At 62.5% G+C, this 56,711-nt stretch carries 50 protein-coding genes, 3 pseudogenes and 1 other annotated feature; of the genes and pseudogenes, 26 read left to right on the top strand and 27 right to left on the bottom strand.

The window, feature by feature from the left end:
* Positions 1-507 precede the first annotated feature (507 nt).
* From FQU74_RS01060 to FQU74_RS19770, 3 genes are all read left to right on the top strand, one after another.
* Entirely contained in the window at positions 508-1,500 is a 993-nt protein-coding gene (locus tag FQU74_RS01060; RefSeq protein WP_146284526.1) for a zinc-binding alcohol dehydrogenase family protein, read from the top strand.
* The gene (locus FQU74_RS01055) at positions 1,493-2,593 is read left to right on the top strand and encodes a mannitol dehydrogenase family protein (RefSeq protein WP_146284524.1); all 1,101 of its coding nucleotides are present in this window, start codon (positions 1,493-1,495) and stop codon (positions 2,591-2,593) included. Before FQU74_RS01060 ends, FQU74_RS01055 begins: the two co-directional genes overlap by 8 nt.
* Before the next feature lie 188 nt (positions 2,594-2,781).
* Entirely contained in the window at positions 2,782-3,669 is an 888-nt protein-coding gene (locus FQU74_RS19770; protein WP_229704471.1) for a UxaA family hydrolase, read from the top strand.
* Here FQU74_RS19770 and FQU74_RS01040 read toward each other — a convergent pair.
* The 5 genes from FQU74_RS01040 to FQU74_RS01020 all read right to left on the bottom strand — a co-directional run bounded on the left by FQU74_RS01040 (position 3,643) and on the right by FQU74_RS01020 (position 9,457).
* Positions 3,643-4,053 carry a hypothetical protein gene (locus FQU74_RS01040; RefSeq protein ID WP_146284522.1) on the bottom strand — a complete coding sequence of 137 codons (411 nt, stop codon included), beginning with the start codon at positions 4,051-4,053 and terminating at the stop codon, positions 3,643-3,645. The genes FQU74_RS19770 and FQU74_RS01040 overlap by 27 nt on opposite strands.
* Before the next feature lie 91 nt (positions 4,054-4,144).
* On the bottom strand, positions 4,145-6,184 hold the full coding sequence (locus FQU74_RS01035) for an amidohydrolase (RefSeq protein WP_146284536.1): 2,040 nt from the start codon (positions 6,182-6,184) through the stop codon (positions 4,145-4,147).
* A 146-nt stretch (positions 6,185-6,330) separates the two neighbouring features.
* Positions 6,331-7,518 carry an MFS transporter gene (locus tag FQU74_RS01030; RefSeq protein ID WP_268236797.1) on the bottom strand — a complete coding sequence of 396 codons (1,188 nt, stop codon included), beginning with the start codon at positions 7,516-7,518 and terminating at the stop codon, positions 6,331-6,333.
* A gap of 103 nt (positions 7,519-7,621) precedes the next feature.
* The gene (locus FQU74_RS01025) at positions 7,622-8,392 is read right to left on the bottom strand and encodes a Crp/Fnr family transcriptional regulator (protein ID WP_146284518.1); all 771 of its coding nucleotides are present in this window, start codon (positions 8,390-8,392) and stop codon (positions 7,622-7,624) included.
* Between the two features lie 6 nt (positions 8,393-8,398).
* Positions 8,399-9,457 (bottom strand): autotransporter outer membrane beta-barrel domain-containing protein, encoded by a 1,059-nt coding sequence (locus FQU74_RS01020; protein ID WP_188781614.1) that lies wholly within the window; start codon positions 9,455-9,457, stop codon positions 8,399-8,401.
* 799 nt (positions 9,458-10,256) lie between these two features.
* On the opposite strand from FQU74_RS01020, the gene FQU74_RS01015 reads away from it, so the two are divergent.
* Positions 10,257-12,185, top strand: coding sequence for an amidohydrolase (locus tag FQU74_RS01015; RefSeq protein WP_308423088.1), 1,929 nt, complete (start codon positions 10,257-10,259; stop codon positions 12,183-12,185).
* On the opposite strand, the gene FQU74_RS19525 is transcribed toward FQU74_RS01015, so the two are convergent.
* Positions 12,182-12,391, bottom strand: a complete 210-nt coding sequence (locus tag FQU74_RS19525; RefSeq protein WP_229704473.1) for a hypothetical protein — start codon at positions 12,389-12,391, stop codon at positions 12,182-12,184. The two genes, FQU74_RS01015 and FQU74_RS19525, sit on opposite strands and share 4 nt — an antisense overlap.
* On the opposite strand from FQU74_RS19525, the pseudogene FQU74_RS01010 reads away from it, so the two are divergent.
* The 8 genes and pseudogenes from FQU74_RS01010 to FQU74_RS19520 form a co-directional block, all read left to right on the top strand.
* Positions 12,338-13,252 (top strand): annotated as a pseudogene (locus FQU74_RS01010) (transposase family protein). The gene FQU74_RS19525 and the pseudogene FQU74_RS01010 overlap by 54 nt on opposite strands.
* A gap of 330 nt (positions 13,253-13,582) precedes the next feature.
* The gene (locus FQU74_RS01005; protein ID WP_146284514.1) at positions 13,583-14,578 is read left to right on the top strand and encodes a sugar phosphate isomerase/epimerase family protein; all 996 of its coding nucleotides are present in this window, start codon (positions 13,583-13,585) and stop codon (positions 14,576-14,578) included.
* Between the two features lie 40 nt (positions 14,579-14,618).
* Complete coding sequence (locus tag FQU74_RS01000; RefSeq protein ID WP_146284512.1) at positions 14,619-15,668, top strand: sugar ABC transporter substrate-binding protein; 1,050 nt, start codon at positions 14,619-14,621, stop codon at positions 15,666-15,668.
* A gap of 65 nt (positions 15,669-15,733) precedes the next feature.
* Positions 15,734-17,221 carry a sugar ABC transporter ATP-binding protein gene (locus tag FQU74_RS00995; RefSeq protein WP_146284510.1) on the top strand — a complete coding sequence of 496 codons (1,488 nt, stop codon included), beginning with the start codon at positions 15,734-15,736 and terminating at the stop codon, positions 17,219-17,221.
* An 18-nt stretch (positions 17,222-17,239) separates the two neighbouring features.
* A complete protein-coding gene (locus FQU74_RS00990) occupies positions 17,240-18,208 on the top strand; it encodes an ABC transporter permease (protein WP_146284508.1) in 969 nt (322 codons plus the stop codon).
* 4 nt (positions 18,209-18,212) lie between these two features.
* Positions 18,213-19,067, top strand: coding sequence for a MurR/RpiR family transcriptional regulator (locus FQU74_RS00985; protein WP_146284506.1), 855 nt, complete (start codon positions 18,213-18,215; stop codon positions 19,065-19,067).
* 6 nt (positions 19,068-19,073) lie between these two features.
* A complete protein-coding gene (locus FQU74_RS00980) occupies positions 19,074-19,931 on the top strand; it encodes a PfkB family carbohydrate kinase (protein ID WP_146284504.1) in 858 nt (285 codons plus the stop codon).
* Between the two features lie 51 nt (positions 19,932-19,982).
* Positions 19,983-20,341 (top strand): annotated as a pseudogene (locus tag FQU74_RS19520) (IS5/IS1182 family transposase); the annotation flags it as partial.
* Between the two features lie 154 nt (positions 20,342-20,495).
* Here the strand turns inward: FQU74_RS19520 and FQU74_RS00975 are convergent.
* The 5 genes from FQU74_RS00975 to FQU74_RS00955 form a co-directional block, all read right to left on the bottom strand.
* A complete protein-coding gene (locus FQU74_RS00975) occupies positions 20,496-21,554 on the bottom strand; it encodes a 4-oxalomesaconate tautomerase (protein WP_146284502.1) in 1,059 nt (352 codons plus the stop codon).
* A gap of 5 nt (positions 21,555-21,559) precedes the next feature.
* The gene (locus FQU74_RS00970; RefSeq protein WP_146284500.1) at positions 21,560-23,245 is read right to left on the bottom strand and encodes a tannase/feruloyl esterase family alpha/beta hydrolase; all 1,686 of its coding nucleotides are present in this window, start codon (positions 23,243-23,245) and stop codon (positions 21,560-21,562) included.
* 9 nt (positions 23,246-23,254) lie between these two features.
* Positions 23,255-23,926 carry a 4-carboxy-4-hydroxy-2-oxoadipate aldolase/oxaloacetate decarboxylase gene (locus FQU74_RS00965; protein WP_146284498.1) on the bottom strand — a complete coding sequence of 224 codons (672 nt, stop codon included), beginning with the start codon at positions 23,924-23,926 and terminating at the stop codon, positions 23,255-23,257.
* A 52-nt stretch (positions 23,927-23,978) separates the two neighbouring features.
* Entirely contained in the window at positions 23,979-24,941 is a 963-nt protein-coding gene (locus tag FQU74_RS00960; protein WP_146284496.1) for a VOC family protein, read from the bottom strand.
* Positions 24,942-25,061: 120 nt separating this feature from the next.
* Positions 25,062-25,799, bottom strand: coding sequence for a PIG-L deacetylase family protein (locus tag FQU74_RS00955; RefSeq protein ID WP_146284494.1), 738 nt, complete (start codon positions 25,797-25,799; stop codon positions 25,062-25,064).
* A gap of 148 nt (positions 25,800-25,947) precedes the next feature.
* On the opposite strand from FQU74_RS00955, the gene FQU74_RS00950 reads away from it, so the two are divergent.
* The 5 genes from FQU74_RS00950 to FQU74_RS00930 all read left to right on the top strand — a co-directional run bounded on the left by FQU74_RS00950 (position 25,948) and on the right by FQU74_RS00930 (position 30,938).
* Positions 25,948-26,832: a DUF1932 domain-containing protein gene (locus FQU74_RS00950; protein ID WP_146284492.1), complete on the top strand. Its 885-nt coding sequence runs from the start codon at positions 25,948-25,950 to the stop codon at positions 26,830-26,832.
* Entirely contained in the window at positions 26,829-28,010 is a 1,182-nt protein-coding gene (locus tag FQU74_RS00945) for a LysR family transcriptional regulator (RefSeq protein WP_146284490.1), read from the top strand. Before FQU74_RS00950 ends, FQU74_RS00945 begins: the two co-directional genes overlap by 4 nt.
* A gap of 143 nt (positions 28,011-28,153) precedes the next feature.
* Positions 28,154-29,134: a TRAP transporter substrate-binding protein gene (locus FQU74_RS00940; RefSeq protein ID WP_146284488.1), complete on the top strand. Its 981-nt coding sequence runs from the start codon at positions 28,154-28,156 to the stop codon at positions 29,132-29,134.
* Positions 29,135-29,641, top strand: a complete 507-nt coding sequence (locus tag FQU74_RS00935) for a TRAP transporter small permease (RefSeq protein ID WP_229704474.1) — start codon at positions 29,135-29,137, stop codon at positions 29,639-29,641.
* Entirely contained in the window at positions 29,634-30,938 is a 1,305-nt protein-coding gene (locus FQU74_RS00930; protein ID WP_146284486.1) for a TRAP transporter large permease, read from the top strand. Before FQU74_RS00935 ends, FQU74_RS00930 begins: the two co-directional genes overlap by 8 nt.
* A gap of 90 nt (positions 30,939-31,028) precedes the next feature.
* On the opposite strand, the gene FQU74_RS00925 is transcribed toward FQU74_RS00930, so the two are convergent.
* From FQU74_RS00925 to FQU74_RS00905, 5 genes are all read right to left on the bottom strand, one after another.
* Positions 31,029-32,123 (bottom strand): autotransporter outer membrane beta-barrel domain-containing protein, encoded by a 1,095-nt coding sequence (locus tag FQU74_RS00925; protein ID WP_146284484.1) that lies wholly within the window; start codon positions 32,121-32,123, stop codon positions 31,029-31,031.
* Positions 32,124-32,342: 219 nt separating this feature from the next.
* The gene (locus tag FQU74_RS00920; protein WP_146284482.1) at positions 32,343-33,194 is read right to left on the bottom strand and encodes a fumarylacetoacetate hydrolase family protein; all 852 of its coding nucleotides are present in this window, start codon (positions 33,192-33,194) and stop codon (positions 32,343-32,345) included.
* A gap of 19 nt (positions 33,195-33,213) precedes the next feature.
* Positions 33,214-33,624 (bottom strand): nuclear transport factor 2 family protein, encoded by a 411-nt coding sequence (locus FQU74_RS00915; RefSeq protein ID WP_206664978.1) that lies wholly within the window; start codon positions 33,622-33,624, stop codon positions 33,214-33,216.
* Positions 33,621-34,403, bottom strand: a complete 783-nt coding sequence (locus FQU74_RS00910; RefSeq protein WP_146284480.1) for an SDR family oxidoreductase — start codon at positions 34,401-34,403, stop codon at positions 33,621-33,623. Before FQU74_RS00910 ends, FQU74_RS00915 begins: the two co-directional genes overlap by 4 nt.
* 16 nt (positions 34,404-34,419) lie before the next feature.
* A complete protein-coding gene (locus FQU74_RS00905; RefSeq protein ID WP_146284478.1) occupies positions 34,420-35,151 on the bottom strand; it encodes a dienelactone hydrolase family protein in 732 nt (243 codons plus the stop codon).
* A 231-nt stretch (positions 35,152-35,382) separates the two neighbouring features.
* Here FQU74_RS00905 and FQU74_RS00900 point away from each other — a divergent pair, with 231 nt between their 5' ends.
* Entirely contained in the window at positions 35,383-35,772 is a 390-nt protein-coding gene (locus FQU74_RS00900) for a 5-carboxymethyl-2-hydroxymuconate isomerase (RefSeq protein WP_158635496.1), read from the top strand.
* A 92-nt stretch (positions 35,773-35,864) separates the two neighbouring features.
* Here FQU74_RS00900 and hpaD read toward each other — a convergent pair whose 3' ends face one another.
* From hpaD to FQU74_RS00885, 3 genes are all read right to left on the bottom strand, one after another.
* Positions 35,865-36,866, bottom strand: a complete 1,002-nt coding sequence (gene hpaD / locus FQU74_RS00895) for a 3,4-dihydroxyphenylacetate 2,3-dioxygenase (protein ID WP_146284474.1) — start codon at positions 36,864-36,866, stop codon at positions 35,865-35,867.
* 153 nt (positions 36,867-37,019) lie between these two features.
* A complete protein-coding gene (locus FQU74_RS00890) occupies positions 37,020-37,826 on the bottom strand; it encodes an IclR family transcriptional regulator (RefSeq protein ID WP_158635495.1) in 807 nt (268 codons plus the stop codon).
* Positions 37,810-38,520: a GntR family transcriptional regulator gene (locus FQU74_RS00885; protein WP_146284471.1), complete on the bottom strand. Its 711-nt coding sequence runs from the start codon at positions 38,518-38,520 to the stop codon at positions 37,810-37,812. Before FQU74_RS00885 ends, FQU74_RS00890 begins: the two co-directional genes overlap by 17 nt.
* A 204-nt stretch (positions 38,521-38,724) precedes the next feature.
* Here FQU74_RS00885 and FQU74_RS00880 point away from each other — a divergent pair, with 204 nt between their 5' ends.
* From FQU74_RS00880 to FQU74_RS00860, 5 genes are read left to right on the top strand one after another with little or no spacing between them, the layout of a single operon-like run.
* Entirely contained in the window at positions 38,725-39,963 is a 1,239-nt protein-coding gene (locus FQU74_RS00880; protein ID WP_206664977.1) for a DUF3500 domain-containing protein, read from the top strand.
* 53 nt (positions 39,964-40,016) lie between these two features.
* The gene (locus tag FQU74_RS00875) at positions 40,017-41,492 is read left to right on the top strand and encodes an NAD-dependent succinate-semialdehyde dehydrogenase (RefSeq protein ID WP_146284469.1); all 1,476 of its coding nucleotides are present in this window, start codon (positions 40,017-40,019) and stop codon (positions 41,490-41,492) included.
* On the top strand, positions 41,489-42,343 hold the full coding sequence (locus tag FQU74_RS00870; RefSeq protein ID WP_146284467.1) for a fumarylacetoacetate hydrolase family protein: 855 nt from the start codon (positions 41,489-41,491) through the stop codon (positions 42,341-42,343). The genes FQU74_RS00875 and FQU74_RS00870 overlap by 4 nt, the downstream gene beginning before the upstream one ends.
* A complete protein-coding gene (hpaH, locus tag FQU74_RS00865; protein WP_146284465.1) occupies positions 42,340-43,140 on the top strand; it encodes a 2-oxo-hept-4-ene-1,7-dioate hydratase in 801 nt (266 codons plus the stop codon). Before FQU74_RS00870 ends, hpaH begins: the two co-directional genes overlap by 4 nt.
* A 7-nt stretch (positions 43,141-43,147) precedes the next feature.
* Positions 43,148-43,930 carry an HpcH/HpaI aldolase family protein gene (locus FQU74_RS00860; protein WP_146284463.1) on the top strand — a complete coding sequence of 261 codons (783 nt, stop codon included), beginning with the start codon at positions 43,148-43,150 and terminating at the stop codon, positions 43,928-43,930.
* A gap of 158 nt (positions 43,931-44,088) precedes the next feature.
* Here FQU74_RS00860 and FQU74_RS00855 read toward each other — a convergent pair whose 3' ends face one another.
* The 6 genes from FQU74_RS00855 to FQU74_RS00830 form a co-directional block, all read right to left on the bottom strand.
* Positions 44,089-45,390 carry a TRAP transporter large permease gene (locus FQU74_RS00855; RefSeq protein ID WP_146284461.1) on the bottom strand — a complete coding sequence of 434 codons (1,302 nt, stop codon included), beginning with the start codon at positions 45,388-45,390 and terminating at the stop codon, positions 44,089-44,091.
* On the bottom strand, positions 45,387-45,902 hold the full coding sequence (locus tag FQU74_RS00850) for a TRAP transporter small permease (RefSeq protein WP_146284459.1): 516 nt from the start codon (positions 45,900-45,902) through the stop codon (positions 45,387-45,389). Before FQU74_RS00850 ends, FQU74_RS00855 begins: the two co-directional genes overlap by 4 nt.
* A 60-nt stretch (positions 45,903-45,962) precedes the next feature.
* Positions 45,963-46,991: a TRAP transporter substrate-binding protein DctP gene (dctP, locus tag FQU74_RS00845; RefSeq protein WP_146284458.1), complete on the bottom strand. Its 1,029-nt coding sequence runs from the start codon at positions 46,989-46,991 to the stop codon at positions 45,963-45,965.
* A 197-nt stretch (positions 46,992-47,188) separates the two neighbouring features.
* On the bottom strand, positions 47,189-48,250 hold the full coding sequence (locus FQU74_RS00840) for an amidohydrolase family protein (protein WP_146284456.1): 1,062 nt from the start codon (positions 48,248-48,250) through the stop codon (positions 47,189-47,191).
* 27 nt (positions 48,251-48,277) lie between these two features.
* Complete coding sequence (locus tag FQU74_RS00835; protein ID WP_146284454.1) at positions 48,278-49,585, bottom strand: FAD-dependent monooxygenase; 1,308 nt, start codon at positions 49,583-49,585, stop codon at positions 48,278-48,280.
* A 504-nt stretch (positions 49,586-50,089) separates the two neighbouring features.
* A complete protein-coding gene (locus tag FQU74_RS00830) occupies positions 50,090-51,280 on the bottom strand; it encodes a prolyl oligopeptidase family serine peptidase (protein ID WP_158635494.1) in 1,191 nt (396 codons plus the stop codon).
* Between the two features lie 287 nt (positions 51,281-51,567).
* Here FQU74_RS00830 and FQU74_RS00825 point away from each other — a divergent pair.
* Positions 51,568-52,397 (top strand): annotated as a pseudogene (locus FQU74_RS00825) (IS3 family transposase); the annotation flags it as partial.
* Positions 51,849-52,001 (top strand) — a sequence feature (AL1L pseudoknot). Its footprint overlaps the pseudogene before it by 153 nt.
* Before the next feature lie 22 nt (positions 52,398-52,419).
* Positions 52,420-52,998, top strand: a complete 579-nt coding sequence (locus tag FQU74_RS00820) for a hypothetical protein (RefSeq protein ID WP_146284450.1) — start codon at positions 52,420-52,422, stop codon at positions 52,996-52,998.
* Positions 52,999-53,132: 134 nt separating this feature from the next.
* Here the strand turns inward: FQU74_RS00820 and FQU74_RS00815 are convergent, their stop codons facing one another.
* Positions 53,133-53,765, bottom strand: a complete 633-nt coding sequence (locus FQU74_RS00815) for a tyrosine-type recombinase/integrase (RefSeq protein WP_146284448.1) — start codon at positions 53,763-53,765, stop codon at positions 53,133-53,135.
* Between the two features lie 145 nt (positions 53,766-53,910).
* Positions 53,911-54,936, bottom strand: a complete 1,026-nt coding sequence (locus FQU74_RS00810) for an AraC family transcriptional regulator (RefSeq protein ID WP_146284446.1) — start codon at positions 54,934-54,936, stop codon at positions 53,911-53,913.
* 82 nt (positions 54,937-55,018) lie between these two features.
* On the opposite strand from FQU74_RS00810, the gene FQU74_RS00805 reads away from it, so the two are divergent.
* A complete protein-coding gene (locus FQU74_RS00805) occupies positions 55,019-56,539 on the top strand; it encodes a DUF1254 domain-containing protein (protein ID WP_146284444.1) in 1,521 nt (506 codons plus the stop codon).
* Positions 56,540-56,711: the final 172 nt, after the last annotated feature.

Here is a 56,711-nt window from a genome sequence, read left to right as displayed (position 1 = left end):
CGAATGGCTGTGGACCTACAACAACGAACGCCCCAACATGGGCATCGGCGGCGTTACACCCGCCATGAAACTGAAAATGGCCGCGTGAGTTCTACGGTCGTGCCCCGCTAAAATGGGGAGGATTACCCGGGCTCGGCATCAGGCCCCTGCTTCAGCGCCAAGTGTTCGTCGCGCAGTGCAGGCACCGCGGGGCGAAGTTCGCGCGCAGTTAGGCCAGTGCCCGGCCAGTCGAGGAACGGGCCGTCCACGTGCTCCTGCCGCGGCCGGGATCCTTCGGCATCGAAGCGTTGCCTCGGGGCGCGTGGTGCGCAGCAACAGCTTCTGCTGCCTGTCCCAAGACAGAATGCCCGCCTCTATCAGATTCGCCAGCACCGCACGGGCCGTGGTGCGGTTGGTCTCCAGTTCTGGCGACACGCAGGAATTCATTTGACGACGACGGTACTTATTAAATAAAAAACAACACTAGCGGGCATTCCGCAACGACAGATGCCAAGCGAAAGTTATTCCATGAGCCTGATGAAAACCCTCGTCTGTGTCGAACCCGGCCGTTTTGAGCTGACGGAACGCCCGCGCCCCGAAGCCAAGCCGGGGCATGTCAGGGTGCGCATCGGCCATATCGGTATCTGCGGCACCGATTATCACATCTATGGCGGGCATCAGCCCTTCCTCGCCTATCCCCGCGTCATGGGGCACGAGCTTTCCGGCCGCGCGGTCGATGCCTTGGCCGATGGCCGGATTGCGGCAGGCGATCTGGTGGTGATCAACCCCTACCTGACCTGCGGCAGGTGTCATGCCTGCCAGATCGGCAAGCCCAATTGCTGTGAAAACATCGCGGTGCTCGGCGTGCATACCGATGGCGGGATGTGCCAGGAAATCGTTGTGCCCGAGGCCAACATCTATCCCGCCCAGGGGCTGAGCGAACAAGCCGCCGCGATGGTGGAGTTTCTGGCCATCGGCGCGCATGGCGTGCGGCGCGCCCAGATGCAGCCAGGATCGCGGGCGCTGATCGTGGGCGCGGGCCCGATCGGCATCGGTGCCGCGCTGTTCGCCACCATCGACGGGGCCGAGGTGACACTGCGCGACACATCGGCCTCGCGGCTGGAGCTTGCGCGCAAGGTGCTGCCCGAGGCGCGGTTCGAACTGGTGGGCGAAGCGGCACCCGGCGCCTACGAAACGGTGTTCGATGCCACGGGCAACATCCACGCCATGAATGGGGGCCTGCAATGGGTGGCGCATGGCGGCGCCTACGTGCTGCTTTCGGTGGTGAAGGGCGATCTTGTCTTTGCCGACCCGGAATTCCACAAGCGCGAATGCACGCTGATCGCCAGCCGCAACGCGCTGAGAGCCGATTTCGAACATGTCATCGCGATGATGCGCGCGGGTCGCGTGCCGGTCGATGCGCTGGCAACCCACGGCACGAGCTTTGAAGATGCGGTGACCAACCTGCCGCTCTGGGCCGAAGATCGTGGCACGCTGATCAAGGCGATCATCCGTGTCTGAGATCCGCACCCCTATTGTGCAATTTGGAACCTCGCGCTTTTTGCAGGCCCATGCAGACCTGTTCTTTTCCGAAGCGGCTATCCCCCGTGCTGTCACCGTGGCGCAAAGCTCGGGCGATGCGGCGCGGGCGGGGCGGCTGGCGGCGCTCGCGCTGCCCGAAGGCTATCCCGTGCGGGTGCGCGGCTTGCAGGACGGGAAGCAGATGGATGCGGAAACCCGCGTGACATCCGTCAAGCGCACGCTGTCCACAGCGACGGACTGGGCTGATCTGGCCCGGATCTTTTGCACCGAGGCAGAGGTGGTCATCTCGAACACTGGCGATGCGGGCTATCTGCCGCGCCCCGCCGATCTGGACGCCAGCCCTTCCCAGGGCATGAGTTTTCCGGCCAAGCTGTTCCATTTGCTTGCAGCCCGCTTTGCGGCGGGGGCTGAACCGCTGCTGGTGATGCCGATGGAACTGGTGCCGGAAAACGGCAAGGTGCTGAAGGCCCGGCTGCTGGAGATCGGCGCAGGCAATGGCGCCGATCCGGCGCTTCTGGCCTGGATCACCGCCCTGCCCTTTGCCAACAGCCTGGTGGATCGCATCGTATCGGAACCTCTGGAACCCGCTGGGGCTGTGGCCGAACCCTATGCGCTCTGGGCGATCGAGGCGGCGCCGGGCGTGGTGGCGCCCTGCGATCATCCCGCCGTGCAGATCGTGCAAGATCTTGAGGAGATCGAACGGCTGAAGCTGCATATCCTGAACCTTGGCCATACCGCACTGGTGGATTTCTGGCGCGGAACCGGCGCGCGCGATGGCGCATTGGTGCGCGAGCTGATGGCCGGACCAGAGGGCGTAGCCCTTCTGGCGCTCTATCAGGCCGAGGTGTTACCCGGGTTCGCCCACAAGGGTCGTGGCGCCGAGGCGCAAGCCTATCTCGCCACCACGGTGGACAGGTTTGCAAACCCGTTCCTTGATCACCGCATCAGCGATATCGCCCAGAACCACGGCCAGAAGGCAGAACGCCGTATCGCGGCCTTTCTCGATTGGGTCGGGCCGGAAGGCCCTGCCCTGCCCGAACTGCATGCCATATTGAAAAGAGCCCGCGCATGACCGCAAGCCGCCCATCCTTCATGCATCTGAGCCCTTAAGATACGGTGGACATCGTACTGCGCCCGCTGGCTGCAGGGGAACTGGTGCCGGGAGTCACTCTGCGCGCCGGTGGTGAAGTATAGGCAGGTAATAGCGGTGGCCACCGTGGATATGGCACGGGCGACCACGTTCAGAGCCATAACGCTGCTGTGGCCGACAGCCATTCCGATCAGGCCAGCAATGCAGGCGTCATCCATGCCCCGCCCGCCAAGACCAGCTTTCAGGGTTATCTTCGCCCCGACGGCCGGGTCGGCACCCACAACTTCATCGGCATCATGGCTTCGGTCAACTGTTCCTCCACCATCTGCAACGCGATTGCCGACAAGGCGAGCCGCATGCTGTTGCCGCGCTTTCCGAACATCGACGGCTTCGCCCCCATCGTCCACGATCAGGGCTGCGGCATGGCGAGTTCACGCGAAGGGATTGCTGCGCTGGTGAGGGTGCTCAAGGGTTACCGCGACCACCCCAATTTCGGCGGCGTGCTGATTGTGGGGCTAGGCTGCGAGGTCAGGCCTGCAGCGGCGACTTCATGTCCTGCATCAGGGTCATCTGGTGACGGGGGTGACGGCCTTTCTGGTGCACTGGGCACAGATGCCTCGCTATCGCTGGCTCGCGCGGATTGTGGGGGCCCGAGGCATGCGGCAGGTCGCCTCAGCCGCCTACGACCATGTCCTTGCGCCCACACTCTATCACTTGCACCGCCTTCGGAAGCACCGCCGGGATGCAGGGCCGCAAGGAGACTGACCGACGAGCAGCCTTTACTGGCTGAAGGACGCGCAAAGGGCGCGGCTGAAACCGTTGTTATCCCAAAAGCCAAGGTAAGCCGCGCGTCGGTGCTCGATGCTCGCCCAATCCGGTTCTGCATGACGGCAAGCAAGCTCAGCGATTACACAGGTGCCGCCGATCTGCCCGGCAGCTTGCTGCACGACAGGTGCCCAAGGATCTGCCTCTCGGCCGTCGCGCGCCGCAACTGTCGTGTGCTGGCTATGATGCCAGAACGACTCCTGACTTCAGGTGACTTTGGTCTCGTGACTTGACGCGACTACGGCGGTCGTCGCGGCGATTGCGCCGATCGCATTCAACAGCACGCCTGCCCATCGCCAAGCCTCGGAAATCCACAGCGATGGATCAAGCATGAAGGCATTCCAGATTGTGACAACTGCGAGAAGTGCTGCAAGAATGGCGAGGGTCTTGTAGACCCGCGGCCATCTGTTGAATGTCACGACAAACAGGATCGCCAACACCAGTGCAACCCCGGCGCCGGCAAACGTGGCGGTCGGGCCAAGCGCCGGTCTTCCGCTCGCAATCTGTGCGGCACCATAGGCGTTCCAAGCACAGCACAGGACCCCCCATCCAACCAGCAGGATCCGCGCTGCCCTGCTATATCCTGATGCCGAGGCTTCGTCGTACTGGTTTTCCACGGGTAATCCTCCGAATGACCCTCGCGGTTGCGCCTTATCGCGCGCGACCATATCCAGATCTGCGGCGGGCCGTCCTGTACCGTCAGCGCGGTCAGGTCGCCTGCGACAGTCGCGTCGACCACAGGGCCGCTACGGACCATCCGAGGGCGTTTGTCGAACAGCATCCGGCTGATGAGGCGGTCAATGCGCCGGGTTGGCAGGACGAGGTCTGGGCTGGCTGGCAGCAGCTGCATCCCTGTCTCAACCCGCGCTCGGCGATCCCTTTGGCGGCAAGCAGTTCACCGAGAGGTGGAATTCCTGCGATGCGGAAAGACGTGTCTAGAGATGCCTTCTTCAGCGCGGGCGGCAGGACCGGGAAAGCCACGCCTTCCGACACGGTCGCCAGTACCTTGATGTCCTTGATGGCTTCCGGCGCAACCTCAAACGGGTCGGCATCAAGGATGGTGAAATTCGCGAGCTTCCCCGGCTCTATGCTGCCGACATCGGTCTCCATTTCGATGGAGTAGGCCGCGTCGATGGTGACGGCGCGCAGCGCCTGTTCAACGCTCAGCCGCTGATCCGGACCGGCAACGCGCCCCGATGACGTCGTTCGGTTTACCGCGGCCCAGACAAGAAACAGCGGCTGGCCCGGTGCCATGGGCATGTCGGAATGGAACGAGATCGAAATACCCCGCTTCGCCGCATCACCAACCGGCACAAGCCGATTGGCACGGTCAGGGCCGAGGCCAATTTCTGCGTAGCGATCCGAAAGCGCGGTCACATAGTAGGGATTCGCGCTGACGATCGCGCCGAGGGCCTGAATGCGCTGAACCTGATCCTCACGCGCAAACCCGAAGTGGACGATCGTTGTACGATGGTTCGCCCGCGGGTTTCGACGCATGCTGCGTTCCAGTGCGTCCAGAACCAGATCCAGCCCGCCGTCGCCATTCTGGTGAATGTGGATATGATAGCCCGCGTCCCAGTAGGCGTCAAAAGCCCTGTCGAACAACTCGGGCTCCATGATCCATTCGCCCTTGTGGCCGTCGGTGTAGGGCTCTGTCACCTGCATCAACTGGCTGTAGATCGCACCATCGGCAAACAGCTTGACCTGACCGGGCAGATAGGCGGTTCGTCCCGATCCCCAGTCCAGCACCGCCTTCGTCTCGCCAATCATGTCGCCATCGATGTGCAACTGGGCCATCGTTTTGCCGTCGGGCATGTAGTACATGCGGAAGGGATTGTCCGCCGCGCCGAGGATCACGTTCTGCGCGTCCTGCAGGGGTTTCGAGACGATTCCGCCTGGCTCGCAGGCCAATGTGACACCGGCACTGTGCAGATACTCGCGGGTCAAGTTCAGGCCGGCGACGAGCCGATCCTTCGTGGCAAGTACGGCGGCCAGCTTGGGCATGACAGCAAAGCCGCCCTGTTCATAGAAATGCCCAGCCTCAAAGCTCGACTGCTCCTTTGCGGCATCCGAGAAGGTGGAAATGAACTCAGGCGTGATCCCCAACGTCTCAAGCGCGGCGGTATTCAGGATGAACTCATGCGCCGAGCGGTGCCAGATGATGATCGGGCGCGTCGCGCTTATGGCGTCAAGCTCGGGTCGGCGCACCTGTCCGTGCCAATAGTGGTGATACCCCCAGGTCACAAAGGGCGCATCGCCCGGCGCAGCCGCCACGGCATCCGTCAAGCGTTGCAGGTAGCTTTCCGGATCAAGGGCCGCCTTCGCGGTTCCGCCCGGCAAGACCCAATCCTCGATTGCGATGATCTCGACCGTAAGGGTCAGTGCTGCAAGCACGGGGTGAACATGCTGGTCGATAAGGCCCGCGATCATGACATCGTCTTCGAACTGGCTGTCGATACGATAGGACTGCGTTCCGGCTGCCTTGATCAGGTCGTCCAGCTTGCCGATGGCAAGGATGCGGGCTCCGACAACGGCAACCGCTTCAGCTTTGGCACTGTCCCCTGCCATGGTTAAGATGCGTTTCGCCTTGAAGATCGTGACTTCCGGCGTGCTGACAAGCGTAGAACCCATTTGCTGCAAGGTGCCACTATCGGCAAACAACGCCCCCGGCGCCGCGCTCGCACTCAGGTAGGCAAGCAACCTCAGAAACGACCGCCGCCCGATCGCGGCGTATTGGGTCTTGCGCATCAGCATCTATGGTCCTCCGCAGTGGATGCTGAAAGAATTGCAGAGTCGGGCAAGGCTGTCTGTCGTGATCGCTACAGTCCCACCAACGTCTCATGAACCCGTGACGCGAACGGTGGCGAGGAGCGCTACCTTGCGGACAGGCGCGCTCAGGTCAAAGCGTGCAAGGGATAACGTGCAAGCGGTAGCAGCGCCGCAATGAACAGGCACAGCATCGCCACCACGAAAGGAAGATGTGGGCCGGCCTGATAGAGCGAGAAACCAAGCAATGGACCGATGACCATGGCAAGACTGCGCAGAAATGAATTCAGTCCCGCGACCCTGCCTTGCGAGTCCGGCGGGGCGGCAAGGCTTAGCGCTGCGTGATTGACGGGCGCGACCTGACCAAGGAAAACGCCGGTACAGCCCATGGCAAGGACGAGTGCGGGAAGACTGCCGGCGAGTGCTAAACTGCCAAGCGCAACGCCCCCCGCCACGCATCCCAAAGTCAGGATCATGCCAAAGCGGCGCGCGCCGAACAGCGCGACTTGGGCCTGCGACAGGACCATCGCAGCAGATGATAGCGTCATGACGATCCCGGCTGTCGATGCCGCGTCACCGGGCTCAAATCCCAACGCATCAATCAGTCGCAGCCCGATCACCGGTACGACCGTCAGATAGGCGGTCAGCCCCAGAAAGGTGACCCCGAGGTAGGGCCACGTGCGGCGCAGGCAACGGAGCGTCGGTGCCGGGATCTGGAGTGGCGCAGACCGAGGGGGATCACTCAGGCATGTTGCGATGCCGATCAGACTGACAAGGCCACCTGCGCTCAAGGCGGCAAGGCCGATCTCAGCCCCCAGACGGCCCGTCGCCCAAAGCAGCAGCGACCCCGCTACGGTCCCGGCGCTCAACGCCGCGCCGACGATCGCCATCCCTCGGGCCCGCTGGTCTTGCGTCGTTTTGTCAGCAGCGAGGGCCTGCGTCAGCGGGATCATACCTGTGCCTCCGCCGGTTTGCAGCGCTCGGGCCAGGACAAGCGAAACCAGAAGCGTGGGTCCGGCAGCCATTTCCGGCTTTGCAAACAGGGCCGCCATGATGAATGCCCCGGCAATCAGGGGCAGCATCGCAAGCAGCATCATCTTGCGTCGCCCCCAACGTTCGGACGCGTAGCCAAAGGTAGGGGCCGCTACGACCGCCGCCAGCGAGCCCGCGCCGAGGATCAGGCCCGCAGCAGTTTCATCGAGGCCCACCATGCGCCCGAATGGCCCGATGCCCCCCGTGAGAAAGGCGTTTGTCGCCGTGCAAACCAAGGCGCCAGAAGATGCCACCAGAAGATCTCGCCACCCTGTTCCGCACATGACGATCCGGAGGTTCTGCACTATGCGCTGCGATCCCATGCTGCGACGAAGGACGTCCTTCAAGATTGATAGGTTGGAAGACAGCGGCCGGTCCAGCGCTTTGTTATGCCGTGGGTGGCATTGACCGTGTCTTCAACCGCGCAGCGGCGTTGGAGGATGCGTCCTCAGCCAAGGAATTCTTGCCTGTATTGCCTTCGGCAAATCGCTGAAGCGCCGCCGGGTCGAGCAGCGTGACGGTACGATATGCGACCGACACCCACCCCCGGGCCTCCAGCCGCGCAAGGCTGCGGTTCACCACATCACGCGCCGCGTTCGCCATCTCGCCAAGTTGGGACTGCGTCACTGCGACCACTATGGGCTGGGAACCAGAGCCATTCATCAAGGGCGCCACACGCAAGAGCGTTGCCGCAATCCGTCGTTCGACATTGCGGATCTGAAGTGTGGCGACCGTGTGAAAGGCCACGTCCATTCCGTATTCGCTGATGGTGAAGAGTGCGCGCTTGTTCTCGGCGGATGCTGCGCCGATGGCCTCAAGCTGCGCGAGCGGAACATGGAACAGAAGCGACGGCTCGAGCACCGAGAACTCCAGCACCCGCCTGCGCCGCGTCAGCAGCGGCCCATAACCGAACCAGACGCCGCACCGCGCAATATGCGCAAGCATCGCCGAACCGTCGTTCTGCGGAACGTGGATTCCAATTCCCCCGTCGACGACCCCATAGATGCCGCCGACATCATCGCCAAGGTGATAGACAAAACTACCAATGGGGAAGGAGGTCAGCCGCGCCTGCCTGAAGATCGCCGCCTGAAACGACGGCGACTGTGCCGCAAGCCAGCCAGTCTGCAAGATCTTGCGCTCAGATGCGGCTCTGTCCATGGCGGTTCAGAAATTCACCCTATAGGCCAATTGGCCCGAGATCGCATCAAGGCCATCTCCCGAGCCGGAATAGTCAACTGTCAGGTCGAACCTACCACCCTTTGCCATGGCAATGGAGAGCCCGACACCGGCATCGAGAAGGATATCATCTGTCTCGTCAAGTTGCAGCTTCACGTTGTAGACCGCCCCGTCCTCCGGGCGTTGAAGCCATGCGTTCACGCCAAGTCGCGCAGACGGCGTGATGATCGTCCCATGGCGTCCTGAGGACAGCGGTCTACGAATTTCGGCAGCAAGACCAATCAATGCAGATGTGTCCGTGGCACCGGCAACCTCCAGCGCCGTGCCGGGGCTATGGTAGCTGTGGCGATCGCGATCATCGTGGGCTGCGAAAAATGTCAGCTTCCCTAACCCTTCAAATCCATTTCCGCGCCACCGATGGGTGGCGTTTGCTGAAAGGAAAAGCCGCGATACGTCGTAGTTGGCGGCAAGATCAAGGATCTGGGTGTCAACATCGCGCTGTGCATAGCCAAGCCAAAGGTCCAGCACCAGATCCGGCGACGCGCGATGCGCGACGTAGGGGCCGACTGCAATCCCGGTAAATTCCGCCTGGGTCGCCCCGCCATAGGCACGGGCTTGCCCTGCCTCATATCCGATTGCGATGCCGGCCCTGCTGTCGGTCTCGGCAATCATGTCGAAGCCAAGTGTCGTCATCGACCAATGCCCGTCTCCATCACGCGATGCGCGATCATCGTCGAATGTCACACCGTCAAACTGGACCCAGGTTCGGCTCTGCAGGTCCGGCTCTGCTGCATCCAGAAAGCCCCAGTCCGTCAAACGTTCGCTGATCTGATAGGGCGTCTGGAACGCGGGGCTGGACGTCGTCCCGAGCAGCGCCTGCTCGCTGCCCTTTGGATGCGTTGTCCCCGTCCCGCCGCCGCCCGATCCGCCGCCGCCCGATCCGCCGCCGCCCGTCCCGCCGCCGCCGCTACCACCGCCCGATCCGCCACCGCCATTTCCTCCGCCCCCTCCGCTGCCCCCTTCGCCGACGTCCGGAAGTTCGATCAAGGCGTTGTCCTGCGTTGCCGACGCAATCGCGCAATCGCCCTGAGTTTGCTCGTACAACGTATGCCGACCGGCTTCGCCCGGCGCCAGAACGGGTGATGTCGACAGGTGCAATCCCGGCGTGGTCGCAACCGAGAAGGCATCGATTTCGGTTCCAACTGCGCTGTGACGAAGACTGAGGTCCGCGCCAAAGCCGTAAGGTGGTGGGGCGATGACCGTCAGAAAGAATGCGCGCCCTCTGGCCTGATCCGCCCCGAGAAACGCCAGCCCACCGTAACTCGCGCAAGGAAGGCGATCTGCGGTCTCCCCGAATGCCTCGCCAGTTCCAATTGCTGCAACCAAGACCAAAGGTGCAACCAGATGCCACTGAAATGCAAATCGACAGGCAATTCCAGGTATATGTTCAGGCATTGCGGCAGGCTCCCGGTCGGTTCCCGAGGCAGATTACAAACAAAATTTTCGCAAGACTGTTGCCATCACGACAATTTCCCTGCCGGAGCCTGATAGGATCAATCCGGATCGGTTCTGAAATTGGTCAATGAATCGGTCGCAGTTGGAACTTTCTGTCGCCTATTCAAATGGTTGGTGGTGCCAGTTTGTCTTTCACGAATACGCACTCGCGCGGGGGCGCGGGGTGCTTTGGTTCCGATCTTGCTGCTGGAACCCTCGTTGTGCAGCAAGCCGCCGCCCTGCCTGATGTGCCAAATGGGTGCGAAGGCGGGGCGGTGCCCAAAACCGTGGCGATTATCGATACCACCATTTGAGCCATTTAGTTCACGACACCTTTCGCAGGAGCGACGATATGACCCCGTCCAAGCAACGCACACCTCGACTTGCAATGGCGATCGGAATGATGATGGGCACGGCTCTGGCTTGGCCCGTCTTTGCGCAGGATTCGGCGGATCGGATTTTCGTCGGCGGCCCGGTTCTGACCATGAACGACGCCCAGCCTCGGGCCGAAGCTGTTGCGGTGAAAGATGGCAAGATCATCGCCGTCGGCAGCCGGGATGAAGTCATGAAGTTCAAGACCGAGGGCACCGAAGTCACCGAACTTGACGGCCGCGCGCTGGTTCCGGGGTTCTTTGACGCCCATGGACACGTCTTTATCGGCGGGATTCAGGCTATGACCGCCAACCTGCTGGCCCCGCCCGATGGCAACGTCACAGATATCGCTTCGCTGCAGCAGGTCCTGCGTGACTGGATTGCCGAAAACAAAGGGACCGTGGAGAAGACCGGGATCGTCATGGGCTTTGGCTATGACAAGTCCACAATTGCGGAACTGCGTGACCCGACCCGGGCCGATCTCGATGCCGTTTCAACCGAGTATCCCATCTACCTGATCCACCAGTCAGGGCACATGGGGGCCGCCAATTCCAAGGCGCTGGAGATCATCGGCATCACGCGTGACAGCCCGAACCCTCCCGGCGGTGTGATCGTCAAGGACGCGAGCGGTGAACCGACCGGGGTTCTGGAAGAAAACGCTCACGGTGCCGGCTGGATCAAGATGATGTCCGCAGTCGACCGGGATGGCATGAAGGCAATCGCGCGGGCGGGATCTGAACTCTGGGCCTCCTTCGGGTATACCACTGCAGAGGAGGGCCGGTCTATCCAGCCACAGGTCGAGGTCATGGAGGAGGTCGCAGCGGAGGGAGGCTTCAAGGTCGACGTGGTGACCTATGCTGATGTGCTGGTCGACCGCGACTACATAAAGGCCAAGGCCAGCCCGGACTACAAGAGCCGCTTCCGCCTTGCGGGAGCAAAGCTTACCATCGATGGCTCACCCCAAGGGTTTACCTCCTTTCGGGACCGACCCTATCACAATCCTGTCGGAGACTACCCACCCGGATACCGTGGATACACATCCGCCACAGATGAACAGGTGGTCGACGCGGTTGACTGGGCCTTCGATAACGATGTGCAGATCATCACCCATGCAAATGGTGAGGGGGCGTCTGACATACTGATTGCAGCCATCGACGCGGCGACCCAAAAGCATGGCGATGACGCGAACCGGCGCCCGGTGCTGATCCATGGCCAGTTCCTGCGCGAGGATCAGGTGGATGCCTACAACCGCCTGCACGTCATCCCCTCACTCTTTCCCATGCACACGTTCTACTGGGGCGACTGGCACCGCGATCATACGGTGGGTCCCGACCTTGCGGACAACATCTCTCCGACGGGCTGGCTCGTGGAGCGTGGGATGATCTTTTCCAGCCATACCGACGCGCCTGTGGCATTTCCAGACTCGATGCGTGTGCTGGATGCGACGGTGACAAGACGCAGTCGCACAGGCGATATCCTCGGCCCCGATCAGCGTGTTGACGTGATGACCGCGCTCAAGGCCATGACAATTTGGCCCGCTTATCATCACTTCGAAGACAAGACCAAGGGATCAGTTGAGGTCGGCAAATTGGCGGATCTTGTCATTCTCTCGGCCGACCCGACGGCGGTGGACCCGGAAACGCTCGATCAACTCAAGGTTACCGAGACGGTGAAGGAGGGGGAAAGCATCTACGTTGCCGCCGAAAAGCAGGGCCTGCTCAACTATCTGCCCCAACATGACGGCAAAGACCCCCTGACAGACTTCTTGCAGGATCAGGCGTATCTCGCTGACCACGGCCACGCCGGTGGGACGGAGCACGGCCCGGCCTGCGTGGCAGAGTTCATGCTGACGGTATTCAAACCGGCCTTTTCTTCACCGCAGAAGGACAGCGAACAGGACGTTTTCTAGGTGATCAGGCCCGACATCCGGTGGATCGGGTCGAGGATGTCGCGGTAATCCTGCCGATGGTCAAGGGGATACGAACGTCGAATTTCCTCGGCAAGAACGACGAGGACATACCGATGAAGAAGAGCCGTTTTACCTAAAGCCCAGATCACGGGCTGCTGCGTCAGGCGGAGGGCGGGTTGGCCATGCCCCAGCTTTGCCACGAGCATGGGATTCAGCAGTGTGACCTTCTGCGAGTCGCGGACGAAGTATCGCGGCATGGTGCGTCCATGACGCGCCAGAGTGACCGGCGAACGCCACCGGTCCAAGTGAACCGCGAACGATTGTCCAGGATGAGAACCGGCAGCTGAAGCGCATGCTTGCCGATCTCAGCATGCAGGCTGACCCCCTCCGAGAGGCAATTGGAAAGAGTGACGCGGCCAGATCAGCGCCGCGATCTGGCCGAGAAGGCGGTGGCGACCAAGGGGGCAGCATCGCGCTGTCCTGCCGGGCGCTTGGTGTCAGCGAGACCTGTTTCCGCTACAGCCCGAAGCGCGATGGCCAGGACGAGATCATCGCGGATCTTTTGGCCGGGCTGGGCAATGTTCACAAGTCGTGGTTTTGGCCTGTGTTTCCTGCACCTTCGGAAGGTGAAAGGGCATGTCTGGAACCAGAAGCAGGTCCACCGGATCGACTGCGAACGGAACCTGAACCTGCGGAGCAAGCTATTGAGACGCCATTGGTTCAGGTCCAATCGCGAACGCCGCGGCGACGGCTGAAGCGCGAGAAGCCCGAGGAACTGGACGCTCCGGAGGCCGCCGAACCTGGCTTGGTCGATAAGCTTCATGGCTGATCGCCAGGCAGACTGGCGACAGTTCCGGCTGCTGAGCCTGCTGGACGATGTCAACCGGGAAGGCTTGGGCATCGAGGTCGATCTCTTAGTGCCTGCCGAGCGGGTCGTCCGGTCACTGAACCAGATCATCGATGTGCATCAGATCGCCACTGAATGTCTATGGGCCTGCAACAACGAACGTTCCGACGTGGGCATGGGCGGGCTCAACTTCGCCATCAAACCGACAATGGCCGCATAAGTTCTACGGTCACGCCCCGTTAAAGCGGTGTGGATTACCCATCCCATCTTTTGGCTAAGCAAACGGCTTCACATGAATTGGCGGGCTCAACTGGACGTCATGGCCGAGCACAGTCAGATCAGCAGCGACCCACGCTTCTGAAGTGCCATGTCGCGAGTGCAACAGTTCGCTGCGCGCTAGCGCGCGCAGGCTTCGTCATGGCACCCATGTAACCGCAAGGATTCACGACGTGAATCCTTGATGTGCAGAGTTCTGCAACAAGGCCCTTCTGGTTATCTCTTGGTTACTTCACAACTTTATGTTAAATCATAAAGTAACTAGGAGAATCACATGCTCGGACATCGCTTCGCCACCCGCATCAACTCGTTTGCCTCGGCCGCGCATAGCTACTGGCCCGACCTGGCGGGAAAGCCGACCCTGGCGCAGATGGTCGCCCGGGCCGCCACGGTCGAGGGACTGACGGAGCTCGACCTGAACTACCCTGACCACGCAGCAGGCGATGCACGGGCCATTGGCGCGATGGTGCGCGACACCGGGCTGGAGGTCAGCGGTCTCGCGATGCGCTACTATAGCAACCCGGCGTTCAAGCGCGGCGCCTTCACCAACCCGGACCCGGCGGTGCGCAGAGAGGCGATTGATCTGACCAAGCGCGGCATCGACACGGCACGCGCCATGGGTGCGCCGATGATGACCCTTTGGCTGGGGCAGGACGGCTGGGACTATTCGTTCCAATGCGACTATGCGCGGCTGTGGGCGGACGAGGTTTCGGGGATCGCAGAAGTCGCTGACCATGATCCGGACTGTCTGATCTCTATCGAGTACAAGCCGAACGAGCCGCGCTCGTTCAGTTTGCTGCCGGATGCAGCAACCACCCTGATGGCGATTTCAGAGGCCGGATCTCCGAACCTTGGCGTGACCATCGACTTTGCCCACTCCCTGTATGCCAATGAACAGCCCGCGCTGGCTGCGTCGCACATCCTTCGACGCTCGCAGCTTTTGGGCCTGCACCTGAACGACGGCTATTCCAAGCGTGACGACGGGCTGATGGTGGGCGCGGTTCATGCGCTGGAAACCATGGAGCTGCTGCGCGAATGCAAGCAGGCAGGTTTTGGCGGCGCGATCTATTTCGACACTTTCCCCGATGCCTCGGGGCTCGATCCGGTTGCGGAATGCGCCGCCAATATCCGCTGCGTCAAGCGGATGCTGGACGCCATCGACCGGCTTGGACAGGACAACCGCCTTTCCGACGCCCAATCCGCACAGGATGCGGTCGTCGCCGTCGAGATCGCTCAGCTCGCGCTGCACGGACGCAGCCATCCAGCCTGAGCCGATACCTAATATCGTGTTGACCCAAGGGAGGAACCAGATGCAACACATCCTTAAAACCACGCTGGCCGCCAGCGTGTTTGCCCTGAGCATGGGCATGGCGCAGGCGCAAGAGCTGCCCCCACTGAATTCGGACTCAGAGCCCGACCGCATGGATTGGTCCGAGCTTGAGGCGAAGTTCGGTGCCTTCGCCGCGCCCGCCGCAGGCACCAAGGTCGGCGGCGTATCCAAGACGCTGACCAATGAATACTGGCGCTCGTTGGGCGAAGGCTATGCCAGCTTTGCGGCGGCACATGGGGTTGAGGTGGTGTATCAGGCCGCGCAATCCGAGGGCGATCAGCTGGGCCAGTTGTCGATCGCCGAGAACCTGATCAGCCAGGGCTTCAACGCACTGCTGTTCTCCCCCCAGACCGACGCAAACCTTGTGCCCGCGCTGGAAAGTGCCACGGCGGCTGGTATTCCGGTGGTCAACGTCAATGACGCAGTCATCCCGCAGGTGGCCCATTACGTCGGCAACGTCCAGAAGGACAACGGTGTGCGCGTTGCCAACTGGTTCATCGAGAACCGCCCCGAAGGCGGTAAGGTCGCCATCATCGAAGGCCAGGCAGGCGTTTTCGCCGCGGGTCAGCGGACCGCAGGCTTCACCGAGACCATCAACGCATCAGGCAAATTTGAGGTGGTTGCGTCAGTTCCTGCCGACTGGAGCCGCGAGTTGGCCTTCAACACCGCCTCGACGATCCTGCAACAGCATCCCGATCTGATCGGCTTCTATGCCAACAATGACGGCATGGCCCTTGGTGTGGTTGAGGCGGTGAAGGCTGCGGGCAAGGCCGAACAGGTTGCGGTCTTCGGGACGGACGGCGTTTCCGACGCCTATGCCGCGATCCGCGCGGGCGATCTGACCGGCACGGTGGACAGCTTCCCGGTGCTGACGGGCGAAGTGGCGATGGAAGTTGCCCTGCGCCTGCTGGCCGGCCAGGATCTACCCCGTGTCGTAGCCACGCCGCAGGCGCTGATCACCAAGGATAACGTGGAAACCTACGCCACGACTGACCTTAAGGCCCTGCGCGCCGCGCTGCTGGCGAAGTGACAAGGTTCGGGCCTGCCGCCATGCTCTCGATGTGGCAGGCCCAGCTTCCGAAGGTGGACCCTCTCATGACCCCGCGCCTATCGCTCAACGGCATCGTGAAATCCTTTGGCCCGATTACCGTTCTGCACGGTGTCTCGCTGACCGTTGCGCCCGGAGAGGTCCATGGACTTCTGGGTGAAAACGGGGCCGGGAAGTCGACCTTGCTAAACATACTGTCGGGCGTCCTGCATCCGACCGCCGGCTCGATCGAGATCGACGGGAAAACCGCCAGCATCCATTCGCCGCGCGACGCTAGCGCCGCCGGCATCGCCATGATCCATCAGGAGCTGCAACAGGTGCCTGAGTTGACCGTGGCTCAGAACATTTTTCTGGGTGCCTCACTGCGTCGCATGGGGCCCCTGTTCACCGATGCCCGCGCGCAAGAGATCGAGGCGCGTCGCCTGCTGGCGGATCTGGACCCCGGCATCGACGTGACAGCCAAGGTGAAAACCCTGCGTGTGGCGCAGCGCCAGATCGTCGAGATCGCCAAGGCCCTGCGGGCCAACGCCCGGCTGATTGCCATGGACGAGCCAACTTCGAGCCTGACCCCGGCCGAATTCGAGCGGCTGACCGAGGTGATCCGTGGCCTGACCGCCCGTGGCGTGTCGATCATCTATGTGTCTCACAAGATGGATGAGGTGTTTCGACTTTGCACCTCGGCCACGATCATGCGTGATGGACGCCTTGTCGATCGCGTGGAGTTGCCCAAGACCCCGGTCGAAAAGGTTATCGAGATGATGGTGGGCAGGGAGCTTGCCCATGCCGCCCACCGCAGTTTTGCGACGAACCGGGTCGTGATGCGCGTCAAAGGATTGACACGCAGCAACGCCGTGCGTGATGCCAGCCTGACGCTGCATGCCGGAGAAGTTCTGGGCATTGCGGGGCTGGTCGGCTCGGGGCGGACCGAGTTGTTGCGCCTGATCGCAGGCGTGGATGCCGCCGAGGCCGGGACGGTCGAGGTTGAGGGCAAGCCAATCCCCGGACACTCTCCGCTGACACGCATCCGCGCGGGACTTGGCCTTGTGCCCGAAGAACGCAAACGTGACGGGATCATCCGACACCGCCCGATCACAAGTAATGTGGGCCTGGCGGCAATGCACCACTTCAGCCGCTTCGGGTTGATCCAGAAGACCGCCCTGCGCCGCAGAACGGAAGAACTGATGCAGGAGGTGGGCCTGCGCCCCTTCGACGTGACGCGTCCAATCGGCAGCTTTTCCGGCGGCAACCAGCAAAAGGCGATCATTGGCCGCTGGTTGGCTGCAAACACCCGGATCTTCCTCTTTGACGAGCCGACGCGCGGCATCGATGTCGGCGCCAAGGCCGAAATCTATGATCTGATCGAGAAGCTGGCGAGCGAGGGCTGTGCGGCCATCGTCGTCTCATCCGAACTGACCGAGGTGATCCGCCTGTCGGACCGCGTGCTTGTCATGCGCGAAGGCCGCATCTCTGCCGACCTTGGCCCTGGCGAGATCAGCGAGGCAGCCATCGCCCGCGCCGCCATTCCGGCCACCTGACTTTCCCGGGAGAAACCCATGAACACCACCGCGCGCAACGCCGCCCCGCCACTCTTGAGCCGTATCAGATTCCGCGATGCGGGCACGGTTCTGGGCCTGATCCTGATCTGTGCCATCTTTGCCGTCTTGACGCCGACTTTTCTGACCGTGCCTAATCTGCTGAACATCCTGCAGCAATCCTCGATCAATGCCTGCATCGCGCTTGGTATGACCCTTGTCATCATCTCGGGCGGTATTGACCTGTCGGTTGGTCCGGTCGCTGCGCTTTCGGCCGTGCTCGGGGCCGCGATGATGGTCGCCGGTGTCCCCGTGCCGCTGGCCATTCTGGCCGCCATAGCGATCGGGGTGGCCTGCGGATTTCTGAACGGCGCGCTGATCGCATGGGGCGGCCTGCAACCCTTCATCGTCACGCTTGGCGGGCTGTCGCTCTATCGGGCACTTGCGCTGATCTATACCGGAGGCACACCCATCTTCGGTCTGCCCGCCGAGTTCCGCGCCTTCACCAACGGCAACATGATGGGGATCCCCAACCCCGTCCTGATCGTCGCAGTCCTCGCCGTCTCTGCATGGGTGGTGCTGAACAAGACCCCTCTGGGCGAGTACTTCATGGCGGTGGGGGGCAACCCTGAAGCAGCCCGCGTCGCCGGCGTTCCCGTCACACTGACGAAACTCTCTGCCTACATGATCTCGGGGGCGATGGCCTCGGTGGCTGCACTGATCCTGATCGGCCGGCTTGGGGCAGCCGAGCCGACGCTCGGCACCCTGTGGGAGCTTGATGCGATCGCCGCCGCCGCGATCGGCGGGGCCTCGCTCATGGGGGGCCGTGGGTCGATCTTTGGCACATTGATCGGTTGCATCATCCTTGGCGCGCTGCGCAACGGGTTGACGCTGATGAATGTGCAGGCTTTCTACCAGTTGCTGGCCACCGGGATCATCATCATCGTGGCCATGCTGATCGACCGGGCGACCAGCGGCAAGCAGGGGTGACACGATGAACGACGCAAGGGCAGTTGGCGCGCAGATCCGGGTCAGGCTACCCAGTCTGACACCGCTGGAAGGTAAGGTCGCCGCTGCCATTCTTGCCCGCAAGGATATTACGGATACAACGCCGCTTAGGGAAATCGCCGAGGCCGCGGGTGTATCGGAGCCCATGGTCGTGAAAGTCGCCAAGAAGCTTGGCTTTGATGGCTTCCGCGACTTCCGGCAAGGCCTGATCGAATACTACCAGTCCGAGAGCGCATCGCTGCACACCGAAATCACCCCAGACGACACCCCCGGCGTGATCGTACAAAAAGTGTTCCGTACGGCGATGCAGGCGCTTGAGGAAACCTTCGCAATCCTAGACCTTGAGGCATTTGATCGGGCCGCAGACTATCTGCATCGGGCACGGCATCGCGACTTCTACGGTGTCGGAGGGTCAGCCCAGATCGCACGCGATGTCAGTCACAAATTCTTGCGCATCGGCATCCGGTCGTCAGTCTTTGATGACAGCCACATGATGATGATGTCAGCGGCCCTTCTTGGGCCGGACGACGTGGCGATTGCCTTTTCGCATTCGGGCGAGACCGCTGCTGTTCTCGACGCGGTCGAGCTCGCGCGCAAGAACGGCGCACGCACCATCGCAGTGACCAATTACTCGGAAAGCACGCTGGCACATTCGGTTGACGTCGTGCTGTGTTCGACGGCCGAAAACTCTCCCCTCCTGGGGGAAAATGCGACGGCACGCATCGCGCAATTGAACCTGCTTGATGCGCTCTTCGTGGCCGTCGCGCAGAAGGATCGTGCCACGGCCGATGCCAACCTCGCCCGCACGATGCGGGCCGTCCAGTTCAAACGAAAGCAGTAGGCTCAGATGCAAACCGATGCCCCCGCCGTCCTCGTCGTCGGCTCGCTTCACTATGACATCATGGTCGAGGCCGACCACCTGCCCCGCCGCGATGAGACTGCGGTGGGCAGCCGGTGGTACCCGAAGTTCGGCGGCAAGGGCGGCAATCAGGCCGTCGCAGCAGCCAGGGCTGGCGCAAGGGTCGCCTTGGCGGGCGCGGTGGGGGATGACGACTTCGGCCGCTTTCTTCGCGATGCGTTGCAGGCTGCGGGCGTGGACGACTCTCATGTACGCACTGTTCCTGCGGGCTCGGGGATGAGTGTCGCGATCTCTGACGCATCGGGCGACTATGCGGCAACCATCGTCTCGGGCGCCAATCTCATGATTGACCCAGATACGATGCCCGACCTGCCGTGGCGTGATTTCAGGGCGTTGATCCTGCAGAGTGAAGTGCCAGAGGCCGTAAACCTTGCTGCCGCGGCGTTGGCGCGTGCCCAGGCCATTCCGGTCATTCTGAACGCAGCCCCGGCACGTCCGCTTTCCACCGAGTTCGCAACACTGGTCGATGTCCTGGTGGTGAACGCCGTCGAGGCAGAAATGTTCGGCGCAGCACCAGTCATCGATCTTGAAACTGCGTCAAAAGCAGCGACCACCCTCGCATCACGCTTCACAGCCGTGGTCGTAACCGCTGGCGGTGCCGGACTCGCATGGGCGGGCAAAGATGGGTTCGGCCAATTGGCCGCCGAGAAGGTAACTGTGGTCAGCACCCATGGTGCAGGCGATTGCTTCACCGGCACACTGGGCGCAGCCCTGGCCGAGGGACAGGATCTGGCGACCGCCTGCAAGCGGGCCTCAACTGCTGCCGCGAGGCATGTTTCAAGCTGAATCGTTCCTAGGGTAGTGTCGGCGTCGAGTTGGCGGAGGGATCACGCCAGGAGGCCCGGCATCACACCGCAGCAGACATCTGACGATCTGGGCTTCAATCTGGTCAAGGGCGACAACCTGCCAGAGCCTTGCGTCCTGCTGGCCCATCGCGGCAATGACTCTGACAGGGTTCGTAAAACCATGCAGGCGCGCACCGTCGTGCATCGTCATCCCGATGTGCAAGTCCCGCAGGCTCCGGGTCGCACCTGACCGCAAACTCTACCGACTGCGCCACCGCGTCGATTGCTGCTTCAAAAAAGCTGGAGAACGCCCGTCGCGTCGAAAACCGCGACGACAAGACTGCCCAGAACTTCCCGGGCATCATCGATTTAAGGTCGATCCGCCTCTGTATCAGCCATTTGCCAACATGATCTCGCTTGCTCAAGATGGCGAACCTGGGGCGGGTCAGGCCGAATGGCGCGAACCTATGCAGGAGGAAGAAGTCACTCACCGATCGGATCCCCAGCCCGCTGAAGCCTGCCGGCGTTGAGATACTCAATCCGATACCTGAGGGATCACCACGCATCAGGCCGATACCGGAAAGACCTGCCCATCCATCAGTTTCCGGGCTGTTCGGATGGTTCCTGCGCCGCGCACCGTTCCGTCGGGCGCGATGTCGAGAAACACTTCGGCGCTGCCGGTGGGATGCTCCACGGCGAAGCGTCCGTCGGGGGGGACCACCGCCAACCCCGCAGCCGGGCTCTCAGGCAAAAGACAGGCGGTCGCAACACTGACAGCCGCAAAGACCCCGACCGAGGCATGGACGCGGTGAGGGATGAAGCTGCGGGTACTGATCGCTCCGCCGCGGATCGGCCCGGAGACCAGTGTCATCTTCGGGACCGAAGCAGCGCTGACATCGCCCAGATTCATCATCGGACCGGCCTTCAGGCGGATTGCCTCGATGCGCGCCTTGACCTCGGCCATCGCTTCGATCTCGTCGCGGCATTCCTGCCCGGTCAGACCGAAATCCCCGGCCCGCATCACGACGATGGGCATGCCGTTGTCGATCAATGTGCAGGCCACATCGTCAATCACATCCACCGCACGCCCCGTAGGCAGCAGGGCGCCGCACATGGAGCCTGCGATGCTCTGGAACATCAGCGGGATCGCAGCAGCCGTGCCCGGAACACCGTCGATAGAGGTGTCCCCGGCATAGCTCACACGGCCGCCCGGCGTCTGCACACGGGCCACCGCCACCTCACCGGTGTTGCGCATGTGGATGCGCACCGGCGTTTCGCCATCTTTCGCGGGCATAAGCCCCCGCTCGATCGCGGCGGGACCGACGCCCGCGAGGATGTTGCCGCAGCCTTGTGCATCCGACACCAGCGCCTGATCGACGAAGACCTGCAGGAACAGATAGTCCACATCCGCGTCAGGCCGCGTCGCAGGCGACAGGATCGCGACCTTCGAGGTCAACGGATCAGCCCCGCCGATGCCGTCAATCTGGCGTGGATCGGGGCTGCCCATGATCCGGAGCAGCACCGCGTCGCGAGTCGCCGGATCGGCGGGCAGATCGCTGGCAAGGAAGTAAGCACCCTTCGAGGTGCCGCCCCGCATCCAGAGGCAAGGGATGCCGTCAGTCATGGTCGTCAGTCTTTCCGAGTAAACGGTGTGAAGAGGTCGGCACCGGGCCAGTCACGCAAGGCGACGATCTCGGCGTCAGGGCCGCGTGTCCAGTTTGCGGCGTCATGCGGGTTGCCCGATCCGGAAAAGACAGCGGTTGCAGGCCATGGGAACACAGGGCGGGTCATGTCGGGCAGCGGCGCCACGCCCAGATCCCGTGCGGGTGGATGGCCGCCCCCGCCTTCCACTCCGTCAGGTTGGCCGAAGGTGGATGTTTCGGCGGTCGTTGCGGTGGCGATTGCGTCGGGGGCAATGCCGGTCTCCACCCAATCCAGAATCGGGGTCAGCAGATCAAGTTGCGACGGACCCTGCCCGCCGCCGCAATGGCCCATGCCCGGCAACAGATAGAGCCTAGAGAACGCCTGTACCTTGTCAGTCCCCATGGTGGCGATCATCGCCTTGTGCAGCGCAAGCGTGTTGGCGGGTGCGATATGGGGATCGGCGAGGCCATGCCAGAGGATGAGCTTGCCCCCCATTCCGGCAAAGGCCGAAAGCTCTGGGCTGGTCGCGTCAATCATCGGATGGCGCGCGCGCAGCGCATCAAGCGTGGCGGTCGAGAACTCAAGATCCTGCAGCGTCATCTCCGGGCGCGGCGGATCGAAGGCGAGGTTCTGCAGCACGGGTTCGGCAATCATCTTGCTGAAGGGCTGCTGATCGACCTCGTCTGGCACGAACACGCCTTGCCAGTTCAGTTCCGAGCCAAAGGTTGACTGCCCCTGCGTCAGTGGCAGGCCCGCCGCATCGCGCGGACCGTCGTAGATCTTGCGGACTGCGGTGATCTCGGCTGGCGTCAGGCAGGTGGCATCATCACGCCCATCCGCACAGGCAATGGTGGCCGCGTCGAACTGGCAGAGCGCCGGCTGCGAGATCAGCCCATCGGCCAGACCATCTGTTGCGTCGCAGGCCGCAATTACTGCCGCATGCAGCGCAGGCAGCTTGTGCGATAGCAGGATCGGCCGACCCTCGGCATCCATGTTAGACCGCGCGAGCCAGCCGTGGTGCAACGTGTTCTGCACCTGGAAGAGCATGGCGGGCGCACCGGCAATGATCCCGTCGAAATCGTCGGGATAGCGCAAGGCAGCCATCAAGGCTTCACGTCCACCATCCGAGCAGCCGTTGAAATAGCTGTAGCGGGCAGGCTGACCATAATACGCTTGGATCAAGGCCTTGGCCGCAAGCGCCGTGACATGCTGCGCGCGATGCGAGAAATCAGCGTAGCGCTGCGGATCGAGCCCCCATGCCGCCCCCTGCCCCGAATGGCCCATGTCGGTGGCCGCCATGACAAAGCCGCCATCGTTCAGGACCTGACAGCCGCTCGACGCACCCGAGCGCAGCGTGATAGTGCCGCACAGCCCGCCACAGCCGACCTGCAGATAGCGCTGCGTCCACGTCTGCACCGGCAGCAGCACCTGAAAGTTGATCTCGGGCGCCAGCGTCCCTGTGACCGAGCAGACCGCGATCCCGTCGCTTGTCGTTTCCTCGGCGGAGCTGACAGAACTGCCCGCCCCCCCGATGGTGGCCAGATCGACCGCAGCCAGCCCGGCGCAGGGCGTGGCGGCGGCCATCGGGGCCAGATCCTCCGCGGCACGCGCGGGACAGCTGGATCCAAGGCCGGCGATCAGCAGGACGGCGACAAGAGGGATCAGGCGCACGGCAACCTCTCAGATGTATTTCAGGCCCTTTGCTTCCAGCGTCGGGCGCATGTTGTAGATATCGAGACCAAGATCCCCGGCGGCAAGGCGCTGGCGTTTGGCCTCTTCGGCGGCAAGACGCTTTTCGGCTGCGGCAAGAACAGCCTCAGCCTCTGAACGCTTCACCACGACAACTCCGTCGTCATCGGCCACGATGATGTCACCGGCATCAATGGCTTGACCTGCACAGACGATCGGCACATTGACCGAGCCGAGCGTCTCCTTGACGGTGCCTTGGGCGCTGATTGCGCGCGACCAGACCGGAAAGCCCATGGCGGTGAGGTCACGCACGTCGCGCACGCCTGCATCGATGATCAGTCCACGGCAGCCGCGCGCCATTGCACTGGTGGCCAGCAGATCGCCGAAATAGCCGTTGTCGCATGGCGAGGTCGGCGCAAGGACCAAGAGATCGCCGGGCTGCAGTTGCTCGATGGCAACATGCACCATCCAGTTGTCGCCGGGCGGCGCGCTGATAGTGACGGCCGAGCCTGCCACCTGGGCCCCGCCAAAGATCGGGCGCATGTAGCTGTGCAGACACCCTTTGCGGCCCTGCGCTTCATGCACGGTTGCCACACCTGCTTTCGCAAGTCCGTCGATCACCGCAGCGTCGGCACGGGCAATATTCTGGATGACGACACCCATGATGCTCTCCAATCTGAAAACGGGCGGGGCACCTTCGCCCCGCCACAACGCATTACTTCTTCACCGGCGGCGTACCGTGGGTGTGGAAGCTCTCGATGGTCTTGAGACCCCAGGCCTGTCCCTTCATGCGGTCGGCCTGCGTCCATTTCACGGGCTGCCAGTCCGGTGCGAGGATCAGCCGGGCTCCGGAATTGGCAAGTTCGACCCGGTTGCCTGCGGGCTCCCAGACATAGAGGAAGAAGGTGCCCTGCACCGCGTGCTTGTGCGGTCCGGTTTCGATGTGAACGCCGTTCTGCAGAAAAATGTCTGCCGCGCGCAGGATATCCTCGCGCTGGTCGGTGGCATAGGTGACGTGGTGCAGACGCCCCACACCGCCACCATGTTCCTCGGTGCAGGCAAGGTCATAGGTCTTGTTGTTGATGGTGAACCAGCAACCACCCAGCCGGCCATTATCGAGTTCGATGTACTCCGTCACACGGCTGCCAAGGCAGGTCTCCATAAAGCGGCGGAATTCGGTCACGTCCGCGGACAACAGATTGAGGTGGTCGAGCCTGCGGGGTGCGGCACCGCTGAAGGCACTGGCCGTGTTCTTCAGCGCGGCGCGCTCGGCCTCGTCCTGCGGCTGATACCAGACGGTGTCATAGTAGATCTCGAAGACATGGCCGAAGGGATCCTCGAACCGGAAGGCGCGGCCATGGCTTGGGTCGCCGTCGTTCCAGCCGTGGACCTTGTAGCCAGACGCCTCGATCGCCTTCACGCGGCGCTCCAGCGCTTCGGGGCTGGCGGCGCGATAGGCGATATGCCCCACGCCCGTCGTGTCAGACCGCGTCAACTTCAGCGAGCAGTATTCGTAATCGTCCCAGGCCCGCAGATAGGCACTGTCTGCGTCCTGCCCCGACAGCTTCAGCCCGTAGACACGGGTGAAGAAGTCAAGACTTTCGTCAAACTTGTCGGTGAACATCTCGACATGGGCCAGATGGGCCAGATCGAAGGACGGATTCGTGGGGATAGTCATGGTTCCTCCTGTGGCACGCGCCCCGCCCCACCGTTAGCGCGGGTGCGGTAACGAGACTTGCGCCATGTCCCTGTAGGGGAAAGGCTGCCGCAGGTCCTCCGCCTGCGGCAACCGGAAAGATCAGAGACTGTCGACCGTGCGTGGGAAGATCGACTGGAAGCCTTCTGCGTATTTGCAGTTTCGCCCGCCAGACTGACCGCCGGAATTGCGGGTAAAGTGATTGGCACGGTTCTCGGCCACGTTCTTGTAAAAGTGCCAAAGGTGCTCCTGCCCCTCCATGCACTGGATCGCGGCCCATTTCTTTTCCCAGACAGGGGTGATGTCGAGGAAGGTATCGGGCTTCCAGCCCATCTGCTCGGTCTGGTGCGGCTCGAACAGGTAAAGCTGCGGCGCGCCCAGAACCTTCTGGCCCGGATTGTGCCCCCATGCCTGCGCGGTCGAGCGACATTCAAGCACGACTTGCGTGGTCAGCATGTGGTCGGTGTTATAGGGGTCGAATTGGCTGTGCGACAGCATGAAGGCGGGATCGACCGCGCGCATCACGTCGACCAGACGGTCCTTGTGGGCGCGGGTGAATTCCAGCGGGTAGTCGCCCATGTCAAACTCAATCAACTCATGCACACCAAGGGCCATGGCAGCCTTTTGCGCTTCGGCACGCCGCACCTCTTTCACGCGGTCCAGCGTAATGCCGGGCTGCTTCCACAGCTTCGCGCTTTCACCGCGCTCGCCATAGGACAGGCAGACGACGGTGACCTTGACCCCCTGCTCGGCATGAAGCGCAATCGCACCCCCGCAGCGCCAGACAAAGTCGGCGGCATGCGCCGAGATGACAAGCGCGGTCTTGTCCTTGGTGGTCATGATTTCCTCCTGCAATTCTCTGTGCAGGTTGTGGCGCAAGCCGGCGGCCGGGCCAATTCAGAAGCCCGGCCGCGGCGATAAGTTTGGGCTATAGCCACTGGATCAGCGCAGCGGATCGCGGCAAGCTGCCGACCGAGGAGGACGAGCGATGACCAAGGATTTTCCGCGAGTGGCAATGGTGGGGTTTGGCGAGGCCGGGCAGGCTTTCGTCACTGGGTGGGGCGATGCGGCACGCGGACGGACCCGCGCCTGCGACCTGCGCGCGGGCGATCCCGCGATGCAGGATGCGGCCGCCTCGCATGGTGTGGAATGCGGGACCGATCCAGCCACCGCTCTGGCCGATGCCGGGGCCGCCTTCTGTCTGGTCACCGCAGATCAGGCCCTGGCGGCCGCGATCGCCTGTGCGCCGCATTTGCCCGAAGGGGCTTTCTGGCTTGATGGCAATTCCTGTGCGCCGGGCACCAAGCGCGCCGCGGCGGAGGTCATAGAGCGTGCTGGCGGACGCTATGTCGATCTGGCGATCATGGCGCCGGTGTATCCCCGCCTGCACCGGACGCCCGGCCTGCTGGCTGGCCCCAACGCCGCGGCGGCCTTTGCCCTCGGTCAGGCGCTTGGCATGGACTGGCAAGTTGTGGGCGAACGTATCGGAGATGCTTCTGCGATCAAGATGCTCCGGTCGGTGATGATCAAGGGGTTAGAGGCGCTGAGCGCAGAGTGTCTGCTCGCCGCCCGCCGCGCAGGGGTCGAGACAGAGGTCCTGGCATCGTTGCAGGCTTCGGACCCCGGCTGGAACTGGCGCGCACGTGGCACCTACAATCTGGAACGCATGATCGTTCATGGCGCGCGTCGGGCTGCGGAGATGCGCGAGGTGGCGGCAACTCTGCGCGAGCTGGGCCTGCCCGATGCCATGGCGCAGGCAACCGCCGGCTGGCAGGACCGCATCGCCGGACTGCATTTGACCGGTGGGGATGGTGATCTGGTCGACCGCGCCGACCGGATCCTCGCATCGCTGGCACCCGAGGCAACGCAATGAAATCGAACCTTCGCCATTTGCGGGTATTCCAGTCCGTCGCACAATCGGGATCGGTCACCCGCGCAGCCGAGACTGCGCATGTCTCACAGCCCGCAGTCACCCAGGCGCTGGCCAAGCTGGAGCGGCTTGCAGGACAGCCCCTGTTTCTGCGCCGACCACAGGCGCTGTTCCTGACCCACGCGGGCGAAGTGCTGGCCGCCCGTGTCGCACGGTCCTTCGCACTGCTGGACCCGGTGCTCTCTGATCTCGCGCCACGTCTGACGTTGACCGCGAGTTCGGCGCAGCTGCAGGCGCTGATCGCCACGCGCGAGGCCGAGAACTTTACACTCGCCGCACGTCGCATGGGGCTTGCTCAGCCCACCGTTCATCGCGCCGTCAGCCAGCTGGAACAAGAAGCTGGCCGGGCGCTTTTCGAGCGGACCGCGCATGGCCTTGTCGCCACCCGCCCCGCACAGGCATTGGCGCAGGCGGCCCGGCTTGCCTTCGCCGAACTGGATCAGGCAGAGGCAGACCTGGCCGAGTTGCTGGGCCGCGAGGTCGGGCGCATCGTGATCGGGGCGATGCCGCTGTCGCGGTCGTCGTTGTTGCCGCAGGCGATTGCCCGGTTCAGAAAGCGTCGCCCGACCCTGCCGGTGCGCGCCCTCGATGGCCCCTATGCCGACATGATCGCTGGCCTGAGACGCGGTGAGGTGGACTTTCTGATCGGCGCCCTGCGCGATCCCGCCCCCATCGGCGATATCGTACAGGTGCCGCTGTTTGACGACCGCTTGCAGATCGTCGCCCGATCAGGCCATCCCGCGCTGGATCTGCCCAACCCCACACTGACCGATCTGATGGCCTATCCTTTTGTCGTCAGCCCCGAAGGCGCCCCCGCCCGCACCGCATTCGACCGGATAACCGGCCGTGCGGGTCACCCGCCCAGCCTGGTCGAGACCGGATCAATGGTCCTGATGAGAGAGCTTCTGCAGATCTCTGACCACCTGGGATGCATCTCGCAGACCCAGATTGCAGCCGAGGTCCGCCTTGGGGCTCTGGAACCTGTGCCGGTCGATCTTGCCGACACGACGCGCCCCATCGGGCTTACGCATCGCGCCGACTGGTTGCCTACCCGCGCGCAGGGCGAGTTTCTGGAGGATTTGCGAACAGTCGCGTTCGAGAGCCCCACCATATCGCTCTAGCAAGAACTTATACCGCACCTTCCGCTTCTGAATGGTCCGACGCCCCCCTTTCGGACGACAAGCGACTTAGCGGGAGGGGAGCCCCGTCACATCACACAGAAACGGCAGCGACCCACGCGCCGGACACTCAAGGAGGAGCCAAGATGTCGATGATGAAACTGCTGACCAGTGCCGTTCTGGCCTGCGGCCTGGGCCTTGGCGCCGCCGGGGCACAAGAGCTGAAGTTTGCCAACTACATGGCGCCGACCCATCCCTATGTCGCGGGCGCCTTCGACCCGCTTGCCGCAAAGATCGCCGAGGCGACGGGCGGCGCCGTCACCGTCAAGGTCTACAACGGTGGCGAGTTGGGCGCAGGCCCGGCAGATCAGTATTCGCGCGTCGTCGATGGTGTGGCCGAGCTTGCCGTTGGGCTGCCGGGCTATACGGCTGCGAACTTTCCGCTGACCTTGCTCACCGAACTGCCGGGCGTGCTGACCGAGGCCGATGGCACCGCGACCCTGTGGAAAAACATCGACCTGCTTGGCCCGGAATACGAGCGGGTGAAACTGGTGTCGCTGTGGTCCAATGCCCAGAACATTCTTTACACCCGCGACAAGCCGGTGCGCACGCCCGACGACGTCAAGGGCATGAAGATCCGCGTCCCCTCGCGCAATGCGGGACTGATCGTGGAGGCCTGGGGCGGCTCTCCCGTGTCGATGCCGGTGTCAGAGATCTACAACGCCATGCAGACCGGCGTGATCGACGCCGCCATGATCGACGGCACCGCCACCATGGCCTTCAAGCTGGGCGAAGTGGCCAACTATCTGACCGTGGGCATGGACACGGCCATCTCGCCGTTCTTCATCCTGATGAACCGGGATGCGTTTGATGGCCTGTCGGCCGAGCATCAGGCCGCCGTTGACGCGGTGGGCCGCGAGGTTTCGGTTCTGGGCAATCAGGTGCAGCTGAGCGAGGCCGCAAAAGGCATCGAGAAGTTTGGCGCAACCGAGGGCAAGGAGCTGATCAAGCTGACGCCCGAAGAAGCCGCAGCCTTCAATACGCTCTCCGCGCCGGTGGTGGATACAGTTGTGGCCGAAACGGGTGGTGACGCCCAGGCGATCATCGACGCTCTGCGGGCCAAGTAAGTGGCGGCGCAGGTATCCGAGGCCCGGTCGACATGGTTCGACCGGGCCAACCTCATCCTCGCCATGGCCGCCGGGGTGAGCCTTCTGTTCATGGTCGTGCTCGTGGCAATCGGCGTTGTGCTGCGCTTTGCCTTCGCCACACCGATCCTGGGCATCAACGAGATTGTTCAGCTGAATTCGGTCGCCGTGGTGATGCTGGCCCTGCCCTGGGCCACGGCTGAAGGCGCCCATGTGCGAGTTGACGTTCTGGACGCCGCAATCGGCGCGCGGTGGCGCTTTGTCGGCGATCTGATGTCGCGTCTGCTGTCGGGCTTTGCGCTGGCGGTGCTCGTCTGGCGCTCGGCGCTCAAGGCCATCGACGCGGCGAAGTATGGCGATGCAACCAACATGCTGGGTCTGCCGATCTGGCCCTTTTACGCGATCCTCGCATTGGGCATGGCGCTGTGCGTCGTCGTGCTGGCGCTGCAGGTCGTGCTGATCCTGAAGGCGGGACCAAGCGATGAATGAGACGATTGTGGGACTTGTCGGGATCGGCGGGCTGTTTGCCCTGATGATCCTGCGCACACCGGTGGCATTCGCCATGCTTCTGGTCGGCTTCTTTGGCACCTGGGTGCTGAGCGGCTTCAAATCGGCCGGGGGTGTTCTGCTGACAGAAAGCTATGCCGCGGTATCGGGCTATTCCCTGATCGTGGTGCCGATGTTCATCCTGCTGGGAAATGTCGCATCGGCAGCGGGCTTTTCGCGCGGCCTTTATGACGCGGCCTTTGCCTGGGTCGGTCGGTTCCGCGGCGGACTGGCATCGGCCTCGGTCATCGGCTGTGCGATGTTCTCGGCGGTGTCGGGCTCGTCGGTTGCCACCGCAGTCACCATCGGCAAGGTTGCCCTGCCGGAAATGAAGCGGCTTGGCTATGGCCCGGCTCTCTCGACTGGTGCGGTTGCCGCCGGCGGCACGCTGGGCTTTCTGATCCCGCCTTCGACCGGCTTCGTGATCTATGCCATCCTGACCGAGGAATCGATCGGGCGGCTGTTCATGGCGGGGGTGATCCCCGGACTGCTGCTGATGTGCCTGTTCATCGCGACAGTCTGGATCATGTCGGTGATCGACCCGGCGGCCGGGCCGCGTGGCCCTGCAGTTCCCATGGCCGAGAAGTTCCGTCTGGCCCTTGGGGCGGCGCCACTGGTCGCAGTGATCTTACTGTCGATCGGCGGGATTTATGTGGGTGTCTTCACGCCGGTTGAAGCTTCGGGTATCGGCGCGGCACTGGTGATCCTGCTGGCGCTGGTCTCTCGCAGCCTGACCGCGCCCAAGTTCCGGCAGGCGATATTCGACACGGTCAAGACCTCGGCCATGCTCTATATGGTTGTGATCGGGGCCAACGTGCTGAACCCCTTTCTTGCGATGACCCATATCCCGACCACGCTTGGCGAGGGTCTTGCGGGGCTTGGCCTCGGCCCCTATGGCGCGCTGGCCGTAATCGTGGTCGCCTATGTGATACTCGGCATGTTCCTCGACGGGCTGTCGATGCTGGTGGTGACCATCCCTATCGTGTTTCCGATCATGATGCAGAACGGCTTCGATCCGATCTGGTTCGGTGTCGTCGCGGTGATCGTGGTCGAGATGGGGATGATCACGCCGCCTGTGGGACTGAACGTCTTTGTCGTCAAGGGCATCGCCCCGGATGTGCCAATGGCGACGATCTTCAGAGGGGTACTGCCCTTTCTGTTCGCCATGTTGATCTGCCTGCTTCTGATCGTGATCTTCCCGCAGATCGCACTGTTCCTGCCGAATACCATGTTCGGTTGATGCGCGGGGCCTGACGGCAGTCGTCACGCCCTTGGAAGGAAAATACGGCCGGGACGCAATGTCCCGGCCGTATCAGTTTCAGCCCTACGCTCAGAACGAATGAGTATAGGCGATGTTCAGTGTTCCGACACTGCGGTCACCGCCAAGCCCGTCGAACCGGCCGTAGGACACATCCAGATAGTCGCCGTTCTTCAGGATGGCCACCGCACCGAACTTGGTCACAAGGATATCGGGATCATCGACAACGAGATCGAGGTCATTGATCACCTCGCGCTCATAGCCCACTTCGAGATAGGGGCCAAAGTCGCCCGGTTTATACGCCGACTTCAAGATCCGCACACGGGCCGACAGCGTCGCATATTCGTCATCAGGCCCGACCGTGCCCTCATTCACGCCCCCAAGGCTGTTGGTGACGGTCTCGAACGAGGTCTTTTGATACAGCGCGCGGAACTTGGGCCGGACGACCCATCCCTCGGGGATCGCGGACCAGTGATCGTGCTCGAAGTTACCCACCAAGGTCGTCTCGAGGTAGAACTGCTCATTCTCCTGATCGGTATCCAGATCGGCAAAACCCAGCGGGATCGAGGTGCTGGAATCGTTCCAAGTATAAAGCGCGCGGGTCGCGAGGCCCCACTGTTCGTTGAACTTCTGCAGCCAGTCAAACCGCAGACCGCGCGCGTCTGTGCGGATCGTGCCACCGTTGTGACGGATGTCGACATCGGTCGCGCCCAGCACAAGACCAAAGCCGAGCAGCGTGTTGTCAGACGGCATCATCAGGTACTGCAGCAGCCCCGACGGGCCCTGGCTGTCGGCGTAGGTCTTGTTCTCGTCGGCCCAGGTATTGGTCCAGGTCCCCTTCAGCCTTACGGCCGAGTTGCCATCCGGAAGGCTGAAGGCAAGCGTCACCGGCACGGTCAGTTTCTCGGCCGAATCCTCGTAACCCTCAAAGTCACCATCGGCAAAGGCAGCGGCGATCTGAGAGCGCGACATGGCCTGACGGGTCTGGACCGTGCCATAGCTTTCATCCTGCCCCAGTTCCGACCACAGGCCGGTGGAGCCGAAGGTCCGGGCGAACTTGTCCCAGGCTTTGGGCGGGCCGGACGGCTTGCCGTCTTGGGCCATGACGGGGGTTGATGCCAGCACCGCCAGAATGGCTGCGGCGGGCAATGCGAGTTTCCTGTTCAAGTTGGTTGTCCTCCCTCGTGATCCGCAGAACCATCTGCGGGAATGCGTCCCCGATCGTGGGAAAACAGGCGTTTTGCGACAAGGAAGGCCCCGTGATCTGTTCACTATATGGAAAGGGAGCCAAGGCTTGGCGCAGGCTGTTGCTGCGTTGCCGATCGAGCCAGACCGCATAAAAAAGGGGGCGGCCTAAGGCCGCCCCCATTGCCGCATTTCAACGGATCAATCCGCTTCGGCAATAACGGGATTCTCGATCGCTCCAAGCCCCGATATCTCGGCGCGCATCACATCGCCGGGCTTGAGAAAGCGCCCGGTCGGCGCCCCGATACCCGACGGCGTACCGGTCGCCAGAATGTCGCCGGGCTCCAGCGTCATGACCTGGCTCAGGTACTCGATCTGCGCCCAGATGTCGTGGATCATGTCATCCGTCGGATGGTCCTGACGCAATTCGCCGTTGACCCATAGCTTCATCTCCAGTGCCAGCGGATCGGCGATCTCGTCATCGGTGGTGATCCAGGGGCCAGTGGGGCCAAAGGTGTCAAAGCTCTTGCCCAGCGTGAAGGTGGGCGACCGCTTCAGCCAGTCGCGCGCGGAAACATCGTTGACGATCATGTAGCCGGCAATCACCCCGCGCGCCTCGGCTGCCGGCACGTTGCGGCAGCGTTTGCCGATTACCACACCCAGCTCCACCTCATAATCCATCGCATCGGTCGCCTGCCATTTGACCGCCGGATCATAGGGCCCGATGATGCAGCTGACCTGCTTGTTGAACCAGAGCTGCGAGGTGGGAATTGGAATACCCGCCTGCCGCGCCTCCTCGGCGTGCTTGGCATAGTTCATCCCGATGCCCATGAACTTGCGCGGATCGGGCAAGGGTGCCTCAAGCCTGACGTCCTCCAGCGTGAACCCCGGCCCCTTGGCCGCTTCCAGCGTCGCACGCAACAACGGAAGACGTTCGATCAGGTCACGCATCGAATGACCCACGCCCTCCACCGCCGAAAGGTCGATAACCCGGCCCCCGTCCAGCTTGCCGATGCGGGTGGTTCCGCTTTCAGTGAATCGCAGCAGCTTCATAAATTCACGTTCCTTGCCTTTAGCCGTGTTTGGTGATGGTTATCTGCGACAGAACGACCTGCCAGCCGTCGGCGGTGTGCCGGGCCAGCACGGTGCCGAACCCCTCCAGCCGTGCCAGCTCGCCACTCTCGATCCGGCGGACGGTGTTGACCGTAGGCCCCGTGATCAGAGCAACTCCATGGCCTGACCGAACATCGAGCACGCCACGTTCGATCGATACGAACCCTCCCATGCGGGCGACATGGGCGATGAAGGCGGGCTTGTCATGGACCAGACCCGAGCTGTGGACATGGATCAGATCCGGGGCCAGCAGCCGCTCCAGCGAAACCAGATCGGGCTCCACCAGGGCACGCTGGCGCTCTGCCTCGAACCCGAGCAGTTCGGCCGCCATGGCCGAGGCCGGATCGACAGGGAGCAGCGCCCCGGTCATACGACCCCCTCATAGCTGCCGCCGTCGAGTTGCAGGTTCTGGCCCGAGATGTAACCCGCAAGGTCAGAGCAGAGGAAGGCGCAGGCGGCGCCGAATTCTTCGGGCCGGCCAAAGCGCTTCGCGGCGATGGTCGATGATGCCCGCGCACGCGCCTCGTCGCGCGTGATACCCTCAAGCTTCATCAGGCGTTGGGCCATGAATTCCTGCCGGGGGGTGTCGATCCGCTCTGGCAGAAGGTTGTTGATGGTGACGTTTTCTGCCACCACCTCGCGCGAGATCGCCTTGGAAATCGCCGTCAGCGCCGCGCGAGCCGAGGTGGACAGACCCATGATGTAATGCGGCGCCTTTACCATCGCAGAGGTGATATTGACGATACGCCCAAAGCGGCGTGCGCGCATCGCGGGCAGGTAGGCGCGGATCAGTTGCACCGCCGGGATCATGTTGGCCCCCATGGCACCGATCAGCGCGGCTTCGTCCCAGTTCTCTACCCCGCCAGGCGGCGGGCCCGCGTTGTTCGTCACAAGGATATCGACGTCGGGCAGTTCGGCGAGGATGGCTGCCCGACCCTCGGCAGAGTTCAGGTCTGCCGGGATGATGCCCACCTCGGCACCCGGCGCCTCGGCCCGCACGGCATCGGCGGCAGCGGCCAGCCTGGCCGCGTCGCGGCCGTTCAGCCAGACGGCCACGCCCTCTCTTGCCAGGGCAGTCGCGCAGGCCAGACCCAAACCCTGCGACGAGGCGCAGACCAGCGCGCGACGACCCTTGATACCCAGATCCATGTTCGATTCCTTCAGTTCAGCAAAGTACTTCGGCCAGAAAGCCCACTGTGGCCGCCCAGGACCGCCGATCCGCCCGGGCGTTGTAGCGGGCAAAGGGTGGTCGGCCCGGTGCGTCGGGTTCGGTAAAGCCGTGCAGGGTGCCGCCATAGACATCGGCCTGCCAGTCAAGGGCGGCGCGGCCCATACCGGCGGTGATCCGGGCAAGATCGGTCGGGCTGGCCAGCGGATCGTCGGCGCCGGTGCAGATCAGGGCCTCGCCGGGCTGCGCGCCCGCCCAGTCGTCGCCGACGACATCCAGACCGCCATGCAGGCTGACGACCCCCGCGAGCGCCGCCCCCGTGCGCAGCATCTCCAGAACCGAGGCGCCGCCGAAACAGTAGCCGATCGCCCCGATGCGCGCGGCGTCGGTCTCCGGCTGTGTGGCAAGGGCGGCCTGCGCGGCCGCAAGTCGGCCCATCCACATCCCGCGGTCCTGCACAAAGGCCCCAAGCTGCGGGCCGATCAGGGCGGGATCGGTCAGAAGTTTGCGTCCGCCCCACATGTCCACCGCCAGTACGGCATAGCCTTCGCGCGCAAGGCGTTCCGAGGATGCGCGAATGAAATCGCCAAGCCCGTGCGCGCCATGCACGACCAGCACTCCCGGAAGATTGCTGGCACCGTGGGGCACATGGAACAGCCCCCGCATCTCGCATCCGTCGTGGCTGTAGGCCAGATCGCGTACCGTTACCATTCCTGCCGTCAGCTCCATATCAAGTCGGGTGCAAGACCCATGGATCCGACTGTTCCGGCAAGCGCCTCCCCCGGCAAGGCGAGGCGATGCATTTGTTCACATAGCGAAAACTGCCTCGTGGATCGGCCACGGAGCGTCGCGCATTTCACATGGTGAACAACCCGGCGCGATGCACTTGCGATGTGGGCGGCGGGTGGCCCTGATCAAATCGGGCCACCCTGCCCCCAACTGCCAGAACAAGGACTTCCCGTGCCCCATTGCATCGTCGAGTATTCCGACAATCTCGAGCCCGATGGCCGAATCCGCGAATTGTTGGACAAGATCGCGGCCCAGTTTCGCAGCGCGCCGGATGTGTTCCCGCTTGGCGGGGTGCGCATCCGTGCGCTGCCCGTCCATGACTATGTCATTGCTGACGGAAATCCGGATCATGCCTTCGTCAATGTGGTGTGCCGCATCGGTGCGGGACGGCCGCTCGACGTGCGTCGCGCATTTTTTGGCGCAACCTATGAACTGGTGGTCGCACATTTCGCCGCGATCAGCGCGCAGCGCGGGCTTGGCATAACCTTCTATGTCGATGAGGCAGACCCGGAGGGGTCGTGGAAGACCAACTCCATCCACGCACATATGAAGAAGGGATGATGCGATCATGATCTTCACCGGCCGCCCGACCAGAGAAAAAGGCCCCCGGAACGCTCCGGGGGCCTTTCTCTCCTCTGCCTGGACTGGGCCGCTCAGACCATGCCGAGGAACCGCTCCAGCGTTGGCAGTTCCGACTTCAGATCCGGCAGAGCGGGCGGCGAGCCGGCGAAAGTGGTCGCCTCGTTGAACCACTTGGCCTGCGCGGGCAGACCCCATTGGTCGGCGCGGCGCGGGTCCTGCAGGTCCCAACCGATCGGGTCTTCAAGGTCGATTGTCTGGTAATGGGTGTTGAACAGCTCGATCCGGTGCCCGTCAGGGTCGCGGAAGTAGATGAACATCGCACCCGAGATGCCGTGACGGCCCGGACCACGCTCAAGCCGGCGGCCCAGCCCCATCGCGCCCGCAACGTCACAGGCATGGACGAGGTCGTGGGCGTCGCGCAGCAGATAGGCGAAATGGTGCAGCCGCGGCCCCGGACCATTGGTAAACACCAGGTCATGCGGGTTGCCCTTGCGCTGAAGCCAGACACCCCAGAGGTTCTCGCCCCCGTCGTCGATCGAATAGGTGTATTCCGAGGCACGGAACCCCAGCGGATGCCAGAAGTTGAAGGCGCGCCGTACGTCCTGGGCCTGGATCTGCCAGTGATCCAGCCGCTGCGCCGAGGCGCCGTGATAACGGTCGTAGGACATGAACAGCCGCGGCTGGGCCGGCATGGATGCGGTCAACTCTACCGGCATACCGATGGCATCGTTGAAATGCAGCGTCTTGCCCTGATAGGGCACATCCACGATCCGGGCCTCGGTGCCGATGCTGTCGAAATAATCCTTGGCCTTCAGGATGTCATCATCGGTCAGCACGCGCAGGCCGATGCGCTGGCATTCTGGGGTCGCACCCTTGCGCAGAACCAGACTGTGATGGCAGCTTTCTTCACGGCCACGCAGATAGACGGCCTCGCTGTCTTCGGCTGTGACCACCAGACCCACAAGATCGGTGTAGAAGGCCTTCGATGCGTCAAGATCAGCGACGGTCAACACGACATGGCTTGCCCGCGTGATGTTGAACGGGGGTGTCAGGATGGGTGCGGGAAGTTTCATTCGGTCCTCCAATGGCGGGCGGCCTCCTTGCCGCCCCGGGGCTGCGGCCCCTTGCTTCGCCTGATCAAGCTTTGCGCCTTGGAGTGTCGCGGACAACGCGGGAGGCGGCTTTTGTTCATATCGCGGACAGGCACCCACCGGGGCCATTTGGCGTCAGCCCGGGATGGCTTGCCGATGCAATGCGGTGCTGATGTCGCGCGCGGCCTCGCGCAGGAGCGGCACAAGGCGCGAGATGCGCTCTCCACCAAGCCGTGGCCGCGCAGCGATCACGCTGATCGCGGCGACGGGATGGCCCACGATGTCGCGCACAGGCACCGCCAGCACCCGCCGTTCGCTGTTCACCACACTGTCGGAACAGAGAAAGCCCTGCTCGCGGGCGCCCTCTGCCCCGCAGAGGATCTGGGATTCCGTGCAGCGCCAGTCGCCATAGCGGTCGGCGTTCTCGCGCAGAACCGCTTCCAGCCGTTCGGGCTTCATGTAAGCCATGATCGTGCGCCCGGCGACAGATACGCCAAGCGGACGGCGCGCACCCACCGCAACGCGACGCGCCTGAACCGGATAGGCGCCAAAGCGGCGATCAGCGTAGACTGAGTCATTGTGGGAGGGGACCGACAGGAATACTGAATCCCCGACGGTCTCAACCAACCGGTCAAGCACGGGGCTTGCCAGACGCGTGATTGGAAAGCGGTTGAAGGCCGCAAGCCCGAGCCAGGCCGCCTCGCTGCCCAATTGGTAGCGTCGCGAGCCGCGGGCGCGTTCCACGATCCCCTCGGTTTCAAGCGCCTTGAGGATCCGATGCGCCGTCGGATGCGACAGGTTGAGTGTCGCGGCAATATCCACCAGTTTTTCACCCTCGGCAGATCCGCTTGCCAGCATCCGCACCACTGCGAATGACCGATGGATACACTGCGTTCCCGAGGTTTCGCTGCGGATGCTACCGCCTTCAGCCGTTCTTGCCATGATGTTCCTCCCGCGCGGTCGTGCGCGCCTCTTGTTGTTCCAGACCACCCAGACCCGCCTCCAACAGATCATCAGTGGTCTTCTGCATGTGTTCCGCCAGCGCCGCCACGGCCCGGTCGGCGTCGCGTGCAAGTGTGCTTTCCACGATCTGCCGGTGTTCGGCATGAATATCGCGCCTGGCCTGCGCACCGGGCAGGATCATCCGCCGATACCGCTCGGCCTGCATGTAAAGAGACTCGCGCAGGCGCAGCCACCAGGGGCTTTCGCAGGCCGAGACCAGATCATCGTGGAACTGTGCGTGCAGGCGTGCCCAGTCCGGATGCATTCGCCCAAGGGGCGAGGCCGCGACATGTGACAACTGATGCCAGGTCGAGATCAGCCGCCCCTCCCAGGCGACCGAACCGCGCTCGATCGACTGGCGCAGGCACCGTGTCTCGATTTCGATCCGCACCCCCGTCAGATCGATGAGATCTGCCCGTGACACCGCCGCCACCACGAAGCCGCGCTGCGGAACTGCCTCGACCAGGCGGTCCGAGGTCAGCCGCGACAGGGCCTCGCGCACCGCGCCAACCGAGACCGAAAAGCGCATGGCCAGCGCATCAATTGCCAGCTTTGATCGCGGCGCATGACGCCCGTTCAATAGCTCTTCCTTGAGCGATTCATAGACCTGTGCGGTCCGACTGGCGGCTGCCATCAAGCTCCTCCGATTCGTGCCGCAGGTTCCTCCGCCGTCATCTCTAAATAAAAAGTATTTTCTTTGCAAAATATATTTTTTATCACAATGTCAGATCAGGTGATCGGTCCGAATACCGCTTTCCGCGATGTGAACAATCCGGCCGGGCCATCCTTGCAGACGCGGGCTCCATCATGAAACCGTGCCACCGACAGAGGAGGATCAATGATGACCAGCGCCGACTACCGACAGTTCATCCTGCCGATGAGCACACCGCGTATTGCGAACTCGCATGGTCTCGATCCTGTCACCTATTCGGCGCCGGTCCTGGCGACAGAGCGTGCAATTGCGCTGAAGGCTGCCTGGAAAGCCCTGCAGGATGCGCCCTATGTCGGCGTCACGCATGACGGGCAGGTAGAGGAAGGGCTATACCAGCTTGCCGACGAGGGCTTCGACCCGTCGCCAGCCGTTGACGCAGCACTGGCATTTCTTGCCTGCCTTGACGACGATCAGCGCGCGCGTGTGTGCCACGATATCGATGCCCCACAATGGCGCGGATGGTACAATCCTGAATTGGTCTTCAATACCGAAGGTGTCCGGCTGGAAACGATGACGGATGCCGCCCGTGATGCCTTCATGCAACTGATCGCTGCCTGCACGTCATCGCGGGGGTATGAGAAGATCCGGCAGCTGATGAAGGCGAACCTGTTTCTGGGTGAGCTTTATGATCTGACCAACGTCATGAACGAATGGTCCTACCATGTTCTGATCTATGGCGCGCCCTCCACCTCTACGCCCTGGGGCTTCAACTTCTATGGCCATCACATCGGGTTCAATTGCCTGATCATCGGGCGCCAGATGGTGATTTCGCCCACCTTCATGGGGACCGAGCCGAATGACATCGCCCTGAAAAGCGGCGAGTGCTTTGCGATGTTCAAGGCCGAAGAACGCAAGGGGCTGGCGCTGATGCAGTCACTGCCGCCTAAACTGCAGGCGCGGGCCACGATCTTCAAGCTGATGGAAGACCCGGCCATGCCGGAATGGCGCTTCAACTTTGCCGATCAGCGCCATCTGGGCGGGGCGTTCCAGGACAATCGTATTGTGCCGGTCGAAGGGGTCTGCGTGGCCGAGTTGGACGCCAGCCAACGCGCGGCGCTGCTGGATCTGTGCGAGACCTTCTACGAACACTGGCCCGATGGCCCACGCGCGGCGCGCATGGCGCAAATTGCCGCCCATCTCGACCGGACCTGGTTCAGCTGGATCGGGGGGCACGGCGACAACGACCCCTTCTATTTCCACATCCACAGCCCGGTCGTGATGCTGGAGTTCGACCACCACTCTGGCATGTGGCTTGGCAATACGGAGCCGGCAAAGTTCCATATCCATGTCATCTCGCGCCTGCCCAATGGCAATGACTACGGCAAGGCACTGCTGGCCCAATGGCGCGCGAGTCAGGCGGGATAAGAGGCCCGCTTGCGCCCTCTCCACTCCAGTTGCGGAACACAATACGGATGCCGATGACCACTCCCCCATCCCTCGCTGCGCGGCTGGATGACCCCTCACTCCTGCGGCAGGCGGCCCTTGTCGGCCCCCGCTGGCTTGCAGCCACATCCGACGACCTGGCCGTAACCAACCCTGCGAATGGCGAGGTCATCGGCCATGTCCCCGCGCTGACCGAAGCCGATGCCGAGGCGGCAATCGCTGCGGCGTCGGCGGCCCAAAAGGTATGGGCGGGCCGCACAGCACGCGACCGAGCCACGATCCTGCGGCGCTGGTACGACCTGATCCTGCAACATCAGGAGGACCTTGCCGCCATCCTGACCGCCGAACAGGGCAAACCCCTGCCAGAGGCGCGCGGGGAAATCACCTACGGTGCCAGCTTCATCGAATGGTTCGCCGAAGAGGCGCGCCGCGCCTATGGGGACATCGTTCCGGGCCATGCACCGGACAAGCGCATCCTCGTCATGAAGCAGCCCATCGGCGTTGTCGCCGCGATCACGCCCTGGAATTTTCCCAATGCGATGGTAACGCGCAAGGTGGGCCCGGCGCTGGCCGCAGGTTGCGCCATCGTCCTGAAACCCGCCTCCCAAACCCCGTTCTCGGCCATCGCGCTGGCGGTTCTCGCCGAACGGGCGGGCTTGCCTGCGGGACTGCTCTCGGTGCTGACCGGCTCGGCCCGACGCCTTGGCGCCGTGCTGACGCAGAGCCCGCAGATCCGCAAACTGAGCTTCACTGGGTCGACCGAGGTGGGGGCCGAGCTGTATGCCCAATGCGCCCCTACCATCAAGAAACTGGGCCTGGAGCTGGGCGGCAATGCGCCCTTCATCGTCTTTGATGACGCCGATCTCGATGCAGCGGTCGAGGGTTGCATCATTGCCAAGTTCCGCAACAACGGGCAGACCTGCGTCTGCGCCAACCGCATCTATGTTCAGGCCGGCATCCACGACGCCTTTGCCGCGCGCCTTTGCGACCGTCTTGCCGGAATGCAGACGGGCGACGGGTTCTCCCCGGGCGTCGCCTTCGGACCGCTCATTGACCGCGCGGCCGTGGACAAGGTTTCCGCCCATATCACGGACGCAACGGATCGTGGCGCGCGTCTGGCCTTGGGTGGTTACCCGCACAAACTGGGCGGCACCTTCTTTCAGCCCACGGTCCTGACCGGCGTTACCGCCGATATGGCCATCGCCCGCGAAGAAACCTTTGGCCCGGTCGCGCCGCTCTTTCGGTTTGAAACAGAGGGCGAGGTGGTCGCCGCGGCCAATGACACAGAATTTGGACTCGCCTCATACCTTTTCTCGCGCGACCTCTCGCGCGTCTGGCGTGTGTCCGAGGCGCTGGAATACGGCATCGTCGGCGTGAATACCGGGCTTGTCAGCACGGCCGAAGCGCCCTTTGGCGGGGTCAAGCTCTCGGGTCTGGGCCGAGAGGGCTCTCGCCACGGGCTCGACGACTATCTCGAACTCAAATACCTCTGCCTTGGGGGCATCGCATGAATTTCGTGACCTTTACGACCGAACAGGGACAGATGTGGGGCCTTGCCAAAAGCGGAGGCGTGGTGGCGCTGTCAGCACTGTTCCCTGACTACGCATCCCTGCGTGACGTGATCGCCGCGGGGCATCTGGCCGAGGTCGGAGAGGCGGGCGCCGACCTGCCCGTGACGCATCCGGATGGTCAATACCGCCTGGACCCACCCGTGCCCAATCCCGGCAAGATCCTGTGCGTGGGCGTGAACTTCCCTGACCGGAACGAAGAATACCGCGACGGCGCGCAAAACGCTGGCTACATGAGCCTGTTTCCCCGCTTTGCCCAGGGGTTCGTCGGCCATGGCGCCCCGCTGGTGCGCCCGCCCGAAAGCGAGCAACTGGATTACGAAGGCGAGATCGCGGTGATCATTGGTCGCCCCGGACGCCGCATCACCGAGGCCGAGGCGCTTGACCATATCGCTGGGCTCACGATCTGCAATGAAGGTACGATCCGCGACTGGCTGCGACATGGCAAGTTCAACGTGACACAGGGCAAGAACTGGGACCGCTCGGGTGCGATGGGCCCCTGGATGGTGCCCTTTACCGACCCCGCGCAGATCCTCGATGTACGGATTGAAACGCGTGTGAACGGCGAGTTGCGCCAGTCAGACCGGACGGGGCGGATGCTGCATCCGGTGGCCCGCCAGATCGCCTATATCTCAACCTTCTGCCGGCTGGAGCCCGGCGATATCATCGTGACTGGCACCCCGACCGGCGCCGGCGCCAGATTTGATCCACCGATCTGGCTACGCCCGGGCGACGAGGTTGAGATCACCGTCGAAGGAATAGGCACCTTGCAGAACGGAGTGTGCGACGAATGACCCCGCTTGACATTGACACCGCAGCGCGTGCCCTTTTCGAAGCCGAACGGACCCGCCGCCAGATCGGGCTGCTGAGCCTTGCCCATCCGGGTATAACACTTGACGATGCCTATGCCGTGCAGGCTGCACTTGTGGAGCTGAAGCGCGCGGCAGGGGCACGGATCGTCGGCTGGAAGATCGGTCTGACCTCGCGCGCGATGCAGGAGGCCCTTCAGATCGAAACACCGGATTCGGGCGTGATCTTCGACGACATGCTGTTTGAAGATGGTGGTACGGTTCCCGCCGGGCGCTTCATCCAGCCGAGGATCGAGGCGGAGATCGCCTTTCACATGGGCGCCGATCTGGCCGGGGTCAACGTCACCCGCGAGGATGTCATTGCCGCAACAGATTGGGTCGCGCCCAGCCTTGAGATCCTCGACACCCGCATCCTGCGGGGAGACCCTGTGACAAAGGCGCTGCGCAAGGTCACCGACACCATTTCGGACAATGCCGCCAACGCGGGGCTTGTGCTGGGACAGGCGCGCCATGCCATTGGCGAGCATGACCTGCGATGGGTCGGCGCCATCGTCAAACGCGATGGCATTGTCGAGGAGACCGGCCTTGGTGCGGGAGTGCTGGATGACCCTGTCACGGGCATCCTGTGGCTGGTCCATCGGCTTGCCCAGTTCGGGCAGGGTCTGTCGGCCGGGGACGTGGTATTGTCGGGATCGTTCATACGACCGGTCGAAGCCCCGTCCGGCAGCCGGTTCGTCGCTGACTTCGGGCCATTTGGAACAGTGACGACAACATTTGCATGAGGAACTGATGCCCGCACCGCACAACCATCTGAAATCACGGCTCGCAAAGGGCGAGGTCCTGCACGGCTGCTGGCTGGGCATGGCCGACCCCTACATGGCGCAGATCGCGGCGACTGCGGGCTTTGACTGGCTGCTCATTGACGGCGAACATGCGCCCAACGACATCCGCTCGATCATGGCACAACTGGCTGTGGTCGAGCCCAGCCCCTCGGCTGCGGTCGTGCGGCTGCCCGATGGCGATGCAGCAAAGATCAAGCAGGTGCTTGATATCGGCGCGCAGACAATCCTTGTTCCGATGGTCGAATCCGCCGAACAAGCCCGCGAGCTGGTGCGTGCCACCCGCTACGCCCCCCAGGGGTTCCGTGGCGTTGGCTCCGCACTTGCGCGGGCGTCGCGTTTTGCCGCGATCCCCGATTATCTGACGACCGCCAATGAACAGATCTGCCTTATCGTTCAGGTCGAGACCGTGGCGGGCATGGCTGCACTGGATGACATCCTTGGGGTTGAGGGCGTAGACGGCGTTTTCATCGGCCCCTCGGACCTTGCGGCTGACATGGGGCATCTGGGTCAGGCCGCGCATCACGCGGTGAAGACTGCGGTCTTGGGCGGCCTGCGCCGTATCCGGGAGGCCGGCAAGGCCGCAGGCGTTCTCGTCACCGATCCGGCGTATATCGACGACTGCCGCACGGCAGGGGCGAACTTCCTCGGCGTCGGCATCGATGTAACGATCTTTGCTGGGGCGATGCGCAGACTTGCGGCGGAAGTCGCGACCAAGAAGCCAACCATCTGACACACACCCCCTTTTGCACCCCATGACGCCCGCCCGGTTCAATTCGGGCGGGCGTCTGCGTTTTCATCCGGGGCAGCCCTTGAGCGAAACTCGGACGACCTCCACGAATGACGAATGCCCGGCCACCAAGGCCGGGCATCCTTTACTGAATGAATGCGTTACTTCACGAAGGCCGGCAGCCAAAGCGCAAGGGCCGGAAAGGTGAGGATCAGCGCCACGCGCAGAAAGTCCGAGATGATAAAGGGGGTCACACCTTTGAAGATCTGCATCACCGGCACCTTGGGGAGCATCGCGCGCAAAACGAACACGTTCAGCCCGACTGGAGGCGTGATCATGCTGATCTCGACAACGACAACGGTGACGATCGCCCACCAGACCAGATCGTATCCCAATCCCGCGATGATCGGTGCGATGATCGGCACCGTCAGGAAGATCATCGCGAAACCGTCCATCAGGCAGCCGAGCATCAGGTAGAACAGCACAAGCATCAGCACGACCATCATCGGCGCCATGTTGAGCGACTGGATGAACTCGATCGCACGGCCGGAGATGCCCGACAGGTTGATGAACTGGTTCAGCACCATCGCCCCTGCCGCGACGATGAAGATCATGGTCGAGATGCGTGCGGTCTCGATCAGGCTGCTTGTGAACACCTCCCAGGTCAGCTTGCGGCGGATGACGACGAAGAGGAAGGCACCGCCGGCACCGATGCCGCCAGCCTCGGTTGCCGTGAACCAACCACGCGAGAGGCCAACCATGATCAGCAGAAACAGCACCACCACACCCCAGATCGGTCCGATGGACTGCACGCGCTCGGCCATGGTGTAGCTCGGTCCCTTGGGTGCCCAGTGTGGCAGGAAACGGGCAACAAGGATCATCACGACCACATAGACCAGCACCTGTAACAGGCCAGGGATGATGCCCGCGACGAACAGCTCGCCCACACTCGTCTCGGTGAGAAGGCCATAGATGATCAGCGCGCCGGACGGCGGGATCAGAATACCCATCGTGCCGCCCGCCGCGACCGAACCCGCCGCAAAGCCCGGATTGTACTTGGCCTTTTCCAGCTCAGGAATGGCGATCTTGGCCATCGTTGCTGCAGCCGCGGCCGACGAGGCACACATGGCGGCAAAACCGCCGCACGCCACGATCGTCGCAACACCCACACCACCAGGCAGATGCCCCATCCAGCGCTTTGCCATCGTGAACAGGTCATTTGCCATGCCCGCACGCACGATGAACACGCCCATCAGGATGAACAGCGGAAGGACCGAGAACTGATAGTTGAAGGCCAGGTTCATCACCTGCTGTTCCGAAACGGCCAGTGCCGCCGAAATACCGCGCGGGTGCAGCACCGAGATACCTGCCGCGCCGGTTACCAACATGGCTAGCCCAAGCGGAAACCGGGTAAAGCCGATCAGGAAGATCAGTGTTCCAAAGATCACGAGGCTGAGCATCATTTATCCTTCGCAGCAAGAGCACCCGGCGCTTCCTGGGCCAATGGTTCTTGCGATTGGGGCCCAAACAGCGTCTGGACGGCAAACCAGCAGGCGATCAGCGTGAAGCCGAAGGCTGCATAGACCCAAGGTGCAACCGCCATCTCGAAGTAAACGGTGGTGGTTTCAAAGCGGAAAAGCCGCCCGGCCTGATCGTAGATCATCCAGGAAAACACCAGCATCGCGACGATCTCGATGATCTGGGTCACAAAGCGCTCGATACGCTGAAGCAGGGGGCTGTAGAAGTCGGTAAACAATCCCACCCGGATATGTGCATCCGCCTTGATCACCAGCGGAATCGAGGCAAAGAAGAACAGCATCAGCAAATGAGAGACGATCTCGTTTCCGCCGGGAAGGGGAAGACCGAGCTTGCGCCCGATGCTGTCCAGAAAGGCGACCAGCGCCATCAGGCAAATAGCAAGGCCCGCCACGGTCATGCACGCGATCTCGAGCGTGCGGTTCAGTTTCTTGATCATTCAGGTTCCACCTGTTCGTGACCGGCCCCGCATCGACGCGGGGCCGAGGGATCGGGGATCTCAGTTCGCCGGTTGCGCGGCAAGCTCGCGCTCCAGCACAGAACGGTAGAAGGCCAGAACCTCGTCCGGGTTCTCGATACCGCGCTCTTTCGCCGAGGCTTTCCAATCCTCGATGCTGCGGGCAAGGCGATCGTTCAGCTTTGCCAGTTCGTCGCCCTCGAAGACATGGGTGGGGATGCTTGCGATTTTGGGGGCGAGCTCGGCCTCCTCATGATCGGCGGCAGCACCGGCAGCGGCCGGGATTGCCTGCGCGGCGCGGGTGATGGCGGCGCGCTCCTCATCCGTCAGGCTATCCCAGCGTTCCTGCGCGATGAAAACCGAGAAGGAGAGAGAGCCAAGGCCACCCGGCACATTGGTGATGCTTTTCACATTGTCGAGGATGCGCGCGCCATCGGCCGAGCCAGGCGTCATGATCACGGCATCGACCGTGCCTTTCGAGACGTATTCGAACAGGTCGGTGAACTCGGAGTTGACTGGCACGGCACCCAGGGCCTTTGCGACCCCTGTCAGACGTCCGGGCGGCGACCAGAGCTTGACGCCCGCAAACGCATCGACACTGTCCACTGTCTTGTCAGACACAGAGAGCACCTGTCGGCCCGGCAGCACCGTGGTGGCCAGCACGTGAACGCCCTTGAACTCGCCAATCGGGGCGAAATACTTCTGGTACGTTTCCCACAATGCGATCGATGCCGCGCGCGACGAGGGCGAGTTCAGCGGAAGGTCCGCGATCTGGTTCAGCGCAACCATCTGGCGCACCGTGCCGGAAGAGGCCAGCGCCATGTCGGCGATGCCGTCACGCACCATTTCATACTGGCGGTCCGAGGGAGCCAGCGTGGTGTCCGGTATGGTCACGGTTACCGACCCGTTGGTTTCCTTCTCGATCGCCTTGGCGAAGTTCTCGATCGCATTCTGGCGGAGCTCGTCATGCGGCGGCAGGAACGCGTTGAAGATCAGGTTGGTTTCGGCCGTCAGCACGGAAGGTGCGAGGGCGAGGACCGATGTGGCAATCAGTTTGCCGAATGTGTTCATGGAGACCTCCCTATTTGCGACCCAGGGCAAGGCCGCTCTCCGCCTGTCATGCTGGTCGCTTTGGCCCGGCACTCCAAGGACGGGCGACGATAACTTTCACAATGCGGAATGCAAGAAAGGCCACACCGCTTGCCCATAAGAACGGCGAAGGCCGGCCCTGGGGGGGGCCGGCCTCGTGCATGCGCGCTCTTCTGCAATCAGATCCCGAAAAACTTCTCGGCATTGCCGTGGAAAATCTTTTCCTTGGCGGTTTCGCTGATATCCAGCGCCTCGACCGTGGGCACGCCGTCGAAGAACCAGTCCTTCCGGATCGGATAGGACGCGCCGTAGAGGATGTTATCCTCGCCCAGCACCTCTACCGCGCACTCAAGCTGCTTCTTGCCCCATTGCGGCGGCCCCGAAATATCGAAGAACAGGTTGTTCTTCAGTTTGTCGCGCAGGTTGGAATTGGCGGTGTCAAACCGGTCCACCGCATCGCCATAGGCATGGCGCGGCTTGGGAACCAGCATGTCGACAAAGGCGAAGAAGCCGCCCCCCAGCATCGAATGGCTGAGACGCAGGTTCGGGAACCGGTCGAACATGCCCGAGAACAGTTCGCGCCCGACAGCGGTGCCCTGCGCGATGCATCGGCCATACTGGCGGCGCTGGTTGTTGAAGCTGAGGATCGAGCCATAGTCCACCGGAAGCGGGGTATGGTGAACCACAACCGGGACCTTGCGGTCGTTGATGAACTCGAAATACGGGTAGAACGCCTCGTCATCGAGGAAGATGTCGCCGTATTTGCACGCCATCTGGACACCCTTGAAGCCCAGTTGGTCGATGCAGCGCTCGACCTCGGCGATCATCGTCTTGTCGCCCCACGGCGGGCAAACGGCCAGTGCGGTAAACCGTCCGTTGCTGCGCGCGACGTAGTCGGCCAGACCATCATTGATGCGCTTGGACGCCTCGAGATCCAGCCATTCCTGCCAGACGGGGATACGGAACACAGCATGGTCGATGCCAGCCTTGTCCATATCCTCAAGCTGGCTCTCGATCGAGTACTGGCCCTCGGCGTAGTTGATGTTCACGTAGCCCTTCGGCTCTTCGATGATGATCTGACGAAGGTTCTTGCCTTCGATCGGCGTCATGCTGACGTGGATATTGTTCTGCCGCGGAATGCAGCGCATCATCTTTTCACGCAGGTCGTCATCGGTGAACAGCGTATCGGGCAGCCAGTGCATGTTGGCGTCGATCACGCGTCGTTTGGGTTGGGTCGCCATTGCTTTGTTTTCCTCGACTTCAAATGGTTAGCGGATGTCGGCCTTTGCCGCCACGCGCTGCATCGTTTCCTCGGTGAACACGGGCTTGAAGGCACCCGGCTCTTTCTGGTCGTCGGGCCGCTTCATGCCGGCCATGCGGTGATATTCCATGAACAGCGCCTCGACCTCGGCGCGCGGAATGACGTCGTCGATATTGTCGAAGGGCTTGCCGCCCGAGCGTTCCTCGACAAGGCGGCGGATCACCTCGGGGCCCTCGCCCCGATTGGCGATGACCAGCCGGTTGACGCTCTCGCGCCGCGCGGCCTCATAGGCTTCCAGCGCCTCGACCGGATCCGCAATCTCGGCTAGTTTTTCTGCGATGACGCGAGAGTCGACCAGAGCCTGACAGACGCCATTGCCGCCCCGCGGATACATCGCATGGGCTGCATCACCCAGCAGGGTCACACGCCCGAACGACCATTGCTCAAGCGGATCATTGTCGATCAGCGGATAGATATAGACCTCACGCGCAGAGCGGATCATCTCGCCCACATCGAGGAAATCGAGCTTCACATCGTCGAAAACATGCGCGATTTCGTCGGGTTGGATGCGCACATTCCAGTCCTCAAGGCCCTTGGGCTTACCGTATTGTTCGCAAACCCAGTTGATCAGCTGATTACCCTGACCATCAACGTCATTGGCAATCGGATAGACGATGAGGCTGCCCTGACGGCCCGGATCGCCGATATGCAGGATCGACCCGCCGTCGCGGAAGGGCGGCATGACGGTCACGCCGCGCCACATCGCAACGCCCGAGTAATGTGTACGCGTGCTGGTCGGAACAAGTTGCTTGCGGACGGCCGAGTGAACGCCATCGACCCCGATGACGATATCGTGGCGCACGGTTGCGGGCACGCCCTCTGCATCCTCGAAATAGAGCGTCACGCCGGTCTCGTCCTGCTCGAACCGTGACAACCGCGCGCCATAGGTGATGGCATCAGTGCCCAGTCGTTCGTTCACCGCATCCAGCAGCATGAACTGGAATGTCCCGCGATGCACAAAGCGCTGCTCGTGATCATAGCCGATGTGCTTTCCGCACTTTTCAGAAAAGATCTCTTGCCCGTAACCCGTATAGAAGATTGACGTTTTCGCCTCGACCGAGATCTTGCGGAATTCGTCCAGCAGGCCAAGTTCGGTCACTTCCTTTGTGCCATATACCTTGATGTCGATGCCGACACCCAGTGGCTTCAGGTCGGGCACGGCTTCATAGATCTTGGGGCGAAAGCCCTTCTGATGCAGCCTCAGCGCCGTAGCCAGCCCGCCGGGGCCAGCGCCGATGATGGCGATATCGAGCATTTCTCATTCCTCCGTGCTGACCGCGGCCCACGCCTTTGGCCATCCTGTCGCCGCGGCAAGGCGCGGCCTGATCCATGGGAACGACACTGACCGCAACATCCGTCGCTGCGCCACGACATTTCCCGTGAATGTTCATATTGCGGAAGGGGGCGGCAAGGCAGGGCGGCAGCGTAAGAGCCAAGGGTAATCGCAAGGGCCAGATCGAACCCAGAGGCATCGCGTGGCGCCGTATTGAGGGTAAACACCTTCGACTTGATGGGTACCGCGATCATGCCCATCTCGTCGACATTCCACGCGACCCCACCAAACCAGCCGCCTCGGTTGATGCAGCATCACATTGCGGACATCAGATCCTGGGCACCGACGCGATAATGCCTGCCTTGATGAACGACAGTACGGCGGCCGGTTATCGCTCCGGGCCGCCGTATGTTTTTGGTCAGTATCGCCGCTCGTGCCCCGCGACAGGCTTGAATGGCAACATCTGCAGGACTGGTGAAAGGCCAATCAACGGCTTTGTTCGAACAACCAGTCTCTGATCGCCGGGATGTCATAGGCGTAGATCCAAGTGCGGACATGACCCGCTCCACCGCCGCCTTGACCATTCAACAGGACCGAACCCGCCACAAATGGCGTAAAATAGACCTCAGCCTCGCCTGCTCCTGCACGGATTTCAGCAACCGCCGCAGCCATTTCCGACGGGTCAGCCTTGGCGTCCAGCGTGCCGCGAACGACCCGCTTGCCGCTTGCCTCAACAGCGTCCATGATCGCGCCCATGCCGGGGAATGCCTTGGCATCATCCTCAGACACGACGCCCCAGAACGCGCCCGTCGGCGGGGCTTCGATGGCTGGGTCCCACTGCCCGGCCACACAGAGTGTCGCGGCAAAGAGATCGGGATGCCTGATCCCGAGGGCAAGCGATGTCATGCAGCCACCCGACTGACCGGTCGTATAGAGGCGGTTTGCGTCGATGGAATACTCTTGCTGCAAGGCTGTCAGCAGTCTCGGCAACATCTCGACATAGGGCGAAACCTGCGCCGCATCATTGACCAGCGCCGCAGGAATCTGCGGGGCAAGGACGAAGGAAGGATGCCGGGCCTGGTCTTCGGGGCTTGCAAAGGACACGGCACCAAGCCCTTGTTGCAGGGTCCGACGCGGATTTGATCCGGTCACCCCGGCGTCATGCAGGAACATGACCAGCGGATAGCTTTTTGCCGGATCGTAACCTTCGGGGATATAAAGGTTGTAGTCGAGCTGAAGTCCGCTTTCCGGATCGGTGAAGCGGAAAGTCTGGAAGTCGTCAACGATTAGGTTCTGCACCCGCGTCGACAGAACACCTTTGGCGCCCGGTTCCAGTGTCACGCCCTCGGCCGAGATCGGCCCGGTCATATGGACGGCAACCGCCACGCTTCTATCTATATTTGCGCCGAAGACGACCGAAGCCTCATCGGCGGGATCAAGCGCAAGTATGACAAATCGTCCATCCGCTTCCGGCGCGGAAACATCGGCGCGAGCTGCGACCTTGACCGCCGTGACAGTACGGTCGTCAACGATGAAACTTGTTGCCGGCAGGCTTCCAGCCTTGACAGGTGCTGCCAGTTCTACGATCGCAGCCGTGACATTCTGGCTGTCACCAAAGACTTCGGTGACGGCCGTGACCGATGTGATCGATGCATCGTAGAAAACTGTCGAGTTCATCTTCGGCCCTGCATCCGGTGGCGCCGTCTGGGCAATGGCTGAAGATGCCATAAGGAACAGGGCAAGGGCGGATATGCGCAGCATTGAGACTTCCTTGTGATGGTGATGGTGCAGGTTCAATGTCGACTTAGACGTTGCTTGCCCGCGATTCCGTCGCGCCTCCTTCGCTGTGCAAGGAAATCGCCCGTGCGGCGCCGGTTCAGGATTGCAGTGTGTGCAAGAGCGTGTGAAAGGTGAACCGCGCCGGTTATGCCGGAGGCTCCAACTCCTGAGTAGGATGGAGCATCATGAGCAAGACGACGAACAAGCTTTCCCCTGAAGTGGGTGAACGCGCGGTGCGTCTGGTCTTCGACAACGAGGGTCAGCATGGTTCGCGCTGGAAGGCGATCGTGTCGATTTCCGCGAAGATCGGCTGTTCTGCCCATACCCTGAACAAATGGATGAAGAAGGCCGAGGTGGACAGCGGCAAACGGGCGGGCATCCCGACCGAGGTGGCCGTGAAGTTGAAGGCGCTGGAACGCGAGAACCGCGAGCTGCGCCAGGCGAACGAGATCCTGCGCAAGGCCAGTGCGTATTTTGCGATGATCGAAGGCAGTGCGGCATCGCTTCGAGCGCTGCCAGAGATGCTCGACCGCCGGTCGAAGTGATGGTGGGTTTCATCGACGCGCTCCGGGATGCGCACGGGGTCGAGCCGATTTGCAGTGTGCTGCCGATTGCCCCGTCAACCTATTATAAACATCTGGCCAAGCGGGCCGACCCGGCGCGGCTGTCGGACCGTGTGCGCCGGGATGAGGCTCTGCGCCCCGAGATCCTTCGGGTCTTCGAAGAGAACTGGCGGGTCTACGGCGTCCGGAAGATCTGGCGGCAGCTTGGCCGCGAGGGCTTCGATGTCGCGCGCTGCACCGTCGCGAGATTGATGAATGACCTAGGCATTCAAGGCATTATCCGGGGCAAGCCGCATCGCACGACGGTCCCGGACAAGAAGGCGCCGTGTCCGCTGGACAAAGTGAACCGTCAGTTTCGCGTGCCTGCGCCCAACATGCTTTGGGTGTCAGACTTCACCTATGGCGCGACATGGAGAGGCTTCGTCTATGTAGCATTCGTCATCGACGCCTACCCGGGCGATCCTTGAGGACACGGTGTTTCTCGTCGATGGGCCGCTGGGAATCTTTGGGGAGCCGGCAAGCCTCCATCGACCGATCATGAAAATGATCAACAAGGTTCGCTCGAATGTACGCGGCACGCCGCCTCTCGTGATCGGCGTCACGAAGTCCGGGCGTGTCGTCGAGCACGGCAAGCTCATCCAGCCCATGCTTCTCGAGAGCTTCCCTCGCGGGCGCACGGTCCTGCTGCCGATCAGCGATCCTTACCGTTATGCCTATATCGATCTCGGCGCCAAGAACCCGGACTCGAATTTCGGCAACGATACCCATTACGGGCAGGCCTTCCTGGTCCGCAGCGCGAATGACCGAATTTTCGAATTGAATATCGCTTATCCTTTCGCGACCAAGGTTGCCGGCTTCCAGAACCAGAAGGTTGATCTAGCTGCCTACGGCAACGACATCGGCCGGGCCATAGGGGTCCTGGAAGTGTTCGAGACCGAACTCTATGAAGATGCGAACATCGTTCAGCATCTGGCCCATCGATGCGCGTCGATCTCGCATCGTCCGGCAGGACGGACTCTCGATCTCTTTGTCAGATCCATCATCGGAACCTGAACACCTAGGCCAATGGTTTGTCCTGCGGCATCAAGCGAACGACCGTTTCGCAGCGTGCTGCCTTGCAGAAAGTCTTGGCTGACGAACGGCAGCTCTGGGCCGACCCGCGCATGGCACGACGGTCGGCGGGGCAGTTACAGGTCGATCCCCTCCGACAGGGCCAACGCATCCTCGATGTCGACGCCGAGGTAGCGCACCGTGCTGTCCATCTTCGTGTGGCCCAGCAGCAACTGGACGGCGCGCAGGTTGCCGGTCTTCTTGTAGATCTGCGCGACCTTGGTGCGCCGCATCGAATGCGTGCCGTAGGCGCTCGTTTCGAGGCCCAGCGACATCACCCAACCCCGGACGATCCGCGCATACTGTCGCGTGGACAGATGCGGGCTGCCATGGATCCGGCTGGGCCACAGGAAATCGAGCCCGATCATTTCGGGGTCGCGGATCCAACTTTCGAGCGACAGTCGGGTGGTTTCGGTGATCTCGAAGCGGACCGGCTTGCCCGTCTTGCTCTGGATCATCGAGGCGCGTTCCTTGACCCGTCCGGCGGCGAACACGTCCCGGACCCGCAGGGCGACGAGGTCGCAGCCGCGAAGCTTGCTGTCCACGGCCATGTTGAACAGCGCGAGGTCGCGCGGGTTGCCCGCCATCTCGAGGCGGACCCGGATAGACCAGACGTGCCGCGGCAGGAGCGGGCGTTTCTGACCGATGATGCGGCCCTTGTTCCAGGCAACGCGAGCAGGACGAAGGGCGGGGAGAAAATCGGCGGGCATGAGTATACCTCCTGTCCACAGGGCCCACCCTTCTTCAGTCATGCCGACGACCACAGGATACCACGTTTCGGGCCAGGAGTGGGGGCACCGGGCGGAAAGCAGCCCCTTCGTGCAAGACTCGTTCCCGTGCTAGACAGCCGCTAAGTTAGGCCTCGTTCAGTCGAACTGCCGCTCGCCAAAGCCCTGGTGTTGTTCCTAGCCACCTTCTGAAAGCGTTCACAAAAGCGCTGGCGGTCGCGTAGTCAAGGGTTGCAGCGATATCGGCAATGCTCAGGTCGCCCAACCTCAGAAGGTCTTTCGCTGCCGCCTTGCGGACATCATCCTTGATCACTTCGAACGTGGTCCCTTCGTCCCGAAGACGGCGGCGCAAGGTGCGTGGGTGTAATCCCAGACGGTCGGCAACGGTCGTCATCCCGGCGCGACCCATCAGCATCGCCGGGCGCAGCATGTGCCGGACATGGTCGGCAAGCGACAGCGGATGGCCTTCGGCCGCTTCAAGCAGCCGTGTCAGGGCAAGGTCATGCAAGATCGGATCGGCCTCCGGCAGGGGAAGGTCAAGAGAGGCCGAACGCAACACTAGCCCCGTCTGAATCTGGCCGAAACGGACCGGGCAGCGTCCAAGCCGGTGGTAGGGCGTCGGATCAACCGGGGCGGACCGCGTCACGAAAATTTCTTCGGGCTTCACCGCCCCACCTGTCAGTTCCGCGACAAGATTGCTACCGACTGCAAGGACAAGATCATAGATCTGAGGCGAAACCCGGGCCGAGTGGTCATAGACGCCATAGCCAAGAATGACGTCGCGATCCGACCGCATCAGGTAGACGGCGCCTCCGGTCGAGTTGCGGCTCTGGAAGGCCGCAAAATCGCCGATCGCATCACCCAAGGTAGAGGCGCGTCGCAGGACCACGCCAAGGGGGCCGAGCGCTGCCAGTGTCTGGCACTTTCCCAAAAGAATACCGAAGTCTTCCCGCCCGGTCAGTCGACTGGCATTGTCGAGGACCGAAAGAAAAGCTGAGTAGGGAACAAAGGTATCCGGCCTGATGTCGTCTGCCTTTATCCCGGTCCCGTCAAGCACCGCTGCGAGGTTGGTGCCGAAGTCGTCTAGCAGGTCCGGCAAAAGCAAGAGCGAAGCAGCGCGCTGACGGGCCGCCGGCAGGTTCGCATTGGTCATGTCTGTCCTCAAATCACAACGACGCTTCCCTGACACCGACTAACGTTCGGGTGACAGTGAGTCGAGCGTGGGGGACCGCAAAATGAAAACTTCGACACTGGCCGTTGTGGCAAGATTGATGCTGGGTGTGGCAATGGCCGCTGCAGCGATGGCCGCGCAGGCCGACACCTACAAGATGACGACCGAGATCGCGCCTGGCGTTGCCACGCCCGACACGCTCGAGACGTCCATCGGGACCCTGAAGCTGAACGACGGCTTCCCGACCGAAGAAACCCAGGCGACGGTATGGGACAACCTTGACCGTTCGCGCGCCCTGCAGGCCTACCTTCTGGCAATCCCGATCGTGAACCAGGCCGGAATGCGCGACAGCCTGCTGAGGTTCGGCCCGGTCAACAAGACCAACGTGATCTGGGAAAACCTTGTCGATGCGCGCACGGTCGAGCTGACCGCGAACGACAACACGATCTACAACTTCATCTGGCTGGATACCAAGAACGGCCCGATGGTCATCGAGATTCCGCCCAAGGTGCTGGGATCGTTCAACGATTTCTGGTACAGGTGGGTGGCTGATGTAGGCATCACGGGGGCCGACAAGGGCGCAGGCGGAAAGTACCTTATCCTGCCTCCGGGCTACACTGGCGATGTGCCTGACGGCTACACCGTGGTGCGGCCGGCCACCTATGGGCTCTGGACCTTCTTCCGGGCCTTCCTTGTGGACGGCAAGACCGAACCGGGCGTGCAAGGTGTCAAGGACCATCTCAAGATCTATCCGCTTGCCGAAAAGGACAACCCGACGCCGGCCACGCTGGTCAATGCCTCGGGCATCCCGTCGAACTTCGTGATGCCGACGGATTACTCGTTCTGGGAACTCCTGAACACGGTGATCCAGGAAGAGCCGCCCGAGGGGTCGGACCCGACCACGCTCGGCCTCTTCGCCTCGATCGGGATCGAGAAGGGAAAGCCCTTCGCGCCGGATGAACGCATGGAGGCGATCCTGACGGATGCGGCGAACATCGGTGCGGTGACCGCACGCGCTCTGGCACTGGACATCCGGGGGCGGGACCCGTTCTTCTACCCGGACAGCAAGAGCAGCTGGAGACTGCCGTTCTTCGGCGGCTACAGCTTCCAGTCGCAGCCCGGCGTGTCCAACCTCGACGGCGCGGTCTTCTACTACATGTTCGCCACTGGCGTCACACCCGCGATGGAAGCGAAGATGGTCGGCCAAGGATCGCAGTATCCTTGGACTGCGCTTGATGCGGACGGCAATCCGTTTGACGGAGGCAAGACCTATCGGCTGACCCTGCCCAAGGATGTGCCGGTCAAGGACTTCTGGTCCGTGATCGTCTATGATGTGCAGACCCGCTCGATGCTGCAGACCGACCAAGTGCGACCAAGCGTGTCGAGCCAGGACACGGACCTGCAGGTGAATGCCGACGGCTCGGTCGACATCTACTTCGGCCCCACAGCACCCGAGGGCAAGGAAAGCAACTGGGTCCAGACGATCCCCGGCAAGGGCTGGTTCACGTTGTTGAGGCTCTACGGTCCGCTGGAGCCTTGGTTCGACAAGAGCTGGCGCCCGGGCGAGATCACGATAGTGAAATAGTGGGCTGAGTATCCACTTACCTCAAGGGGAACGATCGTCCGCTATGGGCCGTCCGCCCCGTTCTGCCAAGCTGATCGCAGCCGCGAACACGAGGAAATCCGGTTCGATCGAAGGGCTCGTGGACGAGAAACGGCAGTAGCGCTTCGCGAGCGCCTAAAGGACCCCGCCGAAC

The organism is Gemmobacter aquaticus (genome assembly GCF_007859075.1).
In the GTDB taxonomy this organism is placed as follows: domain Bacteria; phylum Pseudomonadota; class Alphaproteobacteria; order Rhodobacterales; family Rhodobacteraceae; genus Gemmobacter; species Gemmobacter aquaticus.
The sequence above is the reverse complement of the archived record's forward strand: the minus strand, read 5'-3'. Positions and strand labels throughout refer to the sequence as shown.

Coding starts and splice junctions, on each gene's coding strand:
- FQU74_RS00945 (WP_146284490.1), top strand. CDS start 26,829: ATGAAATCGAACCTTCGCCATTTGCGGGTATTCCAGTCCGTCGCACAA.
- FQU74_RS00910 (WP_146284480.1), bottom strand. CDS start 34,403: ATGGATCTGGGTATCAAGGGTCGTCGCGCGCTGGTCTGCGCCTCGTCG.
- FQU74_RS00870 (WP_146284467.1), top strand. CDS start 41,489: ATGAATTTCGTGACCTTTACGACCGAACAGGGACAGATGTGGGGCCTT.
- FQU74_RS00855 (WP_146284461.1), bottom strand. CDS start 45,390: ATGATGCTCAGCCTCGTGATCTTTGGAACACTGATCTTCCTGATCGGC.
- FQU74_RS00850 (WP_146284459.1), bottom strand. CDS start 45,902: ATGATCAAGAAACTGAACCGCACGCTCGAGATCGCGTGCATGACCGTG.
- FQU74_RS00940 (WP_146284488.1), top strand. CDS start 28,154: ATGTCGATGATGAAACTGCTGACCAGTGCCGTTCTGGCCTGCGGCCTG.
- FQU74_RS00960 (WP_146284496.1), bottom strand. CDS start 24,941: ATGACTATCCCCACGAATCCGTCCTTCGATCTGGCCCATCTGGCCCAT.
- FQU74_RS00920 (WP_146284482.1), bottom strand. CDS start 33,194: ATGAAGCTGCTGCGATTCACTGAAAGCGGAACCACCCGCATCGGCAAG.
- FQU74_RS00835 (WP_146284454.1), bottom strand. CDS start 49,585: ATGCTCGATATCGCCATCATCGGCGCTGGCCCCGGCGGGCTGGCTACG.
- dctP (WP_146284458.1), bottom strand. CDS start 46,991: ATGAACACATTCGGCAAACTGATTGCCACATCGGTCCTCGCCCTCGCA.
- FQU74_RS00840 (WP_146284456.1), bottom strand. CDS start 48,250: ATGGCGACCCAACCCAAACGACGCGTGATCGACGCCAACATGCACTGG.
- FQU74_RS00880 (WP_206664977.1), top strand. CDS start 38,725: ATGATGACCAGCGCCGACTACCGACAGTTCATCCTGCCGATGAGCACA.
- FQU74_RS01025 (WP_146284518.1), bottom strand. CDS start 8,392: ATGGACAGAGCCGCATCTGAGCGCAAGATCTTGCAGACTGGCTGGCTT.
- FQU74_RS00985 (WP_146284506.1), top strand. CDS start 18,213: ATGAACGACGCAAGGGCAGTTGGCGCGCAGATCCGGGTCAGGCTACCC.
- FQU74_RS00915 (WP_206664978.1), bottom strand. CDS start 33,624: ATGACCGGGGCGCTGCTCCCTGTCGATCCGGCCTCGGCCATGGCGGCC.
- FQU74_RS01015 (WP_308423088.1), top strand. CDS start 10,257: ATGACCCCGTCCAAGCAACGCACACCTCGACTTGCAATGGCGATCGGA.
- FQU74_RS00860 (WP_146284463.1), top strand. CDS start 43,148: ATGCCCGCACCGCACAACCATCTGAAATCACGGCTCGCAAAGGGCGAG.
- FQU74_RS00810 (WP_146284446.1), bottom strand. CDS start 54,936: ATGACCAATGCGAACCTGCCGGCGGCCCGTCAGCGCGCTGCTTCGCTC.
- FQU74_RS00995 (WP_146284510.1), top strand. CDS start 15,734: ATGACCCCGCGCCTATCGCTCAACGGCATCGTGAAATCCTTTGGCCCG.
- FQU74_RS00815 (WP_146284448.1), bottom strand. CDS start 53,765: ATGCCCGCCGATTTTCTCCCCGCCCTTCGTCCTGCTCGCGTTGCCTGG.
- FQU74_RS00930 (WP_146284486.1), top strand. CDS start 29,634: ATGAATGAGACGATTGTGGGACTTGTCGGGATCGGCGGGCTGTTTGCC.
- hpaH (WP_146284465.1), top strand. CDS start 42,340: ATGACCCCGCTTGACATTGACACCGCAGCGCGTGCCCTTTTCGAAGCC.
- FQU74_RS00890 (WP_158635495.1), bottom strand. CDS start 37,826: ATGGCAAGAACGGCTGAAGGCGGTAGCATCCGCAGCGAAACCTCGGGA.
- FQU74_RS00965 (WP_146284498.1), bottom strand. CDS start 23,926: ATGGGTGTCGTCATCCAGAATATTGCCCGTGCCGACGCTGCGGTGATC.
- FQU74_RS00955 (WP_146284494.1), bottom strand. CDS start 25,799: ATGACCACCAAGGACAAGACCGCGCTTGTCATCTCGGCGCATGCCGCC.
- FQU74_RS00990 (WP_146284508.1), top strand. CDS start 17,240: ATGAACACCACCGCGCGCAACGCCGCCCCGCCACTCTTGAGCCGTATC.
- FQU74_RS00805 (WP_146284444.1), top strand. CDS start 55,019: ATGAAAACTTCGACACTGGCCGTTGTGGCAAGATTGATGCTGGGTGTG.
- hpaD (WP_146284474.1), bottom strand. CDS start 36,866: ATGAAACTTCCCGCACCCATCCTGACACCCCCGTTCAACATCACGCGG.
- FQU74_RS01005 (WP_146284514.1), top strand. CDS start 13,583: ATGCTCGGACATCGCTTCGCCACCCGCATCAACTCGTTTGCCTCGGCC.
- FQU74_RS19525 (WP_229704473.1), bottom strand. CDS start 12,391: ATGCTCGTGGCAAAGCTGGGGCATGGCCAACCCGCCCTCCGCCTGACG.
- FQU74_RS00875 (WP_146284469.1), top strand. CDS start 40,017: ATGACCACTCCCCCATCCCTCGCTGCGCGGCTGGATGACCCCTCACTC.
- FQU74_RS01060 (WP_146284526.1), top strand. CDS start 508: ATGAGCCTGATGAAAACCCTCGTCTGTGTCGAACCCGGCCGTTTTGAG.
- FQU74_RS00885 (WP_146284471.1), bottom strand. CDS start 38,520: ATGGCAGCCGCCAGTCGGACCGCACAGGTCTATGAATCGCTCAAGGAA.
- FQU74_RS01030 (WP_268236797.1), bottom strand. CDS start 7,518: ATGTGCGGAACAGGGTGGCGAGATCTTCTGGTGGCATCTTCTGGCGCC.
- FQU74_RS01000 (WP_146284512.1), top strand. CDS start 14,619: ATGCAACACATCCTTAAAACCACGCTGGCCGCCAGCGTGTTTGCCCTG.
- FQU74_RS00975 (WP_146284502.1), bottom strand. CDS start 21,554: ATGACTGACGGCATCCCTTGCCTCTGGATGCGGGGCGGCACCTCGAAG.
- FQU74_RS00950 (WP_146284492.1), top strand. CDS start 25,948: ATGACCAAGGATTTTCCGCGAGTGGCAATGGTGGGGTTTGGCGAGGCC.
- FQU74_RS01035 (WP_146284536.1), bottom strand. CDS start 6,184: ATGCGCAAGACCCAATACGCCGCGATCGGGCGGCGGTCGTTTCTGAGG.
- FQU74_RS00905 (WP_146284478.1), bottom strand. CDS start 35,151: ATGGAGCTGACGGCAGGAATGGTAACGGTACGCGATCTGGCCTACAGC.
- FQU74_RS00830 (WP_158635494.1), bottom strand. CDS start 51,280: ATGAACTCGACAGTTTTCTACGATGCATCGATCACATCGGTCACGGCC.
- FQU74_RS00980 (WP_146284504.1), top strand. CDS start 19,074: ATGCAAACCGATGCCCCCGCCGTCCTCGTCGTCGGCTCGCTTCACTAT.